Here is a 57,671-nt window from a genome sequence, read left to right on the forward strand (position 1 = left end):
GGGCTCAACTTCATGCGCTGGCTGACTGGATTTGACAATGTGAAGGAAAGCGTGGAGAAAAGCGTAGGCATTATTCGCAACCACCCTTTGCTTCCACCTAACGTTCCCGTTCATGGTATGACTATCGAGCCGGAAACAGGCCAACTGGATCTCATTGTTAATGGCTACGACAGGCTAAAATAAGCTTAATTGCAATCCTTCCCTACATACATATATTTTTTTGAAAAAGAAGCCATTCCCGCACAAAAGGGATGCTGAACCGTCTACTGCTTACGCAGAGCCGTTCAACGATTGTGCGTGGATGGCTTCTTCTTTCTCGCAGCGATTGCTTCTTCTCTCGCGGCAATGACATCGCTGCGATCCCGCAACGTATGACGATGGATAAGCGCTTCATCTGTCCTATCACTCGGCAATCCCCACTTCGACTGAGCTACGCCTCTTTCGGCACATTCCTGCTCGCATAACAATTGAAGCTGAGCATCGACAACAACGAGATTCATATCTTTGTAAGCAGGCGAAGGAGCATCTTCTAGCTGCTTTGACCTTGAGAGTGCAGCTTCCAGCTCGATTATAGCCGCAGCGCCATCTAGCCCGAGGCTGTCCAGTGCTTCGACAGTCAGCTTGCCAAGCGCTTGCTCATACATTTTCGCTGCACCTGCTAGATTGCCCCGCCGCTCATGATATTGGCCGACAGCCAGCTGTATCAGCCCTACCCAGATTAGCGCCTGTTCATCTGCGGGATGCTCCTTCCAATATGCCTCCAACAGCTCATGACATTCAAAAAAATCCCTCGTTGCATGAAATTCAACTAAATACGCTACATAATTCTCTGGATATTTCATACCAATCTCCCCTTCTGCTACTCTCATTCATTGTATCGCTTTGCTCTGCTGCGGCGCAACCTCACTCCCAGCGACAGCTATAACTCTTTTCGTAAATAATGTTGCTTTATTGCATAAGGCTTTTATCCTTATTGATTTTATTCGAAATTTATACATAATTGTAACTAAGGGAGATGATTCCAAGTTGAGTAAACAGAATATCAGCACAACCGTTTCAGGAGATTTAATTGTTACCCATCTAATTGGTAACATTAAAACAGATGATGTTAACGAATGGTTTCATGGCCTCGAGCAGGCTTGTCAGTCATTCATTTCCGAGGGTCGGAAATACAAATTGTTGGTGGATAGAAAAGGATACACGCCAGATCACTTTTCTGTTCAAAAAGCATGGAAAGATAAGTTCTTTCATGAAACCATTTTGAATAATAGCAAGGCAATTGCGTTTATCCTCGAAGAAGGGGAAATCATGAATTATTTACAACAATCCAATACAAAAGAATCCGTAAAGTTTTTTGATAATTATGAACAAGCATTTATTTGGCTGAATGAATATCCAATATAAAGCCTTTATTAAACCAGTTGCTTTCGATCAACTGGTTTTTTATGCCCTTAAAGTTGCTGTTGTCATAAAATCCAATAAAAAGAAGCTCCCACCAGCTTGCGCCGCAGGAGCCTGTATATAAGCACATTCAATCTTTACGTTAACCGCTACGTATTTGCACCATAGCCCAATAAATCGAGCCTTTCCTTATCACCGATTTTGGGGCAAGTGCTGCAATACCCATGCAGCTGTAGTCCCTCCCGCCTCAGCCGATAAGCCAAGCAGCAATGCCGGCGTAAAACAATTGGAGCCCCTTCATATTGAGGATGATGAAATTTGCGAAATGAAACAGCCAGCGGATTGCCCTTCCTTTGCTCTAACAAAATACTCCGATCGGCCAAAATAAGCTGCAATCGCTGCTCCGTTCGCCAAACATCAGCATTCTGCTCCAGATGGACATAGCTATTTTGAACATAATTCGAAATAAGCGACCACATCATGTTCACCTTTGCACCTGTTCGCGAGGACACCGCCTCCAAAATCATTTCTGTATGCTGCAACAAACGGTCTATCCATTTCTCAACCTCAACCTTGCGCTGCTCCATCTCACAAACAGGCAGTGACGGCTGCTCCGCTATCCTTACCTGATATTCCATTGCGGCAAGACTCGTTATTCGAAATTCCACATTTTCAGGCGCTGTTGCAAGTCTACAATCAAATAAACTAACTGCAGATACGAGCCCCATAAATAACACGGCGTAACGTTTGGCAAACAAGGTGCCCACTACGATATCGCCCGGATCTTCCAGCTGTCTGGACTGGAGTTTCATAATGTGAGAGCATCTGGTCGGATCCAGAAGCTCTACAGCAGAAAATGGATAAGCAGCCTTCTCCAATTCCCCTATGGAAACTCGAAAATTCTGTTGTAAAAAGCAAGCCGCCTGTTCCTTCAGAGCATACTCCTCCATCTGCTTACTCCATCATTTTCAATACTTCATCTATAATTTCTCCACGGCCAATGACGCCCCAGCCTTTAAACAGCCAAAACGAGTCTGTTTCATACACCTCATTATTTTGCACCGCGGAAACCTTATTCCAGAAGGGGCTGTCCTTCATGCTATTCAAATTATCCTGTCCATTAGGATCAACTTCAAGCACGATGTAATCAGCGTCGAGGTCAGAAATCACTTCTAAAGACAGCTCGCCGCGCTGCTCTTCTGGCGTCAACGATGTTTTTGAAAAGCCGAGATCATGGTACAACAGCATAGTGGTAGGATGACCTTTTTCCGCGTATATTTGCAAATTCTTCTCTCTGACCCTTAAGTAGGCAAGATTTTGATTTTCGATAGACTGTATCTTCTCGCTGGCTTGCTTGGTCTTTTCATCAAGCTCGGCTATTTTCTCCTTAGCCAAATCCACTTTGTCGTACAGCTCGGCCACTTTTAATAAATCTTCAGTCCAGTAGGTCGTATCATCGTCATACGCCAGCCACTCCGTTCCAAGCACAATTGTCGGTGCGATCTTTGCCAGCTGATCATACGTATTTTCCGCAGTCCGGCTCTCTATGAGAATGACATCCGGCTCCAGCTGAACAATCGCTTCCAAATTGGGACTATCCGCAGAGCCTACAAGCTGTACGCCTGCAAGCTCGCTTGCCAAATATGGAAGATAGTCTCCTCCATAACGGGTCTCCACATTCACACCAACTGGTTTTTCACCAATAGTCAGCAGATGATCAATATAAGCAGCGGAGAGCACAACTATTTTGTCGATCTTCGCAGGAACGATCGTCTCACCCTTCAGATGGGTAACTGTGCGAGTCGCTTTTTCAACTGGCTGATTCACTGATTGATTCGTTTGTTTGGGTTCGCTTGCTTGACCTTCTCCTTTACCGCAAGCCGTCACTGCTAGCAGCAATGCAGTCAATAGTATAAGGTACATTATTCGGTGCTTATTCATTTGTTTTTAACCCTCTCTTTATAGTAATAATAATCATTATCACTAATCATAAAGAAAGGTCCTTCCATTAACCATGGATTATTCCATGCAGTTATGGTGGATCTTTTCATTCTATTATTCCGAGCTTTAATGCCGTATAATTCATCGCCCACATTCTCCCGGAAGCACCTAGCGCTTTGAAAAATAAATCACTAGCGTCATAAACATGGTGGCGACGTACCGCATCAAGCGATTGCCACTCTTCCGATAACAGCAATTGCTGCAATCGCATTTTCGAGCCATTAGTGGGGTCAGTCATAAGAAAAATATGCTGTGGATTAAATAATGGCAGGTCATTTAGCTGGATATCGAGCGCCCATTCGTGGGCAGGGAACCGATCGGGAAGCGATAATCCCAGATCATCATAAAAAAGACTGCCCGTTTGATTGCTTTTTCCATATATTCGATAAAAATGCTGAGTCACCCTTATAAAATAAACGCTCTGTCCTCCCAAATAGAACTTCATTCGTTTCTTCAGCTTTTCCGTTCTCTCGCCATACCTGCTTATCCATGCTGCCGCCTGCCGCTCTCTGCCCAATAGGCCCGCAAGCTGCTCCAGCGTCTGTCCGTATTTGTTCGAATGCTTTAGCATGGCAGTCGGCGCAATCTGATTCAGCAGCTCATCCCGCTCCAAGCGATCACTTGTCAGTATCAGGTCCGGCTTTGTTCTCAGCAGCTTGTCGTAATTTGTGTGATCGCCTTGGAGCATAGAGCTTTGCTGGCTGTACGCAATCGGCCTTGAAGTGGTGTCGGTCGAGGAAACCCGATTCTTATAGGACAGTGCAGCAACCGGCTCATAACCAAGTGTAATTAAATGGTCATCCAGCCCATAATATAACGCGGCAATACGATGGCATTTATTTTTAATATATAAGGTAGGAGCAACGCCTTCGGCTTTTTTGAAAACTCTGCTGAAATAATGCTCATCCTTGTATCCGACCTGCTCAGCCACGTGCTTCGCTTTTATCGAGGAAACTAATAGTTGCTTTGCTTTTTTAATCCGTTGTTGCAAAAGATATTCCGTAGGAGTAACACCCATTTTATTTTTAAACGTTTTCGTAAAATGATTCGGACTGAAGCCTGCCATTTCCGCCAATTGGCTAATCTGCAAATCCTTCGAGTAATTATCATTCATATAAGCTATCACCTGATCCAAGCCTACAGTCTGCTGCTGCTCAGGCCTGCTTTTGCCCATCATCAGCAGCAGCTTTGATAAAATATAATGGATCGTTGGCCTCTCCTGTTCCCGAAAATGCCGACTTAATTCGCGTAACTGCTGGATTAAATCCTCAACGGATGAACGGTCGTCCACTAACGCAAGCTTCCCCTGCAATGGAAAAATAGGCTGCTTAATCGACCAGCCCTCTAACGACTTGCTTAATTGCATACAGGAAAACAAAATCAATGAATACTGAATCGGATTCCTGGAATCAGAATATCCTTCAACCATCGTCTCAGGCTGTAGAAAAAATAAATCACCTGGCTTGAATGGAGTGGCATGACCGCTTATGTTCAGCAAACCGTTGCCCGAAGTTATATAGCCTATGGCATACTTATGGAGCATTCTAGGAGTTAATGTAGAGGTTAATGGATCGCCTGCTTGACCCCGAAAAGAAAAGCAGTGAACCGAAGTAAAGATAAGTCTTCTCATCAGGTTTGCTAGATTGTGCATGACCGCTCTCCTCACTTCAGATCTTTTTTTGCTGTCAAAAGGACCCTTTAAGAACCACGGCGCCGCCATCCAAAAACGCGTACATGTACAATGCCCTTCGTCACCCAATGAGCTAGAACATACAGTACAATGAACACAATAAGAAGCGGTTTGAAAAAGATCACCGCCACTAGCCAGCTGACGAAAATCTGCCAGACTTTCATGCGCCTTATGACCTTCATCGGTGCTAAAAAGATACGATACAGCTTATGGCTGTTTTGCAAGGCGCTCAAATACTCATCCTGATACTGCTTGCTCTCTGGATTGAGTCTCACGGCGCTTTGCATATACTTTTCCTGAAGCGTATAGTCGCCCCGATGGCCTGCCGCCCAAGCGAGATGCAGCAGCACACCTGGTTCTTCCGCCTCTGCCCGAATCGCCTGCCTATCCAATTGCTCCGATTCCTCAAAATGCCCCAGCAGCGCTTCCGTATAGCTCAGCACAGCCAAATAAAGCGGCGACTCCGCATTCAGTTCGAGCGCTTGCAGCAGATATTCCTTCGCTTGCTTAAACTTCCCCATTTTGTTCATCTGACTAGCAAGCAAATAATAATAATGAGCTCTGTATGGTTCAATTCGCAAAGCTTCATGTACCGCTTCAAGAAAGGCCTTCACATCATCCGTATCATAATAGATGACAACTCGCACAAACCAAGCATCTGCATGATCGGGATCGCGCTTCAACACTTCACCAGACCAATACATGCTTTTTTCGTAATCTTCCATTAGTAAATAAATCCGGGCGATAAGGGCCAATGCCTCTGTATCTTCCGGGTTATGGCGCAAAATCCGCTCCGTTTGCTCTAAAGCCTCCTTATACCGTTTCCACTCAAGCAATTGATATACAGCGGCATACGTATTTTGCTCAAAATCTCTGTCTGTCGCCAAAGCGTCTCCTCGCTCCCTCCTGCTACTTAATGCCGTGCTTCTTCATATAATCCAGTACAACCTGATAGTCACGGTTGACATCACTGAAGGTTGCATAGTTTTTCGCAGTGGAAAACCACTCCAGCGTTGTCGCTTTGCGGGATTTCACCGCAGCCTTCATATCATTTTGGGAAATCGGCTGCACTTCCCCCGTCTCCAGCATGCGCTCCATCGCTGATTCCACCGCATCGCTAACGACCTGCTCCAAATCTGCTCCGGAAAAACATTTCGTCTCGGCAGCAATGCGCTCTAAATTCAGTGAATCCACGGGCTTGCCCGCTAGCTTCAGCCCCAAAATCGTTTGGCGCTCCGCCTCCTCTGGCGGCGGTACAAATACAAGATGGTTAAAGCGTCCAGGACGTCTGAGCGCGGAATCCAAGTACCATGGCGTATTAGTTGCTCCAATGACAAAGACATTTTCGTTCTCTGCTTGCAGACCGTCCAGCTCAAGCAGCAGCTGATTAACTAACATGCGGTCGTGATGCTGACGCATCTGATTCCGACTGCCGCCCATTGCATCCAGCTCGTCTATGAAAATGACACAAGGCCTGCACTGGCGCGCTTTTTCAAAAAAGTCATGCAAGTTATGCTCGCTCTGCCCCGTATACATCGAAAGAATCGCCTGCAGCTCTATATGAATAAAATTAGCTTCAATTTCGCCCGCAACCGCTCGCGCCAGAAACGTTTTACCACACCCTGGAGGCCCGAACAGCAGCAGGCTTCCTCCCGCAGATTTACCATAGGCTGCGAACAATTCCGGCTGCTTCAGCGGCAAAATGAAGTTCATTCGAATTTTTTTCTTCACATCCTCCAGTCCGCCTACATCATCGAACGATTCCGCTGGCTTTTCTGACTCGACAAGCGATTGATCCTCTTGATTAAATTGAATTAGCTTTAAATTTTTGCGCCTTTGCGCTGCAAGATCATCAAAATCAGACATTAGGCACTCTCCTCTACTAGTCTACTTCTACTTTTACTTATATAGCATGCTGAATTACGCCATTCCTCCATTACCTCTTCCCAGGCAGCATCTCTCCCCTGTCTTTCAACCGACGAGCCATGCGCTCCCTTGAAGGGCACAAAAAAGCTGTCCCTTTACAAATCAGAAAGTTGTGCTGTGAGCTGGATAAGCTCCTCAGTTCCATTCTTGTGCTTGGACAGCTTTATAGGTTTCGACTAGGCAAAATAATATTAAAGCTCTTTCGATGCCTGCTCTAAATAACTTTTTAATCTTCGACCTGCCATGGCATATCTAGCGCTCCTATAAAAGCGGTGATTTCTTCTGTTTTGGGCAAAACGATTCCACCTCTCGCAAATCAAGTAGCATTCGACAATCTTTACAAGTCTTTATCCCGATTGTCGTTCTTGAGAATATTATGCCGGAATATGGCAGCAATGTCTATATTCACGCCTTTACGTTCCGCAATAAGTACGGTAAGCGCGGCCTGACGGCTCAGGCAACGCGGCATAATCAGCCTGCTTTGGAGAATGGGCATACGGATCGGCAAGTGCCTCAAGCAGCCGCTCCATAACCGTATAATCGCCATTAATCGCCGCCTCCAGCGCTTCTTCAACCCGATGATTGCGCGGAATGATGGCTGGATTGCTGCTCCGCATAAGCTGCCCGACTTCTTCTACGGACTGCTCCTGCCTGCTGAGCCTATTCTGCCAGCGCTTATGCCACTCTGTATACTCAGGGCTGCTAAACAAAGCCGAGTCATCCGGCCGATTAAACGTTAACGCCACAAACGTATTGGTGTAGTCTGCGCCATGCGTCTCCATCAACGTGAGCAGGCCTTTCATCAGCTCATCGTCCTGCTCCTCCTCATTGAAAATGCCCAGTTTGCCGCGCATGCCTGAAAGCCAATGGCGGTGATATAGGTCTGTAAAATCCGCTAAAGCTTTTTCCGCAAGCTTCAAAGCCTGCTCCTCCTCATCATGCAGCAGCGGCAATAGCGATTCAGCTAATCTTGCCAAATTCCAAACCGCAATGTAAGGCTGATTTCCATAGGCATAACGGCCTTGGCTATCAATAGAGCTGAATACTGTCGATAGGCTAAAAGCATCCATAAAGGCGCATGGGCCATAATCAATCGTTTCGCCGCTAATCGCCATATTGTCTGTGTTCATGACGCCATGAATAAAACCGACAAGCTGCCATTTGGCAATAAGCGAGGCCTGACGCTTGATCACTTCTTGAAGCAAGGAGAGATAGCGATTATCGTCAGCAGCGATTTGCGGAAAATGCCTTTGCACGGTGTAGTCCGCCAGTGCTCGCAGCTCCTCTGCCGCTGCCCATTGTGCAGCAAATTGAAATGTTCCGACACGGATATGGCTTGCAGCTACGCGGGTCAAAATCGCACCCTGCTGCGTATCCTCGCGGTAAACAGGCTCGCCCGTTTTTACGACCGCCAAGCTGCGGGTAGTCGGAATACCCAGCCCCTGCATCGCTTCGCTAATGATGTATTCACGCAGCATCGGCCCAACTCCCGCACGGCCATCGCCGCCGCGAGAATAGGGGGTTCGTCCCGCGCCTTTGAGCTGAATGTCGACTCGCTCTCCTGAGGGTGTCATTTGTTCGCCCAGCAGCAAAGCCCGACCATCGCCCAAGCGATTAAAATGACCAAACTGATGGCCTGCATAAGCCTGAGCAAGCGGCAAAGCTCCCTCGGGAATTAGATTGCCCGCAAGCATAGCCACGCCCTCCTCGCTTCGCAGCGCCTCGGCACCCAGTCCTAGCGCTTCAGCCAGCCTGTCATTGCAAATGATCAGCTCTGGCTTGCGCACAGAAGTCGGGCTTGTCGCTGTAAACAATGCTTCTGGGAGCCTTGCATAGCTGTTGTCAAAGCTCCATCCGATATGTATATTGGCTTGCTTCTCGCTCATATTCGATCGCCTACTTTTTCATCAATTTGTACACTTCTTCATTTCTTCATTATACTACATCTTGAAACGACATCCTGCGTTCCCGCTCAGCCGCTCAAAAATTAGCCAACCGCCCTCGACTTTCGGATATAATTAACAATATATCATAACAGCTATAGCTATTTCATATTGAGGAGTGAAGCATACGTATGGACCAGCAGCTTCTGGCACAAATCAACCTTTGGCATGAAGAGGAAGCCTTCGAGAGCATTGTTGAGCGACTACAAGAAATCCCTGAAGCCGACAGAGATTATGAGGTCATTATCCAGCTTGCCCGAGCCCTTAACAATACAGCTTGTTACCGCGATGCATTAAAGCAGCTTTCCTTCATTGCCGAGCAAGGCAAGCATGACCCTTTATGGCATTTTCGCCAAGGCTATGCTTATTATTTTCTTGCTCGTTACGTGGACGCCTTGCAGGCTTTTGAGCTGTCCTTCCGCTTGGATTCCAAATCGGAGCCAACCTTGGAGTTTTTGGAGTGGACCAAGCCGCTCGCTGAGAAAATGGTACGCCAACACAAACGTTATGTAGAGGAAAGTGCAGCAGCCCAGGAGCAGCGGAGCTTTGAACAGGACGAGCCCTTCGCCTCTTTCGATTTGCAAAGCTTTTGGGAGGACAGCGACTATGCCCGCAAGTCTTATGTGCTGCCGCAGCCAACCGCTGAGCTGATTGCATCCATTGAGCAGGAGCTTGGCTACAAGCTGCCAGCCTCCTATATTGCCCTAATGAACAGCCAAAACGGCGGTATTCCCGTCAATTGCCGCTTTCCGACGGAGGAGCCAACCTCCTGGTCTGAGGAGCACGTCGCAATAACTGGCATTATGGGCATCGGACGAAATAAATCCTACTCGCTAGGCGGAGATTTGGGCAGCCGGTTTATGATTGAAGAATGGGGCTATCCTGACCTTGGCATCGTTATTTGCGACTGTCCTTCCGCTGGTCATGACGTCATCATGCTGGATTATCGCTTCTGCGGGCCAGACGGCGAGCCTGCCGTCGTTCACGTTGATCAGGAGGATGAGTACAACATTACGTATTTGGCATGCAGCTTTGAACAGTTCATTAAAGGGCTCGTTCATGATGATGTGTATGATAGATCGGCTGAAGAGAAAGAAGCCGATCTGAAAAAAGTAGCAGAAGGCGCATTTTCCCCTCTATTGGCTGAGCTTTGTGCCGCTGTGACGGAAACCGATGAGCTGGAAGCGAAAATCCGGTCGATTTGCACCCAAATTACCGAGGAGAAAGGCTATTTCGTCTTTCAAGCCGACGAGCGGTCTACCTTGATGTATGATTTACAATTTTGGCTGTATACAAAAACCTATCCGAATCCTGCACGGAAAAAATATATCGGCGACTACGATAAAATGATCGCATTCGGCGGCGGCGAGTTCAGCACAGGCGGCTATGCGCCAGCCTTTATTACGGACTGGCTCGATGATCGTATTAAGCTGGGAAAAATCCTTGTAACGGAGCGCACTCTCGCGATGACGGATGAAGCTATCGAGCAGATGATTGAGCAGTTAAACGCCTATGCGGCCCCTAACCATAAAGCCGCGCTTCCTTCAGAGGCTGATGGGATTACCGCACAATTGCGACCTTTTATTTTTGCCTGCCACGACAATAAATCCTATTCTGTTCTTTTAAATGCCGGCACCTACAAGCAGCAACTGTTTGATACGAGGGCGGAAGAAGGCTTTCAAGGCAGCGGCTATGACTGGGGCTCGCTTGCAGCTGTATTTATAGAGGAAAAAATGCCTGAGCTTGCCGAGCACATCCACTTCGATTCAGAGGCAGATATGTTCTGCGTCTATTCCAGCAATCGGGAGGCTATGATGAAATTTGCGTTAGCCTTCAAAGCAGCCTGTGAGAATGATGATTTAATTAATGATTTATTTGCTCGCGCCGAGCTGGATTAATTTTTTTGGTCACTGTATCACTCCAAGCGTTTCCCTGCTGCCTTCATCTATGATCCTCCCATTATCCAGCACCATAATACGGCTGCACATGAGCTGAACGGCTGCCAGATCATGTGAAATAAACAGGCAGGCAAAGCCAAGCTGCTGCTGCAATCGCTGCAAAAGCTTTAAAATTTGGGCTTGGATAATCATATCCAGACTTGCGGTCGGCTCATCCAAAATAATAAAGTCAGGCGCAATGCTGATCGCTCTGGCGATGCATACCCGCTGCTTCTGACCTCCGCTCAGCTCATGGGGATATTGCCGCATGACGCTAGCCGGAAGCCCGACCATATCGAGCAAAAGAGCAGCCGCTTCATCCCGCTTATATCGGCAAGCACCTAAAAAAGCTGGTGTTTTGTCCTTGAATACGTCGAGCGGCTCCATTAACGAATCCACAATCGTCAGCCTTGGGTTCAAGCTGGCAGCCGGATTTTGAAATACCGCTTGAATCCGTCCGTTGATAAAAGAACGTGCAGCAGACTTGCGGTTATGGAGCGGCATTTGCTGAAACAGAAGCTCGCCTTGATCAAGCGGCTCCATAAGCAGCAAGCATTTGGCCAATGTGCTTTTGCCGCTGCCGCTCTCACCGACCAGTCCTAAACATTCCCCTGCTTTCAGCGTAAAGGATACCTGCTCCAACGCCTTAATGCCCTTTGGGTACGCTTTGACAAGCTTTTGAGCAGCAAGGATACAATCCCCGCTGCCATTCGCCAGTCCCGCTGCCTGCTCCGGCATCGTTTGATTAGCGTCTGCTGGCTGTGCAATCCCTGCTTGCTCAGCCTCCCCTGTTGTTAACGACAATAGCAGCGACTCAGCCAAAAGAAGCTGCTTCGTATAGGAATGGGCTGGCTCCTCCATCACCGTCCGCACATCGCCCGCTTCCAGCACACAGCCTTCGCGCATAATCGCCACTTGATCGGCATAGCGCCTGACATGCTTGAGGTCATGGGTAATAAACAGAATAGCGCAGCCGGTGCGCTCCTGCATGCCTTTAAGCAGACGAAGTATTTCCTCTCCCGTTGCCTGATCCAGCGCAGTCGTTGGTTCATCGGCAATAAGCAGCCTCGGCTGAAGCAGCATTGCTGCTGCAAGGGATACCCGTTGCAGCTGTCCCCCGCTAAGCTCACAAGGATAGCTTTTGAAGACGCGCTCTGCTGGCAGACGCACCTCCCCCAAGCAAGCTAAAATTTGCTTTTTTCGCTCCTTGCGCCCTAAACGACTGTGAGCCTCAAGCGTCTCATCCAGCTGCTTGCCCAGTCGAATAAAGGGACTGAACATACCCGCATAATCTTGAAAAATATAGGCAATCTCTTTGCCGCGCAGCCCGCTTAATTGTTTTGCCGAGAGGTCCGCCAGCAATTGCTCCTGGAAGAAGATTTCGCCAGACGTGATGCCTACAGCCTGAGGCAGCAAGCCGCCAATCGCGAGTCCAGTCAGCGTTTTGCCACTGCCGCTTTCACCGATTAAAGCGAGCCATTGCTGCTTTTCAATACACAAATGTAGGTTTTGAACAAGCGGCTGCTGCCCTGCGCTTAAGCTAAGTCCTGTTATTTTTAATACGCTCATCGCTGTCATCTCCTTTAATCCCTGCTGCGTTTCACATCCAGTCGATCGCGAAGTCGGTCACCGCAGGCATTCGATAGCAGTACGACAAGCATAATAGCAAGTCCCGGCGCGATCATCAAATACGGAGCCTGATGGAAAAAGGCACGGCCTTCATTCAGCATCGCTCCCCATTCGGGAGACGGCGGCTGAACACCAAGTCCAATGTAGGATAATGAAGCAATCATCAAAATAATTTTGCCCACGTCGAGCGAAGCAATAACGATTACGCTGCTCAGCGCATGCGGCAGCAAGTGCTTCATGACGATTTGCAGCGGACCTACCCCATTCAAGCGAGCAATCGCAATATATGCTTTGTATTTCTCAGACCTGACACTATTGCGGACAACACGGGAGTAGGCGATCCATTTGACCGCCGCAATGGCAAAAATTAAATTGAAGATGTCAGGCCCCATCAAGCCGCTTAACACAATAGCAATGATGAAATCCGGGAAAGCAAGGAAGGAGTCTGACACTCTCATAAATATACGATCGACGAAGCCGCCTAAATACCCCGCTAGCAGCCCAACGGGAATACCAATACTTAGCGCTGCCGCTAGTACGATCAGACTCGCGCCAATCGTATTTCGTCCTCCAATGAGCAGACGCGAGAACAAGTCTCTTCCGAGTCCATCGGTTCCCAGCCAATATTGCGGGCTTGGCGGCAGCAAGCGGATATTAAGATTCACCACATAGGGATCATGAGGAACGTGGAAAACCGAGAATGCTAGCGCTGCAAGGAGGAGCATCGCTGTATAACCGGCAAAACCTGCCTTCTTCATCGCTTCTCCCCCTTCAAGCGCATTTCCGGGTTCAGGACATGATTCGCCCCATCCACCAGCAGATGAATGAGCGTAACAGCAGCTCCCATCACGACCATATAACCTTGAATGACCGGATAATCCCTGCTCTGAATGGCATCCACAATAAACTTGCCCATGCCCGGATATGCAAACAGCACCTCAATGACAACCGTGCCGCCAAGCAGGCTGCCTATGCTGACACCGAACATCGTCACAACGGGCGTAAGCGCATGGCGAAAAGCATGACGAAGCAAAATTTTCCCGCTGCCAATACCGCGTGCCCGAGCGCCCTGAATAAAATCCTGCGATAGACTGTCCAGCAGGCTAGAGCGAATTAAGCGGACATAGACGGCAGACATCGTAAGACCGAGTGTTAAAGCAGGCAGTACGAGATGCGAAGGCGTCCCCATGCCCATCGACGGAAAAAGCCCTGCTTTTACGGACAGCCCTTCTATCAAAAGAAGCCCTAGCCAAAAGCTAGGGATAGAAGTGCCCAGTACAGCAAGAAGCCGGCTGGCGTAGTCAATGACACGGTTCGGATAAAGCGCCGACAAAGCGCCAAGCGGCACGGCAATAAGCAATAAAATGAGCAGCGAGCTGCCAGTAAGCAGCAGCGTTGCCGGCATTTTGCCAAGCAGCTCCTCGCTGACCGGCCGATTCGTCATATACGAGTTCCCCAAGTCTAACTGCGCTAATCGAGCGAGCCAATTGCCATACTGAACCAGTACCGGCTTATTTAGCCCCAGCGCTTCTCGCTGCTGCTCAATTTCTGAGCTGGTCACAGCAACGTCATCAAGGCGAAGCATTTGCTTAACGGCATCGCCCGGCGCAAGCTTAACGAAGACGAAGCTGACGAGCGAAAGCAAGAGAAGGAACAGAACAAGCTCTACGCCCCTTTTCCAAACGATGCTCATTTCTCTTCCACATCCAGCACATTCGTCAGCATATAATATTCGCTTTTACTCGTCACCCAATTTTTCACCTTTTCGCGGTACACAACGAGCGTGTTGGGATGAACGAGGTAGGAATAATACATTTGTTCATTAATACGGGTAAGCGCTTGTTTAATTAAAGCGTGACGCTCATTCATGTCCACCGTCTGATCCAGCTCATCAATCCAAGCGTTCAGCTCTGAATCGTTAATTGTCCCAAAATTGAGCGGCCCATCCGGCTTAAAGGCTACATTTAAAAAATAGCTCGCATCCCCGCGCGGCGCAATGGACGGACTGTACGTGCCCAAATCCCAATCGTCCTTATCCAATAAATAATCCTCGTATTTATCGACTTGTGCAATCGTTATGGTGATGCCAAGCTCCTTCGCTTGCGATTGCAGCACTTGGGCAAGCAATGGAAATTCTGCACGCGAAGCGTACGTGACCAGCTTAAAGGAAAGCGGCTGGCCATCCTTGCTCACCTTGCCCTGCTTAACCTCGTAGCCTGCTTGCTGAAACCATTTGCGAGCAGCGTCCAAGCCTGTTTCCTTCGGTTCATAATCGGGCACGAACGAAAATTCTGGCAAAAAAGGACCGCTGGCAACCGTCGCTTGGCCGCCCATAATAACGTCCTTCAACTCCTCGCGATTGACGAGTGCATCGAATGCTTTGCGAACGTAGCTATTTTGAAAATCCCCGTGTCTCGTATTAAAAATGAGTTCATGTGTTTTCAAGCTGACAACAGAATCCAAATGCAGGCTGGCATCGCCCTTTATCATTTCCATGCTTTCTACTGGCGGACGGTATACAATATCGGCATCCCCCGCCATAAGCGCTGACAAACGGGCATTTGCATCTTCATTAAAGCTGAAGGCTGCTTGACTGAGCTTTGCAGCACCGTCCCAATACTTGTCGTAGCGGTCCAGCTTAAGCGAGCTGCCTGAAGTGAACGAGGCGACTTGAAACGGCCCCGTTCCGATTGGCTTTTTATCCGGCTCCGGTGCAGACACGTCCATAATCGCTGTATTGGGATGAACCAGTTCGGACGGAAACTGGGGAAATGGCTGTACTGTCGTAATTTGAAGGCTTTGTCCGCTGGCTTCCATTTGCTTGATTTTCAAAACCTGCTTCACTCCCGGATTTTGCTCCATCGCCCGCTCAAGCGATTGCTTGACGGCCTCCGCATCGAGCGCCTTGCCATTTTGAAAGGTGACCTGCTCTCGTATTTTAAACGTCCAGTGCTGCCCATCCGCGCTGCTCCATTCCTCCGCAAGCCAAGGCTGAATTTGGAGATCCTCACCTAGCTTAACCAGCGTTTCAACAACACCTGCTCGGAGCGGGGTGTAATCCAGATGCGGATCTATCGTTTGGCTTGCAAAGTTAAACAGAAAGGAAAGCTCCTTGACAGGCGTTTGAGCTTGTTCTCCGTTAGTGCTCTCCCCTTTGGAGCATGCCGCCGCGAGCAGCAGCAAGCCTATAAAGAGAGATAATGAGATGATTTTTCGCATATGCAATGTAAGCTTACCTCCATATTTTCAAATGATTCAAGATGACCTGCCTCATCGTACCCTAAGAAGCCCAGAATGGTAATAGCCCGATCGAGCTATTGCGCAGTGAAAAATGTGACAATAATTAGCCAGATTCGTGCTCATTTACAGCACAAACCAGCTATGCTATGCTCGGTGGAGGTGGGCTGCACAGGCTTTGCTCTCCCTTCATTATGAACGTAATAAGTATAGATGGAACACAATTGACCTTTTCAGGCAGACTAACGGTTAGCCTATTAAATGTTTATTAAGTAACAAGGAGGAATAGGATATGCAATATGCAACATTCGCGGGCGGCTGTTTTTGGTGCATGGTCACCCCTTTCGAGGAGCTTCCAGGCATACATAGCATCGTATCCGGCTATATGGGCGGACATCAGGATAACCCAACCTATGAGCAGGTAAAAACGGGAGAGACGGGTCATGCCGAGGTTGTGCAAATTACCTTCGATCCGCAGCTGTTCCCTTATGAGCGTCTGCTTGAGCTATATTGGCCGCAAATTGATCCGACGGACGAAGGCGGTCAATTTCAAGATCGCGGCAGCCAGTACCGCACGGCGATTTTTTACCATAATGAAGAGCAGCAGGCTCTGGCACTCGCTTCCAAGCAGAAGCTTGCGAGCAGCGGACGCTTCGATAAACCAATCGTTACAGAGATTCGGGCGGCAGATACATTTTATGCGGCGGAGGAATATCATCAAAACTTCCATAAGAAAAATCCAAAGCATTACAAAGAGGATCGCGCCCAATCGGGCCGCGATACGTTTATTGAGCAGAAGTGGAAATAATATATATGCAGCGCGCAAAAATGCACAAAGCCCCCGTCAGAAGTTGCTGGCGAGGGCTTTAGCTTTTAAGAAAAAAACACAGGCTCTATAGAATTTTCGGTTTATACTCTGTCCATGCCTCTTGAATATGAGATTGCAGCAGCGGGCTGCTCTCAATAATCGCTTTACGCTTTGCTTTGAGCACGATTTGCTCCATATCTGCGAAGCTGCAGCCGGCAAGCAGGCTGGAGGCGGTATCATAAATAGGCTCCCGCTGTGCAAAATCGCCAATCAGAAGCGATATGTATTCGTATCTGCTGTGAGCATCCGGCATGCCGTAATGCATCTTCGTATCGAAGCGTCGCCAGATCGCATTGTCCAGCTCCTCCTCCAAATTGGTCGCCGCAATAAACACACTTTCACAATCGAACTCGTCCAAGCATTGCAGCAGCGTATTGACAACTCTCGCCATTTCCTTCACTTCATCATTATTTTCGCGGGTACGCGCTATCGCATCGAACTCATCAAGAAACAAGACGCAAGGAGCCGATTTGGCGTAATCGAATATTTTGCGGACATTGCTCGCTGTTTCTCCCAGATGACTATGAATAATCGCATCCAGCCTAACTAGAATAAGCGGAACATCCAGCCGCTGCGCGATGTAGAAGGCAGTTAAGGTTTTCCCCGTACCCGGCGGCCCATACATAACCACTTTGTTCGGAATTGGAACATCATGCTCCTCAAACTTCTCTTTCATGCCCATAATAGTGAAAAATTCTTCTACGATTTGCCGATTCATCGGCGGCAGCACGATGCGCTTTACCTTGCGCGCACATTCCTTCGAGCTGTAAAAGCTGGCCATATCCGTTCCCTTAGCTCTCGGCAGCCGATGATTACTTTGATTTTTGCTCATATTGGCGAAGCTCCTTCATTTTCCTATCAATCGTTTAGCTCGTTGCATCTATTCGTAAATATTACGATTTATTATAGCGCATAGGCTTGGTTTTGAAAAGGGGTACGCCAGCCTGCTGGTCTGCGTACGCTTCCCCCGCCTGCTGCACCCATTGCACGAACAATTTAGCGCCTTGCGTCAGCACCTCTTCATCTATATTGAACAAAGGATGATGCAGCGGATAAACCGTTTCAGCTGTTGGATTGGCGATGCCAATAAACGCGAATGCACCCGGCACCACCTGCACATACAGTGCAAAATCCTCCCCCGCAAGGCTAGGCTTATCCAAAATAACGATTTTATCGTCGCCCAAGGCGAGTTGACCAGCCTGCATAGTCAGCTGAACGGCAGACGTTTCATTAAGCAGCGGCGTGCCCAGCCGATATTGCGACGTATAGCTGCCGCCATACGTGCTGGCTACAGCGTCCGCTCTCTTTTCCAGCAGCTGATGAATTTGCCCCGTCAGCTTCGGATGAAAAACACGATACGTGCCGCTAAGCTTGCTTTCTCCCGCTATGGCGTTAATCGCCGTACCCGCATGCAAAGTGCCGAAGGCAAACACCTTCGTTTCCCACGGATCTATCTCTGCTGCAAGGGCGAATTTCACATCGGAAATAAACTGCACCGCCATCGACAGCGCATCTACGGCCAAATGCGGCGTACTGTGGTGTCCGTTCAAGCCCTTAAAGGTCATGTGAAAATGCGAGGATGCTGCCATCGCCTCCTTGCGATGAATGCCAACAACCCCTGTAGGCAGCTCCGGCCATACATGCAGCGCAAAGCAAAGATCCGCGTCCTCCAGCACCCCAGCCTCAATCATATCTCGCCCTCCGCTTATCATCCGTCCATCAATGGGGCTTGGCAGCGCACTTTCCTCAGCGGGCTGAAACACAAATTTGATTGTGCCGCTCCACATTTCTCGGTGCTGGCTCAGCGCCTTTGCCGCTCCAAGCAGCATCGTCATATGGGCATCATGCCCGCAGGCGTGCATCACACCTACGTTCTCTGAACGGTATTCGGCAGTGTTCTCCTCATGAATCGCCAAAGCGTCCATATCTGCTCGCAGCACAATCGTCGGCCCCGGCCTGGCGCTGGTGAGAACACCAACAACGCCTTTGCCAAAATGCTTGCCTACATGCCGCTGAACCTGTAAGCCTAGCGCTGACAAATAGTCCGCCACCTTCTCTGCTGTTCGGTCCACCTCAAATAATAGTTCAGGATGCTTGTGAAAATCTCTACGCAGCGCAATTAGCTCCTCCCGCAGCGTATCTACATAGGCAAGCACAGCTTGTATATTCATTGAATAACCTCCATTCATTCGTATAACCTTTTATATAACCTTTTTTAATTCCATCGACCTACGCAAAAAAAGCGGAAACATCCCCTCATCAGGATGTTTCCGCTTGTACGGTCAACTCTATGTTCAATAATAGGTATGCCCTAGCTATAAGTCAATGCCGGTGCCACACCTATGGTGCATTTTAATATTGGCGAAAAGCAAGCACGGCGTTAACTCCGCCGAAGCCGTAGGAATTGGACACTGCCGCCGCGGATTTCACCGCACGCGCCTTATTAACAACCAAATCCAGCTGCGCCTCAGGGTCCGGCTCGTCTAAATTTGTTGTTGGCGGCAGCCAGCTGTTGCGCAGCGCTAGCAGCGTAATCGCTGCTTCAATCGCGCCTGACGCGCCGAGCGGGTGACCATACAAGCCCTTCGTGCCGCTGACGGCGACGGGATGGCTGCCGAATACTTGACGAATGACCCGCGATTCCGTCACATCATTAAGGAGCGTCGAAGAACCGTGTGCATTGACGTAGTTAATGTCCTCTGGTGCCATATCTGCGCTCGTCAGCGCTTGGCGCAAGGCGCGTGCAGCCTGCGTGCCGCATGGGAGCGGCGCGCTCATATGATGGGCATCATTGGTCAGGCCGAAGCCTGCGAGCTCGCCATATATTTTCGCGCCACGCGCCCTAGCATGATGCTCCGCTTCAATGACGAGCACGGCGCTGCCCTCGCCCATGACGAAGCCGTCGCGATGGCGGTCGAACGGTCGGCTTGCCGCATTCGGCGACTCATTGCGGGTAGACATCGCCCGCAGCATGTCGAAGGCACCGAAGGAAAGCGGAGCAAGCGGGGCCTCCGAGCCGCCCGCCATAATGACGTCCGCTTCGCCGCGGCGGATCGCTTGCAGCGCCCGGCCAATGGCGACAGCACCGGACGCGCAGGACATCGCGTTCGTCTCATTCAGACCTGTCATGCCAAATTCCATGGCAAGATTGCACGAGGCTGCGCCGCCGAAGACTGAAAATCCGAGCGTCGGCGAGACAGCACGGAAGCCGCCATTATGATAGCGGCTGCACTGCTCCTCCGCATAGGCGATGCCGCCCAGTGCGCTGCCCATGAACACACCTGCCCGATCCGCGTCGAGATCGGCGGGACTCAGCCTGGCGTCGCGCAGCGCCATCGCGCCGCTGGCAACCGCAAGCTGCGAGTAGCGGTCCATGCGATGCGCACGCTTTTTATCCATATAATGCTCCGCCTGAAAATCCGGAATTTGCGCTGCAATTCGGCTGCGCAGCCCTTGCGGTACAAAACGCTCAATTTCCTTCACCGCGCTTTGCCCTCGCACTAGACCTTCCCATAGCTGCTCCACGCCTGCGCCAATCGGCGTTACACAGCCTATTCCCGTTACAACTGCTTTTATCGTATTAGCCAATGTGTCCACCTGACTCTCTTTGTTGAATATGGGCCTGCTCTGCCTGCTGCTTCAAGCCATGCAATGTTCTCTCCGCAATTGCATAAACGAACCGATTGCCGATAAAACCAGCGAAAAGCCTGCGCGTCCATGGAGGAGAGTTCCAGCGATGTACAATGGATACGGACACCTTCTCTCCAGCCGGTACGATGCGCCATTCGACCTCCATCCCTTTCGTCACTCCACGCACATGACGATAACCAACGATTAGCTCCTCCTCGTTCACGATCATTTCGCTTTCCCACCAGACCGGCCACTGAAACCGCTTGAACGGCCGTACAGCAGCCATTTTCACAAGACCGCCCCGTTCACTGCCGCCATAGCGAAACTGAATCTGGCGATAGTGCGGAAGCAGCTGCGGCCAATTTTCGATTTTTCGTGCATATTGAAAAGCTGTCAGCAGTTCACAGCGCATCGTTATCTCATTGTAGGTATGCATGAGCTTACCCAACCTCCTCGTATGTGCTCTATTCACAAGCAGTCACCGATTAATGCCGCCAAACGGCTTCGGGCGGCAGGCAGCGAGCCAAGTCCGCGCAAAGCAGATTGCCACAGCAGCTCATGCCTGCTCGTCCATTCGATCAGCTTTTGCAGCCGAATAGCTGGTGTAAAGCGGCTATGCTGAAGCTGCGCAAAGTGAGCCAGAGGCGTCTGGCTGCCGCTCTCCAGTGCTTGCACCAGCAGCGGTGCTGCAAGCTCCGCGCTGCTGAGCGCGCGGTAAATGCCCTGACCTGTCAGCGGATCATAATATCCCGCTGCATCGCCTATAAGGAGAAGACCTGCCTGCTGCGTTGCCCTTACGCGGCGATCAAACGGCCCGCAGGCGAGCACTTCGCTGGTGCAGTCTGCTCCCTGCAAGCGCTCCGCCAGCTCGGGAAGCTCGCTTACCTTGCTTAGCAGCCATGCAGCGCGCCCCTCCTTGCGTCCAGCAAGCGCTCCCACGCTCCCGCACTCGCTTCCCGTCAGCTGGGCGAGCGTCATATTGGCCTCGCCGCCGCCAATTGGCGCAAGCCCTACAACGATGCCGCGTCTCGTAAACAGCTCAACGCGGGGTTGCAAATCCCGCACCCCGCTCACCCGCGCCGTGAATGCTGTTTTGCGCAGCGGGCCGAAGCTGCTCAGCCCCGCGCAGCGAGCAACTGCCGAGCGAATACCGTCCGCGCCAACGACGAGGCGCGCCCGAAATTGCGAGGCCTGCCCCGCTGATGAATAAGCGATAACACCCGCCACACGACCATGCTCCCAAATAAGACGCTGCACCCTCATTTGTTCTATTACGTGCGCACCAGCCTCCCCAGCATACAGCGCAAGCGCATAATCCAGCTTTTCACGAGCGCAGGCCATTCCGAATTGGCCAGCGGGGAAAGACGCCAGCAGCTCCGCCTTTCCGCTTGTCAGCCGCCAGCCATGGATGAGCGAATGCTCCATGCTGCTGCGAATCGCCGCGAATTTTCCAGCAGGCAATATACGCGCAAGCGCAGCGACTGCGCCAGGATTAAGCGATTCGCCGCATGGCTTGCGCCGCGGAAGCGATTCACGCTCCAGCACCAGCACCTTTATACCCTGAGCAGCTAAGCGTGCGGCCAGTACGCTGCCGGCTGGCCCTGCGCCAACAATGATGACATCATGCATGACGCACGAGCGCCAAGCGAAATGGAAAATGCCGATGCACGACAGCGGCGGGAACTCCTGCCTGTGCCAGCAGCTCCTTCGCTTCGCGCGCTGTATAGGAGCGCTGGACAGACATTGGCCCATCATGCTTCGTCACCGGGCTGCGCCAGATGAACTTGGCGAGCAAACGTGCGGACAGCAGCGCTAAGCGATGCCGCTCCAAATCGGTCACGACCCAGCCGACCCGTGCTACCCTGTCGATTTCCCCCAGCATACGGCTCGCTTCCCCGTCATCCAAATGATGCAGCGCCAAATTGCTGAAGACGATGTCAAAGCTGTTATCCTCGAAGGGAAGAGCGGTTCCATCGGCTTGCAGCACTTGTATCGCCGTCTGATGAGCGGTGCGTTTTGCCGCAAGCTCCACCATTTTAGGATGAATATCCACGCCGACAATTTCTACTGCCATCCCGCGACTGCTGCACCATTTTTCCAAGGCAATCGGAATGTCTGCAAGCCCCGTCGCCACATCGAGCAGCCTTATTTTCACCCTGTCGCCTGTCCCATATGCTGCCCCTGCCTCGTCGTGTCCTCGCCCCCTCCCTCCCCGCTGCTTGCCCTGCGAACGCTGCATTTCCTCTGCCCTTTGCCCCCATGCATTGCTATAGCCAAGCTTCTGCTCCAGCTCGCGAGCCCGCCGTGCAATTGCCGTCTGTCTGAGCAGCCGCTCCAAATGCTTGAACAGCACCGGATTGCCGCCCAAATAGCGGTTGACCTGCCACACCTCAGCAAGACTCCTCTCAAGCTCCTCCAGCTCTAACTCTTCCTCATCAAGCTTTTCCTTCGCATACAGCCGCTTCATAGCTGCCACCTCCTGCTTTGCTTTCCTTATTGTTATTGTTTTCCACCTTTTTTATCCGCCTAACGCTTATATTTATTTCATTTTTTTACCTGCTGGAATTAGGCAGCTTCCTTCGCAACCTCCAGCCTCCCCTTGCGTCTAATAGAATAGAGAAACTAGAGGAGAGTGATAGAACGCTTATGAAATTTAAAATGAGAAAGCTGACCGCATTGCTGGTGCTGCTCATGCTGAGCCAGACCTTTGCCACGGGCAGCAGCATAGCTGCGAGCTCTGCAACCAAGTACCGGGTGTATCAGAACGATGCGGCGCTCAAGGAATTTGCAACTGAGAATCAGGCCATTGCCTACGCCCAAAGCTTTGCCTACAGCCATGTCGAGCAGATTTCAGGCCGAGTGTGGGTATGGGACAATTTTCCGAGGTATAAGGTCTATCAAGGCGGCGCCTCCAATCCGAAGTGGGAATATCGCACCTATGAACAAGCACAGGCCGCAGCGAAGCAGCTAGGTCAAGTACATATTCGAGATTTGCAGCAGCCGGGCTGGGTATTTGAATCTTATGCCAAGTTCCAGCTGTATCAAGGTGAAACGACGAAAAACAGCTGGGGCTTTGCTACCCTTGCAGCCGCTAAGAAGGAAGCAGCCAATTGGGGCAATGCTCATATCATAAAACGCTCCACGAATGAGTGGGTATGGGACAATGTGACGGCTGCGCAAAAGAAAGAGCAGCGTGCAGGCCAAGCCATTTACATGATTACGAAGGATGGCGGACAAATTACCGGCACCAAAACGTACGCTTACCTTTATGACGCTGTTCAAGCAGCGGCCAAGCTAAGCGATAGCGAGGTGACCAATACTGCGAAAGGCAAGGTCGTTTTCTCCAATGCTCGCCGTTACGAGGTTCAGCAAAATGGAAAAACCATTCAATCCTTTATTAGTGTGGATGCCGCAATACCTTTTGCCAAAAAATATGCTGGTACAGATATCGTTAACAATAACGTCGTCTGGTGGACCAACAAGCCCTATTTATCCGTTTATCAAAACGACAAAATCATTAAAAGCGTGCACACCAAAGACTCCGCAGTGACGCTAGCCAAAAGCTATGCAAATGCCACCGTTCGAAATGCGGATGGACGGATAGTATGGAGCAATGTAACAAAGCTGATTTATTTGGGCTGGAATGGTTCCTCGAACAGTCAGACAATTTTGGGGCATGTAGCGGGGACACAGGGGCTCGATATTGATTCACCAACTTGGTTTGAATTAGCGGATGCAAGCGGCAAGCTGAATGACATGTCCGATGCGGCGACTGCTAATGCCTTGAAGGCGCAGGGCGTTCTCGTCATGCCGCTTCTGCACAACCAGTTTGATCGAAAAATGACGAGCGCCTTTCTTGCCGATTCAGCAGCACAGACCACTTTCATTAACAATCTGGTCGCCAAGCTAACGTCGCTTCGCGTCTATGGCCTCAATATTGATTTTGAAGAGGTAGCAGGCTCTGATCGGGCGAGCTATACCGCATTTGTCAAAGCACTTACGAAAGCGGCTCATGCCAAAGGATTGAAAGTATCCATCGACCTGCCGCGCGGCAGCGCCAGCTGGAATCAGGCAACAGCGTATGACCATACCGCACTGGCAGGCATTGTCGATACCATTATTATTATGGCTTATGACGAGCACTGGAGCACAGGCCCGGAAGCCGGTTCCGTCTCCAGCCTGGCATGGGCGGAGGAGGGCGTTAAGCAGTTTCTTGATTATGGCATTCCCCGCAAAAAGCTGATGCTCGGCATTCCCTTCTACGTTCGGGAGTGGAAGCTGGATAACGCAGGCGCTCTCATTAGCAATCGCGCTATTTATATGAAGGAGGTGCCGCAGCTCATTAAGGATACGAATGCTGTAGGTACGCCAGATGTGGCATCCGGTCAAACAAAATATACGTATGTGAAGGATGGCTTTACCTACGTGTTTTGGGCCGAGACCGCTTCAACCGTACAAGCTCGCATCAACATGGCGAAAAAATACGATCTTGCAGGCGTTGCAGCGTGGCGCCTTGGCTACGAAAGTGCCGAGCTATGGACGATGATGCTCCGTTTGAAATAATTTCAGTCCGAGAAACATCAGCTTTTTTCAACGTGTGAACCTTATACATTGTTCTATTTTGCAAAAGAAACAAGCCAGGGGCTCAATAGTCCCCTGGCTTGTTTCTTTTGTAATCCTCTCACTTCATTGAACTATACTTGAATGAGAGCCTTCACAACCCGTTTTACGGCATCATTGGCCGCTTCCTCAATCGAAGAGCTGTTTACAGCAGCAGCGATTGGCAAGAAGGCTTGGCCGATTATTTCTTGCGCAGCTGCCTGGTCGTTGTCACTTGCAGAGCCGGCTAATACCAAGGCAATAAGCCCCGCATTGTTCAGCAAGGTCGCATAACCCGCGATTTGGCGCACAGATTCGCCTAAGCTGTTCTCGATTAGCATCGTATGATAGCCTCTCGCGACCAACCTCTTCTCGATTTCCTTCGCAATCGCCAAGTTGTCCGAAACGGAACCCTCAAGCCATAGCGTAAATGGCTGCTGCCCTTTTTGCTGGGCGCGGACATCTCTTGTGATTTCCGTTTCGTTTAGGCCCATACTGCTCACGCTTTGAAGCGCTTCGTCAATGACGCCGCAAGCGGAGGTCATATTCGTTACACGATCAATGAGAATGAATCCACCGATGCTTTTGTTTTTTTCAAAAGCATCAAAAACAATACCATCCGATAATGAAAATTCACATTTTGCCACTTCATTTTTAACGACATGATCGGCAGAAACCGTGTTTCCTGTATTAATATCAATTTTGTGCTTAATAGCTGTCACCGTACCAGGAAGAACCTTTGTACCTACCTTCACCAGAACATTTTTCCCCGGCGTCAGGACAGAATCATCCATCCAAAGAATCGTAGCGCTAAAGCTGTCGGCCTCTTGGAGCTGATCATCCTTCGTAAATACACATCCGCGTGAAACGTCAACCTCCCGATCCAATTGAATCGTGACCGGTTGTCCGGCATGAGCCGAATTCCTGTCTTGGTCCGTGACAAAGATTCGTTTGACCTTCGCCTTCTCACGGCTAGGCAAAGTGATCAGCTCATCGCCAACCGCAATGCTGCCCGCTTCAATCTGCCCTTGAAATCCGCGAAAGGTGTGGTCTGGCCTGCATACTCGCTGAACGGGCATCATAAACGGCAACCCATCGTCGCTTGCATGAACATCTACACCTTCAAGATAAGGCAGCAAAGGTAGACCCTCGTACCAAGGCGTATTAGGCGATTTCTTCGTAATATTATCCCCTTCTGTTGCAGAAACAGGAATTACCTGAATGCTTTCAAACTGGAATTCAGCGGCTGTGCGAGAGAAAGCTTCTTTGATCTCATCAAATATTTTCGCATCAAAATCCACCAAATCCATTTTATTTACCGCCAACACCAGATGCTTGATCCCCATGAGAGCGCAAATCCGGGTATGGCGCTTCGTTTGCGTAATAATTCCTTTTTTTGCGTCCACCAAAATAATGGCAAGATCTGCAAAGGATGCGCCTACAGCCATGTTGCGCGTATATTCTTCATGCCCCGGCGTGTCCGCTACAATGAATGAACGGTGATCCGTCGTAAAATACCGATAAGCTACATCAATCGTAATCCCCTGCTCACGTTCAGCCAGCAGTCCATCAAGCAGCAAGGAGTAGTCAATTTTGCCGCCGCGGCTGCCCAGCCTGCTGTCCAGCTCCAAGGCTCTCTCCTGGTCAGCGAACAAAAGCTTAGCCTCATAAAGCATATGTCCAATCAAGGTGGATTTGCCGTCATCCACACTTCCGCAAGTAATAAATTTAAGCAGACTCTTCATCTTAGAAATAGCCCTCCCGTTTACGTCTTTCCATGCTTCCCGCTTCTTCCTGATCAATAACCCTCGTTGTCCGTTCGGATGATACCGCGCCGAGCGTCTCTTCAATAATAGCATCCAGCGTGTCCGCATCAGACAAGGCGCCGCCAGTCAGCGGATAACAGCCTAATGTGCGAAATCTCATCTTCAGCATTTCAACCTTCTCACCCGGCTCGAGCCTCATCCGCTCATCATCCGCCATTATGATCTGCCCATCGCGATTAATGACAGGCCGTTCTTTGGCAAAATAAAGAGGAACAATATCAATGTTCTCTCTGCGAATGTATTGCCAAATATCCTTTTCTGTCCAGTTGGAAATCGGGAATACACGGATGCTTTCACCCTTATTAATTCTTGTATTAAAAAGCTTCCACATTTCTGGACGTTGGTTTTTCGGATCCCAAGCATGATTTTTATTACGGAATGAGAAAATCCGCTCCTTCGCACGCGACTTCTCCTCATCACGTCGTCCACCGCCAAAAGCAGCTGTAAATCCGTATTTGTCCAGCCCCTGCTTCAGCGCCTGAGTTTTCATAATATCCGTATAGGCGGAGCCATGATCAAATGGGTTGATCCCTTGCTCAATCCCTTCTTGATTGGAGTGAACAAGCATGTTGATTCCAAATTCTTTCGCCTTGCGGTCGCGGAATTCAATCATCTCCTTGAACTTCCACGTTGTATCAATATGCATGAAAGGAAACGGCGGCTTCTCCGGATAAAATGCTTTCAACGCCAAATGCAGCATAACGGAGCTATCCTTACCGATCGAATACAGCATCACGGGATTTTCACATTCCGCCGCTACTTCTCGAATAATATAAATCGCCTCAGCCTCGAGTTGATCCAGATGTGTCGTTGCATCTATGGAATCAAGCATCATTTTGTCCATGAAAAAAGTGCCTCCCTTTAATCCTTACTAAATCTATAGACTATAACTTATATCCTATCAGATTTTCACTTTTATGCAAAGTGGAATAAAGTAAATTCTTTTATTTTTTTGAGGCGTTAGTTTTCATCAAAATGGACGACGAAACTACGCACCATTAAATTGGATAATTCCATTATAGAAAAAATGCAGGGATGATGTGTATCAAGCTAGCATGAACAATTGGCGGAGCAATTAATCTTGAGCAAGCACAGCTCTAGGCCTCTGGACTGCTTGCATGAGTGAACAATGGCTTTCATCTAATGCTATCCCTTGATTTTGCGGGCGAAGTCCTGCTATCCTGTTTAAATGTTACAATTTCGATACATTTGCTGCCTATTTCGAAACAATTGCCCGTTATAATTCATCATAGGGAACACTTAAGGAGGCTTTTTTTGAAAATGAGGATAAAAAGAACAGGACAGGCTCTGGCGGTTTTGCTGCTGCTGTTTGCCTTTGGCTGTACTGGCGCACAAGAAACGGGTTCGCCCATAGCTAGCCAGTCCCCAGCGAGCAATACGAATACCGATGCTGCGGGGGCAGCGGCGGATAGCGCCGTCCAGGAAACATCGGGTACTATTGACGATTTACTTGTCGTAGCGAACCCTGCCGCCGCTGTCGTACTCGTAAACAAGCAATACAGCTTGCCTGAAGGCTACGAGCCGCAGGATTTGGTATATCCTAATGTCGCATTCACCTTCACTGAGAAAATCGACAAGCGTATGCTCCGCAAGGAAGCAGCTGACGCCTTGGAGCAATTATTCGCTGGAGCAGCTGGTGATGGCATTAAGTTAGCTGGCGTTTCCGGCTACCGTTCTTATGATCGCCAGCAAACACTGTTCAACAATTATGTGAAAAAGGATGGCGAGGCAGCCGCTCGCATGTACAGCGCTGTACCGGGTACGAGCGAGCATCAGACTGGCCTTGCTATTGACGTTACGGGTGCAGATGGCAAATGTGCGGCAGAGGATTGCTTTGCGGGCACGCCTGAAGCAGATTGGCTCGCAGAGCATGCATCGGAATATGGCTACATTATTCGTTATCCCGATGGGAAAGACAGCATTACCGGCTACAAATATGAGCCTTGGCATATTCGATATGTCGGCAAGGAGCTTGCCAAAGAGCTTAACGAGCGCGACATTACTCTAGATGAATATTACAATGCGGTTCCGGTATCCGAGAAACGTTAATACCCATTAAAAAAAGCGGCAGCTTGGCCGCTTTTTTTAATTTAAATACAAGAATTTATATGTACTTAAATATACTGCTCGTCTGTTGCCAAAATGGAGTCCAGCAGCCCCGGAAAACATAAGTCAAGATGGTCCCTGCGAACGGAATAATAGTGCTGCTTGCCTTCAATTCGCGGCTGAATGATTCCTCCTTCGCGCAATATTTTGACATGATGCGATAGCGTCGATTTGGACAAATGCTCCACCTCGAAAGAGGAGCAGTTTCGTTCCCCTCCCTTGGCAAGGCATAAAACAATTTTAAGCCGTACAGGGTCGCTCAGCGCATGAAGCACCGTTGTGAGCTTCATTTCATTGGCTTCCGGTAATTTTACAGTTTTCATACCGCCCAACGTATCATATCTTGCTGCATGTTTCAATGTACTTTTGACACTTTAAATGGCACTAAGCGTATAGGCTTCGAAAGCCTCCTTTAAAAAATCTTTCCCTTGGGCAACATATAAGCGCAATGGAATATTTGAATGAAAGGAGCCGCAAACCTATGCTGCTCGTTTATGCTGTGGCCCTCCTGCTTGGAGGATTATTCGCAGTGAATGCCGTATTCGCGTATCAAAGCAAGCATATTGATCCTCTATTCTGGGCCACGATATGGTATCAACTCAAGCTGCTTCCTGTCATTTTCGCTGCAAATGTTATGATCGGCTTCGGCGTCAAATTTTTGTATAAAGGCTTTGGAAATTTGACCTTTGCTCTCACCTTGTCAAAAGGCGTTGAAATTTTGGTCTGTGTCGTCATTGGCATCCTATTTTTGCGGGAGATGCCCAATTGGAAAACCATTGCCGGACTTGCCATCGTCGTGCTGGGCTTCTGGATTACGAAGCTCAAATGAGCGCTATCTAGTCCAGTCGTTACTCAAAAAAATAAACAGCCTAAAGCCGCCCCGTTATAGCGGGCGTCCGCTTTAGACTGTTTCTTTTCATTAGCTCATTATTTCTTCGTTCTGCACATGACTTTCACTGATCAATTCAAATGCAGTGCGTATTTTCTCAATATAAGCGGGATCATTGCCGGTACACATAAAGCGAACGCTGCCGCTTCTTACACCGCCTACCATGCCTACTCGGCTTAACAGCGCTGTCAGGCGTTTTATCGTTCCTGCATTGCCATCTATAATCTGAATATGTGGCGGCAATATTTCGCGGAGCAGCCCTTTATAGAAGGGATAATGGGTACAGCCCAAGACGACAATGCCATAACGGTCCAAATCATACCCAGTCAGCTTAGAGTGGAAATAGTCGCTCATAATTCGCTTGTCAAACTGCAAGTCCTCACAATAGCGCACAAGCTCAGGAAGCGGCAAGGAATCTACAATCCCCTCATCGTCTACCCGTGACACAAGAGCATAATATTTAGGCTGCTGCAGCGTTAGCGGTGTCGCGAACACCAGCACCCGCTTGCCTGTTCTGCGGTTCATCTCAACCGCCGGTTTAACCGCCGGCTCCATGCCGACTATGGGAAAAGAATACATCGTTCGCAGCTCGGCTACCGCAATGCTGGTCGCTGTATTGCAAGCAACAACCAAGGCATCAATGCCTTCGCCTACCATCGTTTCCACAGCCTCCAGAATAAAAGCTCTGACTTCCTCCTTCGACTTCGTTCCATAAGGAACATGCAAATTATCAGCCATAAAAAGATAATCCTGAGCAGGGAGTCGTCGAAGCGCCTCAGCCATTACGGTTAGCCCGCCAATACCCGAATCCAAAAAACCAATTTTCATTTTTATCGTTCCCTAACTTTTGTAATAAAGGCTTATACCAGCATAGCGCGATAGCAAGCTATAGGCAATATCCGTAGAGAAGATTATCAGCAACATGCGCTCATAAACGAATATTTTTTTTCAAAAAAAGAACCAACCAGACGTTCCTGATTGGCCTTTTTCACTATTATCTATCATTTTACTTGCATTTTTTAATAGACGCCTACGGCATTATAAGCTTGCTTAACTGAGGCTACTTGCGTTGAAGTTGCGCCGTACAGCTCCGTTGCTGATTGGATGACTGCTGCGCGCGTAGCAGAGAAATTAGAGAATGTCGACAAATAGTACACAAGCGCGTTGTAGTAAATTTTTACCGCTTGCTCCCTGCCAATACCCGTAACGCTCACTCCGCTAAACGTCCCGCCTTGCGCCAGCAAATAAAACGCTTTGTTGTTAATGCCGCTATTAATATGCACGCCGCCATTGTCAGCAGAGCCCGTATAACGATTGCTATAGTGGTCGGGCTGATTATACAAGGTTGGATTGGCTAGCGAGCGAAGCGCATCTCCCGGAATGCCTGGCGTATAAACATCATCCCCGATCAACCAGTTGTCCCCTTCAATAGAGTTGCCGATAATGTCGGATATGGATTCATTAATAGCTCCCGATTCGCCGTAATACTCCAGATTAGCCGTATATTCCGTTACGCCATGCGTAAACTCGTGACCGACTACATCCAAATCGCCAGACAACGGCGCAAAGGTGACACCATCGCCATCGCCGTATACCATTTGCACGCCATTCCAAAACGCATTGTTATAGTTCGTATAATAATGGACCGTAGAACGGAGCTGAAGGCCATTGTTGTTCAAGCTGTTGCGTCCGAATTTCTGGAAATAAAAATCATAGGTTTTAGCTGCATAAGCATGAGCGTCAACGGCTGCTCCGTCCGTCCAAATATTCGTTGCTCTGGAGAAAATCGTTCCTGGAAGCGACACTCTATTATTCGCATTATAAGTTATAATGCCGTTCCCGCGCGTTGTATCATACAGCTGATAATTGGAGCCAACCAGCCTTGTTTCAAAGGTTTTGCTATCTCCGTTCACACCTGTTCCCGTGCCCGTTATATGATGCAAAATATTATATTTAAACAATACGCTGCCTGTCTCCGCCGCGATAAAATATCGAACCCGCAGCGGCTCAGGCTCCAGCACATTTACTTCCGTAATATAAGATAATACCGGCTGTCCATCCTGCACGAAATAATACAAATCTGCTTTAGGAGTCGTTTGCGACTCGCCAAGCACGCCATACTCCTGTGCCACGTCAGCCTCGGCGGCAGCAATCGCGTCTGCCTCACTAATCGGAATGACCGGAACGAGCGTTTGCGGCAGCTTTTCCTGCACATTTTCAACCACGCTGCCGAGAAGGGACGTTATCTGTCCTTCGCTATCAACATGCAACGTTTGATCAGCACCATATACAGGAATACCCGACGCATATTGGCTCAGCCTAAAATGGATCGTCCCGGTTGTATCATTGCTCTGCTGCTCTACAATGCGGAAATGATCACGAATGTCACCCTCTGTGCCAATATTCAATCTGTCCCTTACACTTTCCAAATAGATCCATACCTTTTCCTCAGGCGATATAGCCAAAGGAGCTACCCAATCCGGCGCCGTAATAAAAATTTGCGAGGAATCCGTGAAATTGGGCTCGCTATTTTCTTCTGCTGCAACTATCGTGGCGAATGAACCAAATACCAGCATACCTGCAACAATTGAAGCTACTCTCTTTTTCATAAAAACACACTCCTCCAATTTGAATACTAGGATATAAATACAAGCGAGTACCTGATGATTTACATTCAGGCGAATGCCAATGCTGTTATCTACGATGAGAGACGGTTGCGACAGACCACTTACCTTTCCTTGCTAGTAGTCAGCTATAAACTCACCACCTACCTACAAAAGTAAATTTTTGCATTTTCTTGAAGTTGATTTCATATTACACGAGAGTCTATCATTTGGGAAGCTTTTTTTGATATTTTTGGTAATTTCTTCTAACACTTTATGTGAGATTACGTCAAGTTATTCCCCCTATCTCTTCCATAATCAATCATTCAAAAAGAGGATTTTGGAAAACTTTGTCGAATGGTGACTAGGTACAGTTGAGACTATATAACGATAGATGGGAGTTATAGCTTTGCAAACACCACCTAGAAGACCGGGAACGTCGCCCTATAGACCCGGGCAGCCCTCAGCAGCGAGGCCTAGCAGCGCCCAAACTCAGCGGCCCGTTGCTAATCCGCGAGTTGATTCGGGACTAGCGACTGCAGCAGCACGCCAAGCCACTCCATCGGCAACTGTTCAGCCCGTACCACAGCCTGCACCAGCCGCGAACAAAAAACAGCCGAAAAATAGGCTGGCTTTAGCGATTATATCGCTAATTTTCGGCATTATTAGCGTATTGCTGTGTATAGGCGGCTTGTTCACCTTGATCGGAACGGCGCTAAATCCTTATGCCGATGACACAGTTGGAATGGCGAGCTTTATTATTTCTGGCATTCTTATTTTCATCTTCAGCCTGCTCGGCTTTATTTTCGGTCTAGCATCCAAGCGCTCCTCAAGCGGCAAAGGCATGGCGATAGCAGGCATTATTTTATCCGCTCCACCACTGTTTCTAACGGTGCTTGGGGTAGGCGGCTTTATGTTTGCTGCAATTTTCGCCATGTATTAAGCTAAACTCTGGCAGTCCTTTTCTTATCCTTGCATTTGTTTCTTATTCTCTCACCCCCTATAATCGAAGGAACGAAGGAATGAGGAAAGTAGGAAAATAAAGATGAACCTGTCATCACTGCTAACGGCTATTGAGCCGCTGGATTTAAGAAGCTGCCTTGTGTCACATAATGGCAGGCTTATTATCGAACATTACCGAAATCAGCGCACGAGAGAAGAGATTGCTAAAGTTAATTCCTGCACCAAAAGCGTCGTATCTGCGCTAATTTGTATCGCGATGGACAAGCAGCTTCTGCCGGCGCCTTCGACGCCCGCCGCTGCATTTTTCCCCCAGCTTGCTGGAGATCCTGATCCGAGAAAACAAACGATAACGCTGGAGCACCTATTGACGATGTCGGCTGGCTTCAACTGGACGGAGTTCGGCGGGCAAAACTCCTTCCCCCGCATGACGCAAACGCCAAACTGGATTCAATTTGCCTTGGAGCAGCCTTTGTCGGATGAGCCTGGCTCACGAATGGAATACAACTCTGGTCTCTCACAAATGCTCTCCGCCCTGCTCGCACAAGCAAGCGGCATGACCACTGCTGCATTTGCCGAGCGTTACCTATTCCAGCCGTTAGGCATTTCCCAATATGAATGGGAGCATGATCCTCAGGGCATTCATACAGGGGGCTTTGGACTCAAACTGCTGCCTGCCGATATGCTGAAGCTGGGAGAGCTGTATTTGCAGCAGGGTGCATGGAATGGACAGCAGCTTATCTCTCAAGCTTTAGTAGAACGCTCCGTCTCTCCTGCAATAGCCGCTAAGTCTCCTCGTCATGGCCAGTACGGCTGGCATTGGTGGGTCGATTGTTATTCAGCAGCTGCGGACGCCGCTTCGCCTTCTGCCTTCGATTTTTATTATGCTTTAGGCTTTGGCGGACAGACGATTACCGTTGTTCCCAGCCTCCATATCGTCGCAGTCGTCACCAATGACAGACTGAAAAGAGGCAAGCCTCCAGCGGATATTTTCCGCCAGCACATTGCACCTCTGCTCATCCAGCCATAAATTAAAAACCAAGACAACCTCCTCGCGGACGTTGTCTTTTTATGTCGTATAGTTTTCTATAGCGCAAGCCATACTGGTAAATGTAAGAAACCAGGACATGGAAACTAGGTGAGCGAACATGACAACCGAGAATGGAAATACGGGAAACAGCAGTCAGGATACGATGCCGTCCGTCCCACAAAGTGGACAATCGAGCAGCGGGGATGGCAAGCAACCGATTAACTCCACATTGGAGGACAATCTTCGTTATCTGGAATCTGTCTTTGACCGCAGCTCCGACATCATCTTCAGGCATTGGCATTACGGCCCCGAAATGAAGTATAAAGCATGCTCGATCTACTACAGCTCGCTCATTCAAGACGATACCATTAACTATATGAAAATATCGCTACAGGATCTTGTAACGCATGAAGTCGGACCCGGAATGGAAGCCGGAATTGACGAGGTCCGTTTTTTTTTCGAAAACCATGGCCCTTCCGGTAAAAAAGTAACGCTCCTAAACGATTTAGATGCTGTCGTAGGCGGTATTTCCAGCGGGCAGCTGCTCATTATATTCGATGGCTGGCAGCAGGCACTCAGCTTTAAAGCCCAATCTGTTGAGACGAGACAGGTCAATGAACCCGTCAATGAATCGGTCGTGCAGGGGCCTCGTGAAAGCACCGTCGAAAACCTGCAAAAAAATTTAGGACTGCTGCGGCTGCGGCTGAAAACGCCGAAATTCAAAATTGAGCTCATGAGCGGCGGCGGCGATACCAACACAACGGTCGCATTCGGATATTTGGATGGCAAAGTGGATATTGAAATGCTCGCCGAGTTTAAGAAGCGAATGGAGCTCATTAAGACGGTCGATGTATTGGAAACCTCCTATATCGAGCAGCTTATTGAGGATTCCAGCTATTCTCCTTTTCCGCAGCATCGCTATACGGAACGAACGGATATGGCTGTAGCAGCGCTATTAAACGGCAAAATCGTCGTGCTTGTGCAAGGAACCGGCGGCATGTTGATTTGTCCAGGCATGTTTACTGAATTTTTCCAATCCAGCGAGGATTATTACCAGCGTACAATAATATCCACGATGATACGCTGGCTGCGAATTATTGCCTTTATTATCGCGTTGTCGCTGCCCAGCGTATATATTGCGCTATCAACCTTCCATCCCGAGCTTATCCCAACCGTCCTGCTGCTTGCCGTGCTGAATGCACGTGAGGGATTGCCGCTCCCTGCTTTCTTCGAGGCGCTACTGATGGAATTTTTCTTCGAGCTGATGCGTGAGGCTGGGGTACGTCTGCCAAGAACGGTAGGCTCTGCTGTCAGCATAGTCGGGGCACTCGTCATTGGCGACGCAGCGATAAGCGCCGGAATCGCCTCCCCCATTATGGTTATCGTCGTCGCGCTGACAGGGATCGCCTCCTTCTCCATTCCACAATATGGAATCGCTATTGCGCTTCGCATTTTACGCTTTCCGCTAATGATCTCCGCAGCGCTGCTCGGCGGATTTGGGATGATGATTTGCTTTCTATTTATTTTGCTTCATCTATGCAAGCTGAGGTCGCTTGGTCAGCCTTATATGGCTCCGCTCGCTCCTTTTCGGCTAGTTGAGCTTCGCGATGTCATTATGAGAATTCCGCTTAAAAGGCTGCTGCAAAAGCCACAAAAAATGCATCGGCAATAAGGCTTGCTGTCAGCCGCTATATTCTCAAAAATAGGAGAAAGAATGGATACACATGAGAAAACAAACAAGCCTCTTTTCCCTTACAGCCTCATTAATCATCATGCTGGCACTGCTCTCAACTGTGCTTACAGGCTGCTGGAGCAAGTATGAGCTGACCGAGCGTGGCTTTGTGATGGGCGTCGCGCTGGATGAAACGAAGGATGGAAAAATCGAAATGCTGACGCAAATTTATCGGCCAGCCTCGGTTGAAACCGGCAAGTCAGCGACAACCCAAACGTCCAGCGTCAGCATTCGAACGCAGGATGACACGGTGATGGAGGCGATTCGCGACATTCCTATTCATTTGGGCCGCAAAGCCCAGTGGAGCCATACAAGAATCATTATTGTTGGAGAAAAGCTGGCAAGAAATCAGGATTTGGGCAAAACACTGGATATATTTTACCGTGATCATGAGCCGCGCAGCAGCGTTAAGCTGCTCATCTCCAAGGGACCGGCCCACAAAATGCTGGAGAAGCAGCCGCTTATTGAACAAACGACGGCGCAGCAAATTTTGCGAACGGAGGAGTTTTCTTACCTCAACGCAGCTAAAACGATGGACACCACGCTGCTTAGCTTGCTGCTGCAAAGGGAAAGCGCTCATCCCGACGCCGTCCTCTCTTATGTATACAACGAAGCTAGTCCAGAGGAGGCGATGTCCACTGCCGGGCTTGCCCTGATCAAGGATGGCAAGCTTAAAAAAATTATGCCCCCGGATAAAGTGGAAGGGCTGCTCATGCTGCGTAACGACTATCACTCCGGCGTACTGGAGACGCCATGCTCCGGTATGAAAGGGGAAAAGGAAACCGCCGAGGTGCTGGCGCTTCACACAGCGATGACAACGAAGCTCCTTAACGGCAAGCCTCAGGTGAGCTTTCATATCAAAGGAGAGCTAGCCATTACCGAGCTGAAATGCTCGTCGATTATGTCGTTCAAGGACGAACAAAAATTCATTGAGAAATTTTCCGCTGCCATTTTGCGGCAAACGCAGGGAACGCTTCATTTTCTGCAAAAAAATAAGCTTGAGGTTATCGGTATTGGCAATCAGCTGTACCGTCAAAATCCTAAAGCTTGGCTAAAGCTGCGGCAGGACTGGGACGAGCAGTTTGCCCAGCTTCCGATCGAAGTTAAAGCAGAGCTTAAGCTGGTGACAGGTGGAACAATAAACAGCAAGCCGTCCTCTTAACTAGTAGAAAGGATATGTGCGATGTGGGAAAGAACGTTAGTTGTAGCCATATTTTTTGGAGGCATGTTTCTATATGACAGCATCACGCTGCGCGGCAAAATGGCGAAGAAGGATAAGTGGATCTATGCCCTTATTGTAGCTGCTTGCCTTTATATGGCCATTGATTATGTTGTAAACAAAGATTGGCTCGATTATTTTGACGTGGTTGAACAAATTTTGAACGGACCTGCTCAACTGATTAATAACATGCTGGGTGGACCGGGTTAACTATATGAGGAGAGGAGATACTTTGAATTGAATGGTCAAAAGGTAAGCCCCTTTCAAACGGCTGTGCTCTTCTATGTATTTTTGACCGGCGCAACGGTCATTTACATACCAGGTCCACTCATCGGCATAGCTGGAACCGGCGCTTGGATATCTTTGCTGTTATCTGGTGCGATTGGCTTTCTCATGCTCATGATGCTGTTTTATTTAAACCGACGCTTTCCTGATCTGGACTACATTGATTATAGCCGAGCTTTAATTGGCAACATACTGACGATGCTTTTTGGTCTTGCAGCAATTTCCTATATATTGCCTCTACAAGCTTCCATCGTCGAAGGTGCTGGCTTGTTTATGGTTAGCGCGATGATGAGAGAAACACCGATATACCTATTCTCCTCGCTTATTTTTGTTATCGCCGCCTGTACTGCACGTGCAGGCATTGAGGTCATAGCAAGGATGTTCGTCCTGCTTATGCTTATAACGACCTTCTTTCTCTTCATCGTACTTGTGTTCGCACTTCCTGAATACCAGCCAGAGCAATTGCTCCCTATTGCTCCCAAAGGGCTGCGGCCGCTCGCTTACGGAGCTTATTTTACATTCGGGATCCCCTTTGCCGAGGTGTCAATGTTTGGAATGCTGCTGCCATTTGTAGCAGGAGACAAGTTAAAAACAAAGCTTCACCGATCGTTGTCCATCGCTTTGGCTGCGAGCATCCTTACCTTATGTGCAATGACGATATGTGTTTTAATGGTATTTGGAACAACCGCGGCTTTCAATCCATTCGTTCTCTATTCCGTAGCCCGGCTCATAGAATTTCAAGAAATTATTCAGCGAATTGAATCCGTAATCGGCATGTCCCTTATTCTCGGCTCCTATATGAAGGCAACCATTTCGTTATACTTGCTTAGCTTGTATATGGCGAAGCTTTTCCGCCTTAAGGACAATAATACGCTCATTATGCCGCTTGCGCTATGCGCTTTTCTATTAGGGCTGGTTACATATGATAGCAATACACAATGGAACCATTTTTTCATGAAATTTTTTCCACTCTGGATCGGAATGGTCATTGTTACTCCGCTGGTTATTGTCACCGCTGTAGCGATGCTTCGACCAGCGAAGCGTTAGATGGAAAAATTTAGAGGAAGGTGGAATTTCGGTTTGATTAAACAAAAGATCAGTTCTTTTCAAATGGGCGTGCTTTTCTTTGTGTTCATGACCGGATCCTCCATCATTTTTGTTCCTGGACCGCTAATTGGAAAAGCAGGCGCCGCTGCCTGGCTATCCCTGCTGCTATCTGGATTAGTCGGATTTGGCATCCTAATGATGCTGTTGTATTTGTATCGCCGATTTCCCGGCCTTGATTACATTGACTACAGTCGCAGGCTAATGGGCAACGGACTGACGGTGCTGTTAGGGCTGCTGACCATCTCGTATTTGCTGCAAATGCAAGCGGCAATTGTCATTGGTGTAGGTCAGTTCATGATTGGAGCGATGATGAGGGAAACACCGATGTACGCCTTTACTTCTCTGATTTTTCTCATTGCTGGTTTGACGGCTCGCGCAGGCATAGAAGTTATAGCGCGCATGTTCACGCTCATTATGCTATTAACTTCCTTCTTTATTGCCATCGTGCTGTTGTTTGCCATTCCTGTCTACCAGCCTGACCAATTGCTTCCGATCTTGCCCAAAGGCCTGACGCCCGTCTTCGCAGGAGCTTATTATACGTTTGGATTTCCATATTCCGAAGTGTTTTTATTCGGCATGCTGCTGCCGTTCGCTGCGGGACCAAAGGTGCAGAAAAAGCTGATGATGAGCTTATCTATCTCCTTTGCCTTAAACCTAATCGTGCTCTGTGCAGTAACTCTGTGCTCATTAATGGTATTTGGTTCGTCCGCAGGAGCCGGGCCCTACGTGCTGTATTCCATAGCCCGACTCATTGAATTTCAGGAAATATTCCAGCGTGTGGAGTCCATCATTGGCATGTCGCTCATTCTCGGCTCTTATATGAAAGCAACGCTTGCTCTTTATGTGCTCAGTCTCTTTATAACTAAGCTTTGCGGCATGAAGGACAATAATGTCCTCATTATGCCACTGGCTCTGACCGGCTTTTTGCTAGGGCTCGTCACTTACGACAGCACTACGCAATGGGGACATATTGTAACGGAAATTCATCCTTTATGGACCGGATTCGTACTGCTTATTCCACTGCTTATCGTTATGACGATTGCCATATTTCGGCCAGCTAAGACATAGTGGAGCTCAAAATTTCTTTCATATAACTCGCCAGCTCTTTGGCTGCTTTCTCATGAGCTAATCGACCGGGATGCTGCCTTGCTCCCACTGTTTCATCTGTCGTATGAGGAAGCTGAAATACGGATAGCTGCTTATCGCCTGATTGCTGGCTATAAGCGTTGACAGCTCGGTAGATGGCTGGCATCATCGGCAGACCAAGCATACCGTAGGCCCAGATGATATGTGCGTTCGGATTGTATTTTCTAATTTTAATTAGAAAACGCAGAGCCGCCTCCTCAAACGCCTTCACATCCTCGTCCTCGAATGTGCCATCGTCCTTCAACCGTTGTTTGTACGACTGGCCGGTTGCCGGGTCCACCCAAGCCGGAGAATGAAAAGCGCCGCCATCATTTGTTCCCAAATTTATGACGACGACATCCGGCTGCCAGGAGTCAAAATCATTTTTATCCAATGCCCCTAAAGCTTGATTGTTCTCGCCAGTAAGCAGGCCGCAAACCTGCTCGTAATACTGTGGAAGATTCCCATGTGGATTGTTATCCCAGCTACTAAGCACGCCCCATCCGCTTTGCGAAAGAACACGGTAGTCTGCATTTAGCGCTTCAGCTGTCATTGCCGTATAATTGTCAACGGCGCTAAACCACATCGGAATCCAATCTACCTCGGCTTTTGCTCCGATGGCCCCTTCTCCAGAAGTAATGCTGTCGCCTATAAATTCAATGCGATATGGCTTTGCTTCAATCGGGGTAAACTCGCCGTCCCCCTTTACAGCGTGGATCTGCAAGAGGCAGCTGGAATCGGCGCTCATCGCCTGTAGATCCTTTATAATACGAACATTTTTAATCGCAGCCTCGCTCATTCCTCTAAAAATACAAACCCAGTATCTACCCGCCGTAAGCATTTGTCGGCTGACCGGAATACCGTTGATCAAGATACTGATCCAAGGCTCATATTGGTCGTAATTCACCTCTACTTCTATCCAAAGCTCAGACCCCTGTGCATTTAATTCAACGGAGCTCCCCGTCCAAAATAACGTCAATGGCGCGAGTCTGCCCGTCGTTCTTCCATGAACCTTAAGATGAGCGATATCCGACAACGCTTGTACCTTTAAGTGCTCCGCTTTTTGCATCGTATGCGACTCCTCATTTCTGTTTTTCGTAAATAGCAATTGGGTTATGATGTTGATCCAGCCCCTCGCTAATTTTATGAAAGCCATTCTTTTGCCAAAAGGAAGCTCCTTTATCGTTGCCATTCTGAACACAAAGTCTGACTTTGTCTATACGCTGTGCTGCTAATTCGTCATCTAATAACTTCAATGCCAGCGTTCCAATTCCTGTTTTTTCATGCTCCTTATGAATAATAAGCAGTCCAATCCACGGGTGAAGATCATTCGGATTTTGTGGGAGATACGTAATCACTCCAACACATGCCTTATTTTCAATCAAATGAAACATTTTTTCGCCCTGCTCGAGATTTTTCTTATTTTCTTCCCTAATATCTTCGTCTGTTTGAAAACGTTTACCAATGACTATGAGATTAAACTCAGGCTGTGAATTCATTATCGCCTTTTGAATTTTTATACTCTCTGTCGATAGAGGATCGGTTACTAACTTTAAGTGAATCAGCTTCTACACCTTCCTTAGTTAAAAATAGAGCACGGGCTCACGCCAGGTTCTCCCACTTCGCCCACATTTCAGGCGGATTCAATTCATAAATTTCGTGTTCCCTGAACATGAATTGGTGCATAATAAATTCTCTGCGTATGGTGGCAAAATCCTCGTGATAGCTTTTAATAAACGCATTGATTTCTTTCTCGCTGTATTTTCGGCCTTTCTCCAGCTTGGATACCAGGTGCTCCAATACAATCAGCTTCTTCTTAAGCTGCGCGGGAATGTGCTTCAATTTATTGTCCAATGTGAAAAAGTTTTTCACAACAGACTGCTGAAGCCGCTTGTTTTTGTCATCCTCCAACACATCCGTACCTCCCTTTGTGCTTGTATTTTTATAAATCAGCTCGGTAGCAGCTGTAGCACTGTTTTTGATGAAATAGTGATTTAACGAAAAGAAAATCGTGTTTTTCTCTCTTCGCTCATTAATCAAGCTTGCTTCCCGCAGCTTTGCAGCGTGATGGGTAATCGTAGCCGGGGATACGCCTAGCTTTTCGGCTAAAACCTGGCCATTAAGCTCTCCTTCCGACAGCAAAATTAAAATTTTGATCCTTGTTGGATCGGCAAGTGCTTTGTGGTAAGCGACCACTTTATCTAACTGCATTTTTTCACCTCCTGATCGAATGTTGGATGCCTATCCTTAAATGAATATCTAATTTCGCCGTTAACTAATCTCATTTTTATTCAATTAAATAAACATCTAATTAGATATTATCTTAATTAGATGCTCAAAGTCAACCAAAGAGGCTGCATGTCGTATTGGCCAAGGAAATTTATGAGGGCTGTGTGGGTGATAGCACGCAAAGCTACCAATCCTTTTTACGAAAGAAGATATGGTGGGGTTTGATGTCATAGATGGAAAATATAAATTTGAGGCAGACTGGAATTACTTCACCTTGCAGCAGCAAATGCGGCGACCTTCGCCTCCATCTGCTCTCTCTCATCAGCGAACTGCTTGTGGCGGTGGCCGTTAGCCCCGGAAGGATGGGGAAATCCCCATAAGCATTGCTTTTCCTCAAGCGCATCCCCTAGTTCCTTGCTGTCAACAAGCTCTTTGAGCATCGTTTCCACCGTTTTGCCTAAAGGAATAATAAGCGGCTTATGCAATAGCTTGAGTTCAGCCTTTATGAATTTCAGCGCATAGGTATGCAGAAAAGCATCGGCAGCAAGCGGCGGCTTATGCCCCGTGTAGTTTTTCCCAGCTACGAATACCGGATATTTGAGCAGCGAAGTCGTATGCAGGAGCCGATTATTTTCAGCAAACAAAGCTTCACTATTAGGAAGCCCAAAATACCCCGGCAGCTTCAGGCCATCGAGCATTTGCATCAGATTGCGGCGCATCGAACCGGAAAATCTGGCGGCGATTTTGGCGGCTTTGCATGCCTCGTCCGCCGACTTATTTTGCTCCAAAGCAAGCTTTGCCGTTCGGTAGGCCAGCTCCATCTGGGTCCAGCCGGGCGTAATGCCGACAATTAAAAGGCTCGCCGATTCATTCCGATACTCATTGTGCGGGGCGTAAAACATTTCAACCTCCCCCTCCCGGTCGACAAGCAAATCCGGAACGAGCAAATCAGCAGGCTCATATCGGGATTTCAGCGGCAGCGATTTTATAAACGGCTCATAGTGCAAATATTCAGCGGATAAAGACAATGGCAAACCTCTCCTCTCCATTCTTATGTAGCCCTCCTGCTTACTTCCTCACCGTAAAAGAAACCGTTGTGCCTTGACCTGATACACTTTGAATAAATAAGCCTTGTCCATACATTTGCTTCAATCGCCGATCCACGTTCAGCAGCCCAATTCCCTGCCGCTCGCTGGAGCTTCTATCCAATAGCTTATCCAATACCGCCGCATCCATGCCGACACCATCGTCTATTATCGCAACCTCCACCTGATCATCGCGTTCGGACACTTGCACTGAAATACTTCCGCCCGCAGCACGCTTCATCACGCCATGCCTAACCGCATTTTCAACTAATGGCTGGATTGTCAACGGTGGAAGCATACTTTTCAGACTGGCCTTCACCTGCCAATGAAGCTGCAATTTATTGCCGAAGCGCTGCTGCTCAATATATAAATAGGAACGGACAAAATCCAGCTCCCGCTCCAAAGGAATCAGCTGCTCCGAATTTCTAAAATCGAAGCTCGACCGCAAATAATTGCTGAACTCCCCGAGCAGCACATGCATTTTGCCCAAATCAATTTCACTAAGAGCCGCAATCGCATTCAATGAATTCAGTAAAAAATGGGGCTGGATTTGCGCCTGCAGCCAGGCCGCCTCCATACGAAGGCGTTCACTCATCGATCGATTCACATGAATCAAAGCGAGCACGCGCGATTTCAGCTCTAGCGCATTGGACGGCTTCGTCACATAATCATTCGCTCCCGATAGGAAGCCTGCGGCAATATCCTCCGCCCGATTGCGTGCGGTCAACTGAAGAATGGGCAGCTCCGAGAGGGCATAATTCTCGCGAATGAGGCGCGTGAGCTCATATCCCGACATATTAGGCATCATAATATCGGTGATCACCAAATCCCACTTTCTCGAATCCAGCAGAGCTAATGCTTCCTTGCCGCTTGTGAGCGACACAATGTCAAAATCTCGCACACCAAGCATATTTTCGAGCACCTGCAAATTAACCGTGTCATCATCTACCACTAATATAGCTGGACGATTTTTCGTTTGGGTTGGTTGAGGCCTATCGCCAGTGCGCTCTAGCGATTGCTCCCCTGGATAGGCTATGTTTGTGACATCGGCAGCGCCAGCGAGCATTTCCGCAGCTGGAACAGACGGCAGCAGCTCATGATCATGGTCGCTACTCGTTTCTACGGCTACACCCATTTCTGCCAGCGGCAGCGTAAAAGTAAACATCGAGCCCTGACCCGGCTGCGAACGAACCTCAAGCGTTCCGCCATGCAGCTCGACCAAATGCTTGCAAATGCTAAGTCCAAGCCCAATACCGCCGCCAGTTGCAGCGGTCATGCCCGAATCTCCCTGCTCATACGGTTCAAAAATCGTTCGCTGCGTCTCCTCATCCATTCCTATGCCTGTATCGGCAATGCTTATGTACGCCATTTTCCCCTGCTGAACGGCATGAATTGCAATATGTCCTTCGCTCGTAAATTTAATCGCATTATGCAGCAGATTAAACAAAATTTGAATGAGACGATTTTCATCCGCAAGGACACGGGGAAATACATCTGGAATCGTACTCGCGAGGCGAATAGGCTTGCCTTCCACCATATAATGGAGCATGTCAATTACGCCAGCAGCGACGCTCTGTACCTGCTGGCTGCCTCGATTCAACCTAATACGCTGTTCTTTCAGTTGGGTCAAGTCTATCAGATCATTCAACATAAATGACATCCGGCGGCCGACCGTTAAAATAAGCTCCAATTGCTTCACGCTTTGTTCACTGAGCGCCTGCTTGTCTCTATCCAGCACAATTTGCGTCATATTCAGCATGCCGTGCAGCGGATTTCGCAGCTCATGGGACGTGTTCGCCAGAAAATCATCCTTTTGCTTGTCCGCCTGCTGCAGCTCCTCAGATAACTGCTTCGACTGGGCGAAGGTATGAATGTATTGCTTAAACCAATACGATACGAACCCGAGAAAGGAGACGACCAGATCGACAGGGTAGTAAGAGCTTTCTACGCCAATTGAATCCTTCGCAACGCTCCAAATGATATTGTTCGACATTGCAGCCACACCGAGAAGCAGCGCAATCGCATCCTTATCGCTTCTCATCGCGGTTCGCAAGGTGATGACCGGATTGACGAGGAAGGGAAGCAAAATATAAAAACCGAGCAAGCCAGCTACCGATAATACATAAGAGGCTGGCGCAAACAGCACATATACCGCAAGCAATATTCCGAGCAATGTATACCAGCGAAAAATTCGCACATTCCGGTATTCGGTTAATAAGCGCTTCGTAAACTCCAGCATAAATATTGCAGCACCCATATAGGAGAGAAACTGGATCTTTAAGCTCCAATCATTGTTCATTGGCAGCCAGACCATCAGCAGCATATCATCCGATACTAGAAGCCAAAGTGCAGAGAAGGTCATAGCGCCGGCGAAAAACAGCAACCCCCGCTGCCGCAAGCCAATAAAATACAAAATAAAAGCATACATGGTATGCAGTAAATAAATAGTAACGACCATCATTTGCAAATGGAGGCCAACTGCTGTTTCCTTGCTTACCGCTTTCTCCGTGCCAAATGAAATGAAGCCAAGAATGCCTCCGGAGCTCGCGGAATTATAGTTCGCGACTTGAATAGCAATATCGATCACTGACTTATCGGATGTGAAGGACGCTGAATAAGGCACGTTGCGTGCTATGTAGCTTTTCTCCTCTGGTGCTGGCTGTCCTGCTTGAGCCACAAGCTCTCCGTCCACATACACGGAGGAAGCCGACGGAATGTTCTTCAAGCGGATGCCGTACGTTTGGCTTCTAACTGAATCGATGAATATACGCAGACGGTACGTTCCGTAACCAAACGCTGAATCCGCCTGCGGGGATAACACCGTATTCCAGCTTCCAGGCACCTGAATGAACGCCTGCCCTTCGGCTGCTGTTTCCGCCTCTTCTGGGCCTAGCGTTCGTAATTGATTAGCATAAAATTCCCATTCGCCATCTAGCCTGATGGCCTCCGAGTCTGCCAGATTAAACCCGCGCAAATCCAATTGCCCTTGCACGATAGCAGGATGATCGGGAGGGATGGTCATATAAATCCAAATTAAACGGATCGATATGAGCAGACAGAGGAACAGGCCAGTGACGAGAACTATTTTTCGTTTAGTTAGCATAATTTCACAGGTATTCGACAGAATTTGCTAATTTCCTTCTTATTAGCCTGCCTGCATTAGAATTACTTTTGACCTATTCATAAACAGCCGTTGTTCAATGAACGCTTACTTCGGGAAGCAGCTTCTCATAAATGCTCCAGCCGCTCGCTTCGCCTTTATACGTATAACCACATTGCTTGTAGAAGCGATTAAGCTTTTCATTGTTGGCGATACAATCCAGCTTAATTCGGTCTTTGCCGGAATACTGGATGCCCTGTTCAACCCAAGCCATCATATCGCTGCCAAGTCCTTTGCCGGAATACTGGCGATTAACAACTAACCGGTGCAAAAAAACCGCGCTTCCTTTGCCTGCTTCCGCTTCTCCCCAAAGCTTCCGATCCCAATCGCTAGGCTGCTGCTGTAAAATAACAGACCCTGCTAGCTCCTTCTCCCCTGCCTTGCGAAATGCAAAAACCTCGCCACGCGCTATCGCCCCTGCAAGATTGTGACTATCCTCTCCTTGAAGCAGGCCGCCCCACTGCGTTGAGCCCATGCTGTTAAGCCAGCGAGCGGTTGCCATAATCAGCTCACGTACCGCAGCCTCATCCTCGGAACCCGCTTTAAATGCATATATATCGTCGTTAACGGACGGATTCATTATTTTCAAACTTTCCATTGTGCACCTCATTATTCGAATTTTTTGAAGTTTTAGCCGTATAATTGAATAGGAGTTTACTATAACATAAGACGTCCAACGAATAAATTACTTTCAAAACCTTACCCGCTGGCACGATGCTGAAGCAAAAAATAGATAGCAGGCAAAAAGAAGCTAACGCCTCCTTCTACCTGCTACCTGCTATTTTTTATCTATATTTTATGATGACATGGCATACATAAGCTATACGATCGTTTTATATTCGGTATTAACAGTAAATGTATTCACCCCGGTATATTTGCCTGAAGCTGTCTCGGTTGTTTTTCCATTCGGGTACTCCACTTCAAATGTCACCGTATAGGGTACGTCAATAACGCCCTGCAATAAAATAACGGAAACCTCGATCGTTGTATTTGCTGGCAAAACGACTGGAACCTGTAGCGAAACCTCCTGGGACTCGTCTTGTGTCTTGGATTCCGAATAGCTGCGTGAGCCCTCTACCGAGATTTTCACGCCCGTATCGCCTACAAGCGGCAGCCCTGCTTTAAACTCAAGCGTTTCCGATACCTTCAGCCCTCTCTCCCATTTGAAATTGTACGTTTGGCTTTTGGAAAATTTCAATGTCACCTGCTGCGTTTGCTGGACATTTGAATGATTGGTCACAAGCTGCTTGGCTGCTACGAGGGGTACACTGTTGATTACAATTTTGTTGTCCATTTGAAATTCCATTTTCTTGACCGTAATCTTCTTGCGATCAGGTACGAAAACCCACAATTCATTGATCTGACCATGGCACCATTCCCACGTCACAAGCGAGTCGCCGCTTTTAAATGGTCCATTGCCAGGAATATTGATCTTCTGCTCCCAATCCACATAGCTGTTAATCGCATTGTGGGTTCCGGCAACATGGTCGTCACGCCACACCATGAGACCATTGACGTCCGCTTCTGAAACGGGCGCCTGATAAATTTTGGAGCCCTGCGTGGAGTCCTTTCTTCCGATGCATTTTCCCGTCGCTTTATTAACGAGCGCATAGGCATTGTCATCTCCAGCGCGCACCTTTCTTTTTTCCCACAATTGATATTCATTTCCGTACACCTGCGGCAAAATCGTTATGCCTTCCCCGCTCTCAGCCGCCGTAATAACAAGCAGCTTATTATCTGAAGTCCTCGCCTTAGAAACAATTACCTGATATTCAATTGCATCCGCCATAATCCTTCCTCCACCTTCCGTTCGATTTGATTTTACTCAGACAATCTAACCTTTACAGAATAATGGTATTATGTGTCAGGAAAACGGCAAAAAATATAGCGATTACATTTTCTTAGCTTAACCCGGATTTTTATGACTGGACGTGCAGGGCGGCAGCTCTCGCTTAATTTATCATGCTTAAGTTATTTGCCAGCCCATTCTCTTATCCGACAATTTCAATAATTTTAATATCATCAAATTTACTAAGATCAATAAACTGATTATTTTCAAGCGCTATAAAGGGTCGCGTCGGGTAGTTATAGTTGTTTAGCAGAATCGTTCCTCTTCTATTGTCTGATAGCATAACCTCACAACCGATCTGGGTGGAGAGCAGCATATCCAGAAACGTCAGCCCTATGACCGAATCAAAGCGGTTTAAAATAATTTGTTGATGAATTTCTTCAATGGCTTCAAAAAATTGCAGCGCTGCCCGATAAGATCGATCTGAGATGATGTCCATATAAAAATCTGTCAATCCTACAATTTTCCCAAAATAATCCAGTTCCTCTCCCTTTAAAGCACTTGGATAACCGCTGCCATCCTCTCTTTCATGATGCTGAAGCGCGACCGCAGCAACCCGAGGCTCAACACCCGATTCGAGTAATAGCTCATGCCCTAGAATGGTGTGCTGCTTTAAAATCGCGTATTCATGAGGATCGAGCCTTGACTGTTTGGAAACGATTGCAGTTGGCAGCTTGACAAGGCCAATATCGTATAGACTTGCCGCAGTCGTAAGCATATCCAATTCTTCTTCCTTCAGTCCAAGCCGCTTACCTAAAGATGTCGCAATAACGGCTGTTCCTATACATTGCCTGTAGCGGTAATCGTCCTGTTCCTTAAGCACGGAAAATAACTGAAACAGATTATATCGCTTCGCTATTTCCTTTATAAAGGGAAGAACCTCTCGTTCAAGCGCCTCGACAGGCACAATGCCGTTTTGGCGAACGAACTGATCCATATCGTTAAAATGCTGCTTTGCTCTTTCATACGAGTCTCGGATGGATGGCTTTCGTTGAGGTGTATGCTCAGAAGCATTCGTATCAATCGTGGTCACTTCCGCGATTTTGATCTTAAATTTAGCAAGTCTCTCGGTGTGACTTTTTAAAAGAATAGTTCCCTTTTTGATTAAAAGCGTTCCCTTTGTATCGCGTATGCTTTCCGTTAGTGTTTTACCGATTAACTGTTCATAATCTTTAACTAACAATGATAATTCCTCCCTAAGTGGATTACCTATTCTCTAATGTAGATTCCTAAACACTGGTTAGAGAAATATTCGGAATTATTTATGGAATACATTAGCAAAACAACAAAAATGATCTATAAGAATCATATTTTTAGAATTAATAAGAATTAGTATAGTGGCTTTGAAACTATACCATTTATTTTCACTTGGGCATAAAGAACTAATTTATAAATTGGAGCTGCACCGCGCAGAGGAAGCCCTCCTTACAAAATTTATTATAGAGCTGTCGTCAATCCAACTCCCTGCTCATCTGTAAAATTTAATGGCTACTTTGTCCATTATTCAACAGGTTAATCTGCATCAGCCCCCGTTATCACAATAAGAGGCAGCGTCTCTATCGAGACATTGCCTGCAACGGCTCTGGAAATCATGCAGGACTCTTCTGCCCGGTGTGCCAGCCGCATGGCCTTCGTCCGTTCCGACTCTGATGCATCCGCTTTGAGCACAATTCGCGGTTTGTGTGTTATCTGTTCGTATGTAAACATATTATTCGTTACATCTACAATCGCTTCAGACTCCAAAGTAAGCTCCTGCGGTGTAATACCCGAACGCTCAAGCATTGCGGCCAGGGTGATCAGATAACAGGTCGACGCTGCCCCCAGAAGCATTTCGTCAGGGTTGGTGCCGGTACCCGGCCCGCCCATCTCCTGCGGAATCGAAATGACTGTTTTTAACCCGCCGGCATGGATATGTCCTTCACTGTTACGCCCGCCATTCCATACCGCCTTCAGATGAAAAGGGTGCTTCATCTCGCTCATTCCTTTCTATTCCTTCGTTTCAAGCTCGAATTCATCGCACAAATGGTTCATTTCTCCAGTAAAAAGGGCCGCCTCTCTATGAAGGCAGCCCTGTATTCCTGATTTACCATTAAAACACTTTCGTCGTCCAATCCTCGCAGTTCCACGTATCCGTCACAATATCGCGATAAAATTCGGGTTCATGGGAAATCAGCAAAATGCTTCCCTTATATGCTTTAAGCGCACGCTGCAGCTCATCCTTTGCATCCACATCGAGATGGTTGGTCGGCTCATCGAGCACAAGCAAATTGGTCTCATGGTTAATGAGCTTGCACAAGCGAACCTTGGCTTTCTCACCGCCGCTTAGCACCACAATTTTGCTCTCAATATGCTTAGTAGTAAGGCCGCATTTGGCTAGAGCCGCCCGAATTTCAAACTGCGTAAAGGATGGGAACTCGTTCCAAATCTCCTCAATGCAGGTATTGTTGTTCGTTTCCTTCATTTCCTGCTCAAAATAACCGAGCTCAAGCAAATCGCCTAGTCTGGCTGAGCCTGAAATCGGCGGTATTTGACCGAGAATGCTGCGCAGCAGCGTTGTTTTACCGATCCCGTTTGAGCCAACAAGCGCAATTTTTTGCCCCCGCTCCATGCTCAGGTTCAGCGGTCTCGACAGAGGAGAATCATAGCCGATAACGAGGTCCTTCGTTTCAAAAATAACCTTGCCGGAGGTGCGCGCAGGCTTGAAGTTGAACTGCGGCTTTGGTTTTTCCCTAGCGAGTTCAATCACGTCCATCTTATCCAGCTTCTTCTGGCGGGACATCGCCATATTACGCGTAGCCACGCTGGCCTTATTACGTGCAACGAAGTCCTTCAATTCCGAAATTTCCTGCTGCTGCCGTTTAAAGGCGGATTCAAGCTGTTGCTTCTTCGCCTCGTACACCTGCTGGAAATACTCATAATCCCCGACATAGCGCGACAGCGACTGATTTTCCATATGGTAGATCAGATTAATAACGCTGTTCAAGAACGGAATATCATGCGAAATTAAAATAAAGGCATTTTCGTATTCCTGCAAATATCTCTGAAGCCATACGATATGCTGCTCGTCGAGATAGTTCGTAGGCTCATCGAGCAGAAGAATATCCGGTTTCTCCAGCAGCAATTTAGCTAGCAGCACCTTTGTACGCTGACCTCCGCTGAGATCATGGACATCCTTGTCTAAGCCGATATCTGTCAGGCCGAGCCCGCGAGCCGTTTCATCAATTTTGGCATCAATCATATAAAAATCCTGATTCGTCAGCGTATCCTGAATCGTTCCGACATCCTCCAGCAGCTGCTCCAGCTCCTCTGGAGTAACATCGCCCATTCTGCCGTACATGTCGTTCATTTCCTGCTCCATATCGAATAGATATTGGAACGCACCGCGCAAAACATCGCGCATCGACTGTCCCTTTGTCAGCACGGCGTGCTGATCCAGATAGCCCGTCCGCACACGTCTTGCCCACTCCACCTTGCCATCGTCCGGCTGAAGCTTGCCTGTGATGATGTTCATAAAGGTGGACTTCCCTTCACCGTTGGCACCAATCAGACCGATATGCTCGCCCTTCAGAAGGCGGAATGATACATCGTTGAAAATCGCCCGGTCTCCAAAACCATGACTCAGCCGCTCTACATTTAATATGCTCATTAATAACACCTATTCCTTTATTAAAGTATTCTCGTCAAATTATAAAGGTTATAGCCCCACAACTCCATACCGATTTTAAAAATAAAATCATATTCCTGCTAATATTTTAAAAAAAGCCAGAACCGCATACTCACGGTTCTGGCTTATACCCGTCAATTACCAATTATTCCCCTATAAAGCTTTTCACAACAAACTCCAACTGAGCGTCCAAGGACACAGGGTCGCTAAACATAAAGCCTCTTCCTTTTTCGCGAAAAACGCGATTGTTTTTGACTGCGTCCAGTTGCTCCCACATACTGCCTTCAAAAACAGCCTCTGGATTGTCCATGCCTGTCCACTCGCTTATAAAAATATAATCTCCTGCATATTCGGGCAGCAGCTCCAAAGACAGCTTTGCCCAGCCTGTACCGCTGTCGATCGCTTCCTTCTGAATAATCGGCGGCGCCTTCAACTCGAATTCGCCATAAATAATTTCGCCGCCTCTTCCCAGCTTATTGCCGTATGCATAAAACTCTTTAGCGCTGCCAGAGTCAAAGATAGCAACGGTTTTGTCACCCACAGCCGCTTGCACCTTCGGCTTGTAATCGGCTATCTTTTTATCCCAAGCTGAAATCCAGGCATTTGCCTGCTCCTCCCGACCCGTCATCTTCCCGAATTCCAGCAGCTGTTCTCTGACAGGCACGCCATAATCGACAACTACCGTCGGAGCAATCTGGTTCAGCCTGTCAAGAACAGCAGGGTCATTCCATACGATAATAAGATCCGGCTGCAGCTCCAAAATTTTCTCATACGCAATCCCATCGCCTATACTTTCAACCCCATCCAGCTTTCCTTCCGTATAGCTATTAAAAGCCTCTTCTCCCGCACCAACCGGCTTAATACCCAGTGCCAGCAAATGTCCAGCAAAGGCGCCCGCTATAATCACGACACGCTGTGGATTTTTGGGAATTTTAACTTCCCCATTCACTGCCGAATAAGTCACCATTTCCGCTGTGCTTGCGGCACCACCGCTTGATGCTGATTCCTGCACTTGAGCGTTTCCACCTGTCGTTACTGCTCCATTATTAGAGCTGACTGTTCCTGAGCACGCGCTAAGTAATAGCGTAAGGCATAACAGTAAAGTGACCCCCATAGATGATTTGTGTCTGTGCACGGATAACTCTCCTTCTCTTTTATACTGATAACGGTTCTCATATCCATTACCAATATAACGTTGCAGCCTGCGCGGGAAAAGGGACGATCCAACCTTAATGATAGGATAATCGAACCCTGCTGACTTTGCTTTATCTTGATCCTTAAATTGCTTGGGAGTCATCCCGGTATGTTTTTTGAATACTCTCGTGAAATAGGATACGTCGTCATAGCCGACACTGATGGAGGCCTCTTGAACCGTCATATCTGTTTTCTGCAAGTATTCCATCGCTTTACTGACACGCTCTCTTATCACATAATCAATCATGCTTATGCCCGTTTCCTGTTTAAATTGTCTGGATACATAGGGGACGCTGTAGTGAAAAATCTGAGCGATTGATTCCCGGGTTATAGGCTCATGGTAATGCTCCTGAATATAGCGAACGACCTGAGCTGCAAGGTCAGGTCGTTTCATCCCAATTTGCTGACGCTCCAGCTGCCATAGCAGTTCATAAACAAATTGATAAAACAACGTTTTAACATGAAATTTTTCTAGCGCGCTTGAGCTATGCCACTGCTGCAGCATCATATCCACCTTGTCAAATAAAACAGCTGCATGCAGTGGAGCCAAGCCATATTGCAGTTGAAACGGATTGTATCGCTCATTAAGATGCAGAATTTCCCGTCTGCCAGTCGATGGCATCGTTGCTTTATAGAAGATCAAATAATATTCAAACTCCGCTTCCGTTGGAAAAATATCCAGACAGGTTCCTTTTCCACCATGCCATAGATGGAAGCGTTTCGCGGTATGTTCGATCCCGTCCAGCAGCACCTGCGCCTCGCCGCGAATGGCATATAGAAAGATACTTGACGGAAAAAGGTACGACCGCAATTCCTCGCCATGCCTCATGCTGAAGTGTCTTACATCAATAATTTTGATAGCGGCAGCATTCCATAGCTGGATATGCTCTTCCGCATTGAGCATGACAGTCAAGTGATAAGCCCCTTTTTATATAGAATCTGATGTCGCATTTACAATAAATGATAACTATTATCAATAATGAAAATTATAATTCATTTCTCCACAAACCTCAATTCAACCTTCATTTTGCTCGTTTGCCGCAAAGGCCGCATGTTTACCCTATCGAGCTTTATTCAGCCTCAAAATTTCGTTATCTTGCTATTCCATTCCAGATCGCACACAAATCTCCCATTCACGGTTATACTAGCCTTAGAGGTGAACGACAATGTCCGACGAATGGAACGCGAATCCGAATCCGAATCAGATTTCTGACAGCCTGCGCGATGAGGATGAGCCCCTCCCGCCTGCGCCTGTATCTAATGAACAATGGCGAGCCATCGTAGGAAATGACCCATCATATGACGGTCAATTTTATTACGCTGTCAAAACGACGGGTATTTTTTGCCGGCCGTCCTGCAAATCAAGACCGCCCAACAGAGAAAATATCGGCTACTTTCGAACCGTAGAGCAAGCGCTGACTGCCCAATTTCGTCCTTGTAAACGCTGTAAACCGACAGGGCAGCGTTTGCCGGATGAAGAATGGATCTCCGTGGTGACCGAGTATATTGATCGACACTATAAAAATAAGCTAACGCTTGCCGCCCTTGCATCCGTTTGTCATGGCACGCCGTATCATTTGCACCGAACGTTCAAAAAAGTAACGGGCAAAACCCCCGTCGATTATATCCAGCAAATAAGGATCGAAAAAGCTAAGGCGTTACTCCTCTCTTCTCCTAAATCCATTGCAGAAGTAGGCGAATGTGTCGGCTTGTTCAATACGCCCTATTTTATTACCTTGTTCAAGCAGAAAACCGGGCATACACCAGAGGGCTACCGACAGCGGCATAACAATGGTGGAGCTACTACAAATAAAGGAGATAATCCAACATGAAAGATTCATTTAGCGGGGACATCTATTGGTCGCTGTTTAGCTATGAAGATTGGAGCCTGCATGTTGCAGCGACAAATGAAGGGCTTTGCTTTGTAGGCTCGCAGAAGCAGCCCTATGAGGAGTTAGCGAGATGGGCTGCGTCGCGCTTTCCGCATAGCTCTTTGATTCGGGATGATGAAAAGCTGCTTCCGTATAAAGCTGAGTTGGCTCAATATTTGCAAGGAACGCTTGAAGCCTTTACGATTTCCGCCGTTTTTCAAGGAACACCGTTCCAAGAAGCAGTATGGCAGGCTCTTTGCAGCATTCCATATGGGCAAACCTGGTCCTATTCGGATATTGCCGCCCATATTCAAAAGCCTGCGGCGGTTCGAGCGGTTGGTGCAGCCATTGGCGCGAACCCGATACTCATTACCATTCCTTGCCATCGCGTTATCGGCAAAAACGGGACACTCACTGGCTATCGAGGTGGAATAGAGATGAAAACCAAGCTATTGCAGTTGGAAGGCTACAAAGTAAAAAGCAACTCTTGAGTGCTTTTTACTTTGCAGCAGCTGTATTTATTTAATAAAAAGCTTCATCAGCTTATGATAAATAGGATGAATCATATAGCCGGTTGGCTTAACCGAATATCTTTTGCCTACATTCAGCTGGTTGATCTGCAATATGTCATCACTAGACAGCTCAAAATCAAATATCTGGCTATTTTCTTTCATTCTTTTTGGGCTTGATGACTTTGGAATAACGATGATGCCTCGCTCCAAGTGCCAACGTAAAATGACCTGTGCCACTGTTTTACGATGATAATCAGCTATCCTTTTTAATTCTGGATGCTCCAATAACGCTTTATTCCCTTGCCCTAGCGGCCCCCATGCCTCATGCAAAATTTGCAACGCCAATCACTTTGATTTTCCCTGCGGAATACAGCTCCTCCATCGCTCGCCATGCCTACAAATACTTTGGTGCAGCAAAATGAATCAAATACATATCCAGATAATATACTTTGAAGAGTGCGTGCTCTTATTTCTTATCTCCTAAAACCCTATTTCCAGCAAACGATTCGGCAAGTTACTATGCTGTGAACGTCGAAAAGCCCGGCAGGGGGCTCCTGCCAGGCTTTTATTATTAAGATTAGCATTCAAGTTATTAACGCAAAGGCCCCTTTACCGCTTCGTTTGTTCAGTTGATTTCCAAATAATCAAGATAAGCATCCCATGTGCCGTCATCCGCGGTTACAACAAGCTCGATAACTTGGTTCCCGGTTCCATGGCTGACATTGTTTAGCGTATAGACCGCTGGATTGCTGCCTCCGAAGTAGAAGGTTCCCTTCGTCTGCCCGCCGATTTTCAAGTCAACTCTGGCCATATTAGCATTGTTCGAAGCACCACGCAGTGAAAAATGATGAGTGCCGCTTTCAAAATATTGCGTGTATTTCACTAAATCATTGTTGGCATATAGAACAACCCCGTTGAATGGCGAGCTAATATTTCCAGTATACTGACCGCTTTTGGTCATATTCTCAGCTTCCACTTTCGTGCCTGTGCCTGGGGACGGTGTTGTACCGCCGTTGTCAGGAGCGACCGCACGGCCTGTCGTCGACGAGATCATGCCCGAGCAAAGGCCGCGGCTCTTGAGGTTTTGAGCAATTTGCGGGATCGCTTGGCGCGTAGCCTGGAACTGGTCATGCATCAGGATGATGTCACCATTTTGCAGCCTGCCTGTGGCGGCCACGATCTGGGCAGAGGTGGCGCCGTTCCAATCCAAGGAGTCCACGTTCCACAGTATTTCTTTAAGACCGTTTTGAGCCACGATTGATTTCAGAGTCGCGTTGGTAGCACCGTACGGTGGACGGAACAGCTTCGGCGCACTTCCGGTAATGGACTGAATCGCCTGCTGCGTCCTTGTAATTTCCGACGTCATCTGCGCGGTGCTGAGTGAAGTCATTTGCGGGTGGGTGTAAGAGTGGTTGGCGATCCACATGCCCGCGGCTACTTGCTCCCGCACCAGAGACGGGTTATTTTGCGAGTTTTGTCCGGTGTTGAACATCGTTGCGCGCAATCCAGCCTGCTTCAGCGCATTAAGCAAATTTGTCGTGGTTCCGGGATTGGGGCCATCGTCAAATGTTAAACCTACGTAGCCGTTCGGACAGTTCACATCAGCAGCACTTGCTCCTGGCACCATTGAGCTGGACATTAACGTAACAGAAAGCGCCAAGGTCATTAATCCACTTACTAGTTTTGATTTAAACATCATGTACCTCCTATTAATTAAATACTAGTATAATTTATCTCTTCCCTCCGTACCGCTGTAGCCTTCTCTCTAGCAGGCATTGTCACCATCCGCAGCACTCCCACAAAATACTGCGGATGTATGCTTTACAGCCATTTCATTACTGCAATCTTAAATAATCAAAATCAACAAAACCACCCGTTGATTTGGTCGCATAATTGAACAGAGCAAAACGGTATCCCATAAAATGAGGCAACGTATAAGACATTTGGAGCGTATTGCCTATCGACGTCCAATTGGTGCCATCAAGACTGTAGGAGAAATAGGCTTTATCCGTCTGATTTGTGAAATCACAGAAAAGCTTAAAATACACGCGATCCTGAGTGACCGGGACATTTGCCACCTCAGTCATCGTTCCCGAGCTCGCATTTACCATCACAATGGATTTCGAAGCCCCGGACATCTTTACTCCAACAAAGCCATATTTAGCCTGAAAAGCCGCAAGGCCAGCATAATCTCCATCCTTCATGCCGCTTGTTTCCATCGCAATGGTTCCTGTAGATTGGGGACCAAATGTCCTTTGCGTAAGCGTATTTCTGGCATCAAGAATACTTGTGCTCAGCTTTCCGGTCGTCAGCCTCATAAATCCGGGCCGCTGTGCAAGGGAC

At 48.2% G+C, this 57,671-nt stretch carries 52 protein-coding genes and 1 pseudogene (2 of these 53 cut by a window edge); 17 read left to right on the forward strand and 36 right to left on the reverse strand.

Features of this window, described 5'->3' with window-relative positions:
• A protein-coding gene (locus V5J77_RS14465; protein WP_338551539.1) for a carbonic anhydrase crosses the window boundary here: on the forward strand, positions 1-183 show its end. Its footprint begins 387 nt before the window's first position; only the last 183 of its 570 coding nucleotides appear in the window; the start codon falls outside the window, past its left edge; it ends in the stop codon at positions 181-183.
• Between the two features lie 101 nt (positions 184-284).
• On the opposite strand, the gene V5J77_RS14470 is transcribed toward V5J77_RS14465, so the two are convergent.
• Positions 285-842 carry a DUF309 domain-containing protein gene (locus tag V5J77_RS14470; RefSeq protein WP_338551540.1) on the reverse strand — a complete coding sequence of 186 codons (558 nt, stop codon included), beginning with the start codon at positions 840-842 and terminating at the stop codon, positions 285-287.
• A 79-nt stretch (positions 843-921) separates the two neighbouring features.
• Between V5J77_RS14470 and V5J77_RS14475 the strand changes: the two genes are divergently transcribed.
• Complete coding sequence (locus V5J77_RS14475) at positions 922-1,404, forward strand: STAS/SEC14 domain-containing protein (RefSeq protein ID WP_338556809.1); 483 nt, start codon at positions 922-924, stop codon at positions 1,402-1,404.
• Between the two features lie 146 nt (positions 1,405-1,550).
• Here the strand turns inward: V5J77_RS14475 and V5J77_RS14480 are convergent, their stop codons facing one another.
• The 6 genes from V5J77_RS14480 to V5J77_RS14505 all read right to left on the reverse strand — a co-directional run bounded on the left by V5J77_RS14480 (position 1,551) and on the right by V5J77_RS14505 (position 8,904).
• Positions 1,551-2,351, reverse strand: a complete 801-nt coding sequence (locus V5J77_RS14480) for a hypothetical protein (RefSeq protein ID WP_338551541.1) — start codon at positions 2,349-2,351, stop codon at positions 1,551-1,553.
• Positions 2,352-2,355: 4 nt separating this feature from the next.
• Positions 2,356-3,342 carry an ABC transporter substrate-binding protein gene (locus tag V5J77_RS14485; protein ID WP_338551542.1) on the reverse strand — a complete coding sequence of 329 codons (987 nt, stop codon included), beginning with the start codon at positions 3,340-3,342 and terminating at the stop codon, positions 2,356-2,358.
• Positions 3,343-3,448: 106 nt separating this feature from the next.
• Positions 3,449-5,053 carry an AraC family transcriptional regulator gene (locus V5J77_RS14490; RefSeq protein WP_338551543.1) on the reverse strand — a complete coding sequence of 535 codons (1,605 nt, stop codon included), beginning with the start codon at positions 5,051-5,053 and terminating at the stop codon, positions 3,449-3,451.
• A gap of 47 nt (positions 5,054-5,100) precedes the next feature.
• Complete coding sequence (locus V5J77_RS14495) at positions 5,101-5,979, reverse strand: tetratricopeptide repeat protein (RefSeq protein WP_338551544.1); 879 nt, start codon at positions 5,977-5,979, stop codon at positions 5,101-5,103.
• 22 nt (positions 5,980-6,001) lie between these two features.
• Positions 6,002-6,958 carry an ATP-binding protein gene (locus V5J77_RS14500; RefSeq protein WP_338551545.1) on the reverse strand — a complete coding sequence of 319 codons (957 nt, stop codon included), beginning with the start codon at positions 6,956-6,958 and terminating at the stop codon, positions 6,002-6,004.
• Between the two features lie 473 nt (positions 6,959-7,431).
• Positions 7,432-8,904 carry a YdiU family protein gene (locus tag V5J77_RS14505; RefSeq protein WP_338551546.1) on the reverse strand — a complete coding sequence of 491 codons (1,473 nt, stop codon included), beginning with the start codon at positions 8,902-8,904 and terminating at the stop codon, positions 7,432-7,434.
• Between the two features lie 188 nt (positions 8,905-9,092).
• Between V5J77_RS14505 and V5J77_RS14510 the strand changes: the two genes are divergently transcribed.
• Positions 9,093-10,859 (forward strand): Imm51 family immunity protein, encoded by a 1,767-nt coding sequence (locus V5J77_RS14510; RefSeq protein WP_338551547.1) that lies wholly within the window; start codon positions 9,093-9,095, stop codon positions 10,857-10,859.
• Positions 10,860-10,868: 9 nt separating this feature from the next.
• On the opposite strand, the gene V5J77_RS14515 is transcribed toward V5J77_RS14510, so the two are convergent.
• Genes V5J77_RS14515 through nikA form a run of 4 tightly spaced genes read right to left on the reverse strand, consistent with a single transcriptional unit; the run spans position 10,869 to position 15,746 of the window.
• On the reverse strand, positions 10,869-12,467 hold the full coding sequence (locus V5J77_RS14515) for an ABC transporter ATP-binding protein (RefSeq protein WP_338551548.1): 1,599 nt from the start codon (positions 12,465-12,467) through the stop codon (positions 10,869-10,871).
• Positions 12,468-12,481: 14 nt separating this feature from the next.
• On the reverse strand, positions 12,482-13,285 hold the full coding sequence (nikC, locus tag V5J77_RS14520) for a nickel transporter permease (protein WP_338551549.1): 804 nt from the start codon (positions 13,283-13,285) through the stop codon (positions 12,482-12,484).
• Positions 13,282-14,220: a nickel ABC transporter permease gene (gene nikB, locus V5J77_RS14525; protein WP_338551550.1), complete on the reverse strand. Its 939-nt coding sequence runs from the start codon at positions 14,218-14,220 to the stop codon at positions 13,282-13,284. The genes nikC and nikB overlap by 4 nt, the downstream gene beginning before the upstream one ends.
• Positions 14,217-15,746, reverse strand: coding sequence for a nickel ABC transporter substrate-binding protein (nikA, locus tag V5J77_RS14530; RefSeq protein ID WP_338556811.1), 1,530 nt, complete (start codon positions 15,744-15,746; stop codon positions 14,217-14,219). The genes nikB and nikA overlap by 4 nt, the downstream gene beginning before the upstream one ends.
• Before the next feature lie 310 nt (positions 15,747-16,056).
• On the opposite strand from nikA, the gene msrA reads away from it, so the two are divergent.
• Complete coding sequence (msrA, locus tag V5J77_RS14535) at positions 16,057-16,572, forward strand: peptide-methionine (S)-S-oxide reductase MsrA (protein ID WP_338551551.1); 516 nt, start codon at positions 16,057-16,059, stop codon at positions 16,570-16,572.
• Between the two features lie 85 nt (positions 16,573-16,657).
• Here msrA and V5J77_RS14540 read toward each other — a convergent pair whose 3' ends face one another.
• The 6 genes from V5J77_RS14540 to V5J77_RS14565 form a co-directional block, all read right to left on the reverse strand.
• The gene (locus V5J77_RS14540) at positions 16,658-17,464 is read right to left on the reverse strand and encodes an ATP-binding protein (RefSeq protein ID WP_338551552.1); all 807 of its coding nucleotides are present in this window, start codon (positions 17,462-17,464) and stop codon (positions 16,658-16,660) included.
• A 61-nt stretch (positions 17,465-17,525) separates the two neighbouring features.
• Positions 17,526-18,803 carry an amidohydrolase gene (locus V5J77_RS14545; RefSeq protein WP_338551553.1) on the reverse strand — a complete coding sequence of 426 codons (1,278 nt, stop codon included), beginning with the start codon at positions 18,801-18,803 and terminating at the stop codon, positions 17,526-17,528.
• A 181-nt stretch (positions 18,804-18,984) separates the two neighbouring features.
• Complete coding sequence (locus tag V5J77_RS14550; RefSeq protein ID WP_338551554.1) at positions 18,985-20,220, reverse strand: beta-ketoacyl-[acyl-carrier-protein] synthase family protein; 1,236 nt, start codon at positions 20,218-20,220, stop codon at positions 18,985-18,987.
• Entirely contained in the window at positions 20,213-20,698 is a 486-nt protein-coding gene (locus V5J77_RS14555; protein WP_338551555.1) for an SRPBCC family protein, read from the reverse strand. Before V5J77_RS14555 ends, V5J77_RS14550 begins: the two co-directional genes overlap by 8 nt.
• 32 nt (positions 20,699-20,730) lie before the next feature.
• Positions 20,731-21,891, reverse strand: a complete 1,161-nt coding sequence (locus V5J77_RS14560) for an NAD(P)/FAD-dependent oxidoreductase (protein ID WP_338551556.1) — start codon at positions 21,889-21,891, stop codon at positions 20,731-20,733.
• Positions 21,884-22,729 (reverse strand): methyltransferase domain-containing protein, encoded by an 846-nt coding sequence (locus V5J77_RS14565; RefSeq protein WP_338551557.1) that lies wholly within the window; start codon positions 22,727-22,729, stop codon positions 21,884-21,886. The genes V5J77_RS14560 and V5J77_RS14565 overlap by 8 nt, the downstream gene beginning before the upstream one ends.
• A gap of 179 nt (positions 22,730-22,908) precedes the next feature.
• Here V5J77_RS14565 and V5J77_RS14570 point away from each other — a divergent pair, with 179 nt between their 5' ends.
• Positions 22,909-24,825: a glycosyl hydrolase family 18 protein gene (locus V5J77_RS14570; protein WP_338551558.1), complete on the forward strand. Its 1,917-nt coding sequence runs from the start codon at positions 22,909-22,911 to the stop codon at positions 24,823-24,825.
• A gap of 131 nt (positions 24,826-24,956) precedes the next feature.
• Here V5J77_RS14570 and V5J77_RS14575 read toward each other — a convergent pair whose 3' ends face one another.
• Both V5J77_RS14575 and cysD read right to left on the reverse strand, forming a co-directional pair.
• The gene (locus tag V5J77_RS14575) at positions 24,957-26,606 is read right to left on the reverse strand and encodes a GTP-binding protein (protein ID WP_338551559.1); all 1,650 of its coding nucleotides are present in this window, start codon (positions 26,604-26,606) and stop codon (positions 24,957-24,959) included.
• A gap of 1 nt (position 26,607) precedes the next feature.
• Positions 26,608-27,531, reverse strand: a complete 924-nt coding sequence (gene cysD, locus V5J77_RS14580) for a sulfate adenylyltransferase subunit CysD (RefSeq protein WP_338551560.1) — start codon at positions 27,529-27,531, stop codon at positions 26,608-26,610.
• Between the two features lie 437 nt (positions 27,532-27,968).
• On the opposite strand from cysD, the gene V5J77_RS14585 reads away from it, so the two are divergent.
• Positions 27,969-28,757, forward strand: a complete 789-nt coding sequence (locus V5J77_RS14585; RefSeq protein WP_338551561.1) for a M15 family metallopeptidase — start codon at positions 27,969-27,971, stop codon at positions 28,755-28,757.
• 65 nt (positions 28,758-28,822) lie between these two features.
• Here V5J77_RS14585 and V5J77_RS14590 read toward each other — a convergent pair whose 3' ends face one another.
• Positions 28,823-29,104 carry a metalloregulator ArsR/SmtB family transcription factor gene (locus V5J77_RS14590; RefSeq protein WP_338551562.1) on the reverse strand — a complete coding sequence of 94 codons (282 nt, stop codon included), beginning with the start codon at positions 29,102-29,104 and terminating at the stop codon, positions 28,823-28,825.
• Between the two features lie 191 nt (positions 29,105-29,295).
• Here V5J77_RS14590 and V5J77_RS14595 point away from each other — a divergent pair, with 191 nt between their 5' ends.
• Positions 29,296-29,643: a hypothetical protein gene (locus tag V5J77_RS14595; protein ID WP_338551563.1), complete on the forward strand. Its 348-nt coding sequence runs from the start codon at positions 29,296-29,298 to the stop codon at positions 29,641-29,643.
• Positions 29,644-29,733: 90 nt separating this feature from the next.
• Here V5J77_RS14595 and murI read toward each other — a convergent pair whose 3' ends face one another.
• On the reverse strand, positions 29,734-30,531 hold the full coding sequence (murI, locus tag V5J77_RS14600) for a glutamate racemase (protein WP_338551564.1): 798 nt from the start codon (positions 30,529-30,531) through the stop codon (positions 29,734-29,736).
• A gap of 191 nt (positions 30,532-30,722) precedes the next feature.
• Entirely contained in the window at positions 30,723-32,312 is a 1,590-nt protein-coding gene (locus V5J77_RS14605; RefSeq protein ID WP_338551565.1) for a M4 family metallopeptidase, read from the reverse strand.
• Between the two features lie 403 nt (positions 32,313-32,715).
• Between V5J77_RS14605 and V5J77_RS14610 the strand changes: the two genes are divergently transcribed.
• From V5J77_RS14610 to V5J77_RS14640, 7 genes are all read left to right on the forward strand, one after another.
• Entirely contained in the window at positions 32,716-33,249 is a 534-nt protein-coding gene (locus V5J77_RS14610; RefSeq protein WP_338551566.1) for a hypothetical protein, read from the forward strand.
• Positions 33,250-33,351: 102 nt separating this feature from the next.
• Positions 33,352-34,296 (forward strand): serine hydrolase, encoded by a 945-nt coding sequence (locus tag V5J77_RS14615; RefSeq protein WP_338551567.1) that lies wholly within the window; start codon positions 33,352-33,354, stop codon positions 34,294-34,296.
• A gap of 118 nt (positions 34,297-34,414) precedes the next feature.
• The gene (locus tag V5J77_RS14620; protein ID WP_338551568.1) at positions 34,415-35,968 is read left to right on the forward strand and encodes a spore germination protein; all 1,554 of its coding nucleotides are present in this window, start codon (positions 34,415-34,417) and stop codon (positions 35,966-35,968) included.
• Between the two features lie 52 nt (positions 35,969-36,020).
• Complete coding sequence (locus tag V5J77_RS14625; RefSeq protein ID WP_338551569.1) at positions 36,021-37,190, forward strand: Ger(x)C family spore germination protein; 1,170 nt, start codon at positions 36,021-36,023, stop codon at positions 37,188-37,190.
• A gap of 21 nt (positions 37,191-37,211) precedes the next feature.
• Positions 37,212-37,457, forward strand: coding sequence for a hypothetical protein (locus V5J77_RS14630; RefSeq protein ID WP_338551570.1), 246 nt, complete (start codon positions 37,212-37,214; stop codon positions 37,455-37,457).
• A 27-nt stretch (positions 37,458-37,484) separates the two neighbouring features.
• The gene (locus V5J77_RS14635) at positions 37,485-38,579 is read left to right on the forward strand and encodes a GerAB/ArcD/ProY family transporter (RefSeq protein ID WP_338551571.1); all 1,095 of its coding nucleotides are present in this window, start codon (positions 37,485-37,487) and stop codon (positions 38,577-38,579) included.
• 33 nt (positions 38,580-38,612) lie between these two features.
• Positions 38,613-39,707, forward strand: a complete 1,095-nt coding sequence (locus V5J77_RS14640; RefSeq protein WP_338551572.1) for a GerAB/ArcD/ProY family transporter — start codon at positions 38,613-38,615, stop codon at positions 39,705-39,707.
• On the opposite strand, the gene V5J77_RS14645 is transcribed toward V5J77_RS14640, so the two are convergent.
• From V5J77_RS14645 to V5J77_RS14655, 3 genes are all read right to left on the reverse strand, one after another.
• Entirely contained in the window at positions 39,697-40,833 is a 1,137-nt protein-coding gene (locus V5J77_RS14645; protein WP_338551573.1) for a GDSL-type esterase/lipase family protein, read from the reverse strand. The two genes, V5J77_RS14640 and V5J77_RS14645, sit on opposite strands and share 11 nt — an antisense overlap.
• 13 nt (positions 40,834-40,846) lie before the next feature.
• Positions 40,847-41,263 carry a GNAT family N-acetyltransferase gene (locus V5J77_RS14650; RefSeq protein ID WP_338551574.1) on the reverse strand — a complete coding sequence of 139 codons (417 nt, stop codon included), beginning with the start codon at positions 41,261-41,263 and terminating at the stop codon, positions 40,847-40,849.
• 103 nt (positions 41,264-41,366) lie between these two features.
• A complete protein-coding gene (locus V5J77_RS14655) occupies positions 41,367-41,975 on the reverse strand; it encodes a metalloregulator ArsR/SmtB family transcription factor (RefSeq protein WP_338551575.1) in 609 nt (202 codons plus the stop codon).
• 137 nt (positions 41,976-42,112) lie between these two features.
• Between V5J77_RS14655 and V5J77_RS14660 the strand changes: the two are divergent.
• Positions 42,113-42,276: pseudogene (locus V5J77_RS14660) on the forward strand (siderophore biosynthesis protein); the annotation flags it as partial.
• On the opposite strand, the gene V5J77_RS14665 reads toward V5J77_RS14660, so the two are convergent.
• From V5J77_RS14665 to V5J77_RS14700, 8 genes are all read right to left on the reverse strand, one after another.
• On the reverse strand, positions 42,263-43,042 hold the full coding sequence (locus V5J77_RS14665) for a uracil-DNA glycosylase family protein (RefSeq protein WP_338551577.1): 780 nt from the start codon (positions 43,040-43,042) through the stop codon (positions 42,263-42,265). The pseudogene V5J77_RS14660 and the gene V5J77_RS14665 sit on opposite strands and share 14 nt — an antisense overlap.
• 19 nt (positions 43,043-43,061) lie before the next feature.
• Positions 43,062-46,181, reverse strand: coding sequence for an ATP-binding protein (locus V5J77_RS14670; protein ID WP_338551578.1), 3,120 nt, complete (start codon positions 46,179-46,181; stop codon positions 43,062-43,064).
• Positions 46,182-46,275: 94 nt separating this feature from the next.
• Positions 46,276-46,836, reverse strand: a complete 561-nt coding sequence (locus V5J77_RS14675; RefSeq protein WP_338551580.1) for a GNAT family N-acetyltransferase — start codon at positions 46,834-46,836, stop codon at positions 46,276-46,278.
• A gap of 222 nt (positions 46,837-47,058) precedes the next feature.
• The gene (locus tag V5J77_RS14680; protein WP_338551581.1) at positions 47,059-48,027 is read right to left on the reverse strand and encodes an ETX/MTX2 family pore-forming toxin; all 969 of its coding nucleotides are present in this window, start codon (positions 48,025-48,027) and stop codon (positions 47,059-47,061) included.
• A gap of 202 nt (positions 48,028-48,229) precedes the next feature.
• Entirely contained in the window at positions 48,230-49,270 is a 1,041-nt protein-coding gene (locus V5J77_RS14685) for an HD domain-containing phosphohydrolase (protein ID WP_338551583.1), read from the reverse strand.
• A 329-nt stretch (positions 49,271-49,599) separates the two neighbouring features.
• On the reverse strand, positions 49,600-50,058 hold the full coding sequence (locus V5J77_RS14690; protein WP_338556813.1) for an OsmC family protein: 459 nt from the start codon (positions 50,056-50,058) through the stop codon (positions 49,600-49,602).
• A 118-nt stretch (positions 50,059-50,176) separates the two neighbouring features.
• Positions 50,177-51,733: an ABC-F family ATP-binding cassette domain-containing protein gene (locus tag V5J77_RS14695; RefSeq protein WP_338551584.1), complete on the reverse strand. Its 1,557-nt coding sequence runs from the start codon at positions 51,731-51,733 to the stop codon at positions 50,177-50,179.
• A gap of 163 nt (positions 51,734-51,896) precedes the next feature.
• A complete protein-coding gene (locus tag V5J77_RS14700; RefSeq protein WP_338556815.1) occupies positions 51,897-53,849 on the reverse strand; it encodes an AraC family transcriptional regulator in 1,953 nt (650 codons plus the stop codon).
• Between the two features lie 262 nt (positions 53,850-54,111).
• Between V5J77_RS14700 and V5J77_RS14705 the strand changes: the two genes are divergently transcribed.
• Both V5J77_RS14705 and V5J77_RS14710 read left to right on the forward strand, forming a co-directional pair.
• Positions 54,112-54,777 carry a bifunctional transcriptional activator/DNA repair enzyme AdaA gene (locus V5J77_RS14705; RefSeq protein ID WP_338551585.1) on the forward strand — a complete coding sequence of 222 codons (666 nt, stop codon included), beginning with the start codon at positions 54,112-54,114 and terminating at the stop codon, positions 54,775-54,777.
• A complete protein-coding gene (locus V5J77_RS14710) occupies positions 54,774-55,307 on the forward strand; it encodes a methylated-DNA--[protein]-cysteine S-methyltransferase (RefSeq protein ID WP_338551586.1) in 534 nt (177 codons plus the stop codon). Before V5J77_RS14705 ends, V5J77_RS14710 begins: the two co-directional genes overlap by 4 nt.
• Positions 55,308-55,334: 27 nt before the next feature.
• On the opposite strand, the gene V5J77_RS14715 is transcribed toward V5J77_RS14710, so the two are convergent.
• From V5J77_RS14715 to V5J77_RS14725, 3 genes are all read right to left on the reverse strand, one after another.
• Positions 55,335-55,673 carry an aldo/keto reductase gene (locus V5J77_RS14715; RefSeq protein WP_338551587.1) on the reverse strand — a complete coding sequence of 113 codons (339 nt, stop codon included), beginning with the start codon at positions 55,671-55,673 and terminating at the stop codon, positions 55,335-55,337.
• 280 nt (positions 55,674-55,953) lie between these two features.
• A complete protein-coding gene (locus V5J77_RS14720; RefSeq protein WP_338556817.1) occupies positions 55,954-57,024 on the reverse strand; it encodes a polysaccharide deacetylase family protein in 1,071 nt (356 codons plus the stop codon).
• 139 nt (positions 57,025-57,163) lie between these two features.
• Positions 57,164-57,671, reverse strand: the end of a protein-coding gene (locus V5J77_RS14725) for a family 43 glycosylhydrolase (RefSeq protein ID WP_338551589.1). It continues 1,487 nt past the right edge of the window; the window shows 508 of its 1,995 coding nt (coding positions 1,488-1,995); its start codon lies beyond the right edge, outside the window; the stop codon is at positions 57,164-57,166.

The organism is Paenibacillus sp. KS-LC4, from assembly GCF_036894955.1.
GTDB lineage: Bacteria > Bacillota > Bacilli > Paenibacillales > Paenibacillaceae > Pristimantibacillus.

What these genes read in the sequence shown, in the direction of transcription:
- V5J77_RS14470 (WP_338551540.1), bottom strand. Translation starts at nt 842, where the DNA reads ATGAAATATCCAGAGAATTATGTAGCGTATTTAGTTGAATTTCATGCA.
- V5J77_RS14480 (WP_338551541.1), bottom strand. Translation starts at nt 2,351, where the DNA reads ATGGAGGAGTATGCTCTGAAGGAACAGGCGGCTTGCTTTTTACAACAG.
- V5J77_RS14485 (WP_338551542.1), bottom strand. Translation starts at nt 3,342, where the DNA reads ATGAATAAGCACCGAATAATGTACCTTATACTATTGACTGCATTGCTG.
- V5J77_RS14490 (WP_338551543.1), bottom strand. Translation starts at nt 5,053, where the DNA reads ATGCACAATCTAGCAAACCTGATGAGAAGACTTATCTTTACTTCGGTT.
- V5J77_RS14500 (WP_338551545.1), bottom strand. Translation starts at nt 6,958, where the DNA reads ATGTCTGATTTTGATGATCTTGCAGCGCAAAGGCGCAAAAATTTAAAG.
- V5J77_RS14505 (WP_338551546.1), bottom strand. Translation starts at nt 8,904, where the DNA reads ATGAGCGAGAAGCAAGCCAATATACATATCGGATGGAGCTTTGACAAC.
- V5J77_RS14510 (WP_338551547.1), top strand. Translation starts at nt 9,093, where the DNA reads ATGGACCAGCAGCTTCTGGCACAAATCAACCTTTGGCATGAAGAGGAA.
- V5J77_RS14515 (WP_338551548.1), bottom strand. Translation starts at nt 12,467, where the DNA reads ATGAGCGTATTAAAAATAACAGGACTTAGCTTAAGCGCAGGGCAGCAG.
- nikC (WP_338551549.1), bottom strand. Translation starts at nt 13,285, where the DNA reads ATGAAGAAGGCAGGTTTTGCCGGTTATACAGCGATGCTCCTCCTTGCA.
- nikB (WP_338551550.1), bottom strand. Translation starts at nt 14,220, where the DNA reads ATGAGCATCGTTTGGAAAAGGGGCGTAGAGCTTGTTCTGTTCCTTCTC.
- nikA (WP_338556811.1), bottom strand. Translation starts at nt 15,746, where the DNA reads ATGCGAAAAATCATCTCATTATCTCTCTTTATAGGCTTGCTGCTGCTC.
- msrA (WP_338551551.1), top strand. Translation starts at nt 16,057, where the DNA reads ATGCAATATGCAACATTCGCGGGCGGCTGTTTTTGGTGCATGGTCACC.
- V5J77_RS14540 (WP_338551552.1), bottom strand. Translation starts at nt 17,464, where the DNA reads ATGAGCAAAAATCAAAGTAATCATCGGCTGCCGAGAGCTAAGGGAACG.
- V5J77_RS14545 (WP_338551553.1), bottom strand. Translation starts at nt 18,803, where the DNA reads ATGAATATACAAGCTGTGCTTGCCTATGTAGATACGCTGCGGGAGGAG.
- V5J77_RS14555 (WP_338551555.1), bottom strand. Translation starts at nt 20,698, where the DNA reads ATGCATACCTACAATGAGATAACGATGCGCTGTGAACTGCTGACAGCT.
- V5J77_RS14560 (WP_338551556.1), bottom strand. Translation starts at nt 21,891, where the DNA reads ATGCATGATGTCATCATTGTTGGCGCAGGGCCAGCCGGCAGCGTACTG.
- V5J77_RS14565 (WP_338551557.1), bottom strand. Translation starts at nt 22,729, where the DNA reads ATGAAGCGGCTGTATGCGAAGGAAAAGCTTGATGAGGAAGAGTTAGAG.
- V5J77_RS14570 (WP_338551558.1), top strand. Translation starts at nt 22,909, where the DNA reads ATGAAATTTAAAATGAGAAAGCTGACCGCATTGCTGGTGCTGCTCATG.
- V5J77_RS14575 (WP_338551559.1), bottom strand. Translation starts at nt 26,606, where the DNA reads ATGAAGAGTCTGCTTAAATTTATTACTTGCGGAAGTGTGGATGACGGC.
- cysD (WP_338551560.1), bottom strand. Translation starts at nt 27,531, where the DNA reads ATGGACAAAATGATGCTTGATTCCATAGATGCAACGACACATCTGGAT.
- V5J77_RS14585 (WP_338551561.1), top strand. Translation starts at nt 27,969, where the DNA reads ATGAGGATAAAAAGAACAGGACAGGCTCTGGCGGTTTTGCTGCTGCTG.
- V5J77_RS14590 (WP_338551562.1), bottom strand. Translation starts at nt 29,104, where the DNA reads ATGAAGCTCACAACGGTGCTTCATGCGCTGAGCGACCCTGTACGGCTT.
- V5J77_RS14595 (WP_338551563.1), top strand. Translation starts at nt 29,296, where the DNA reads ATGCTGCTCGTTTATGCTGTGGCCCTCCTGCTTGGAGGATTATTCGCA.
- murI (WP_338551564.1), bottom strand. Translation starts at nt 30,531, where the DNA reads ATGAAAATTGGTTTTTTGGATTCGGGTATTGGCGGGCTAACCGTAATG.
- V5J77_RS14605 (WP_338551565.1), bottom strand. Translation starts at nt 32,312, where the DNA reads ATGAAAAAGAGAGTAGCTTCAATTGTTGCAGGTATGCTGGTATTTGGT.
- V5J77_RS14615 (WP_338551567.1), top strand. Translation starts at nt 33,352, where the DNA reads ATGAACCTGTCATCACTGCTAACGGCTATTGAGCCGCTGGATTTAAGA.
- V5J77_RS14620 (WP_338551568.1), top strand. Translation starts at nt 34,415, where the DNA reads ATGACAACCGAGAATGGAAATACGGGAAACAGCAGTCAGGATACGATG.
- V5J77_RS14625 (WP_338551569.1), top strand. Translation starts at nt 36,021, where the DNA reads ATGAGAAAACAAACAAGCCTCTTTTCCCTTACAGCCTCATTAATCATC.
- V5J77_RS14630 (WP_338551570.1), top strand. Translation starts at nt 37,212, where the DNA reads ATGTGGGAAAGAACGTTAGTTGTAGCCATATTTTTTGGAGGCATGTTT.
- V5J77_RS14645 (WP_338551573.1), bottom strand. Translation starts at nt 40,833, where the DNA reads ATGCAAAAAGCGGAGCACTTAAAGGTACAAGCGTTGTCGGATATCGCT.
- V5J77_RS14650 (WP_338551574.1), bottom strand. Translation starts at nt 41,263, where the DNA reads ATGAATTCACAGCCTGAGTTTAATCTCATAGTCATTGGTAAACGTTTT.
- V5J77_RS14655 (WP_338551575.1), bottom strand. Translation starts at nt 41,975, where the DNA reads ATGCAGTTAGATAAAGTGGTCGCTTACCACAAAGCACTTGCCGATCCA.
- V5J77_RS14665 (WP_338551577.1), bottom strand. Translation starts at nt 43,042, where the DNA reads ATGGAGAGGAGAGGTTTGCCATTGTCTTTATCCGCTGAATATTTGCAC.
- V5J77_RS14670 (WP_338551578.1), bottom strand. Translation starts at nt 46,181, where the DNA reads ATGCTAACTAAACGAAAAATAGTTCTCGTCACTGGCCTGTTCCTCTGT.
- V5J77_RS14675 (WP_338551580.1), bottom strand. Translation starts at nt 46,836, where the DNA reads ATGGAAAGTTTGAAAATAATGAATCCGTCCGTTAACGACGATATATAT.
- V5J77_RS14680 (WP_338551581.1), bottom strand. Translation starts at nt 48,027, where the DNA reads ATGGCGGATGCAATTGAATATCAGGTAATTGTTTCTAAGGCGAGGACT.
- V5J77_RS14690 (WP_338556813.1), bottom strand. Translation starts at nt 50,058, where the DNA reads ATGAAGCACCCTTTTCATCTGAAGGCGGTATGGAATGGCGGGCGTAAC.
- V5J77_RS14695 (WP_338551584.1), bottom strand. Translation starts at nt 51,733, where the DNA reads ATGAGCATATTAAATGTAGAGCGGCTGAGTCATGGTTTTGGAGACCGG.
- V5J77_RS14700 (WP_338556815.1), bottom strand. Translation starts at nt 53,849, where the DNA reads ATGCTCAATGCGGAAGAGCATATCCAGCTATGGAATGCTGCCGCTATC.
- V5J77_RS14705 (WP_338551585.1), top strand. Translation starts at nt 54,112, where the DNA reads ATGTCCGACGAATGGAACGCGAATCCGAATCCGAATCAGATTTCTGAC.
- V5J77_RS14710 (WP_338551586.1), top strand. Translation starts at nt 54,774, where the DNA reads ATGAAAGATTCATTTAGCGGGGACATCTATTGGTCGCTGTTTAGCTAT.
- V5J77_RS14720 (WP_338556817.1), bottom strand. Translation starts at nt 57,024, where the DNA reads ATGTTTAAATCAAAACTAGTAAGTGGATTAATGACCTTGGCGCTTTCT.